This window comes from Stenotrophomonas terrae, assembly GCF_039674165.1.
GTDB lineage: Bacteria > Pseudomonadota > Gammaproteobacteria > Xanthomonadales > Xanthomonadaceae > Stenotrophomonas > Stenotrophomonas terrae_A.
In genome coordinates this window covers 1-56,835 of sequence record NZ_JBDJMY010000009.1, presented here as the reverse complement: position 1 = coordinate 56,835, position 56,835 = coordinate 1, and the positions used below count along the sequence as shown (strand labels likewise).

Here is a 56,835-nt window from a genome sequence, read left to right as displayed (position 1 = left end):
GCGCAGATCGCCCACGACCTGCGCCGCGAAGTGCTCAAGCTGATGCACGAAGGCCGCAGTGACGCGCAGATCAAGCAGTTCTTGGTCGAGCGCTACGGCGAGTTCGTGTTGTACCGGCCACAGCTGGAAGCCGGCACCGCCCTGCTCTGGTTCGGCCCGGGCCTGCTGTTGCTGGCCGGCGCGGTGCTGCTGGTCGTGCATGTGCGCCGCCGTGGCCGCGCGGTGCCTGTTGCCCCCCATGACGACGCCAGTCAGGAAGAACGCGAATGGTGAATGTTTGGTTCCTGATCGGCGCTGGCGTGTTGGCGGTAGCAGCAACCGGAATCACCTTGTGGCCGCTATGGCGTGCCGGTAAACGACGCATCTGGGGCAGCCTGGTTGCGTTGGCGCTGGTCGCCACGCTGGGCCTGTACCAGTGGCTGGGAACACCGGCGGCAATGCAGCCACAGTTCGAAACAGCCGCTGCACCGCAGACCATCGAAGAAGGCATTGCCCAGTTGCAGGAGGCGTTGCAGCAGAATCCCGAGCGCGTCGACGGTTGGGTGCTGCTGGCCCGCTCGCAGCTGGAAATCGGCAAGGTTGCCGATGCCGCCGCATCCTACCAACGCGCCGCGCAGCTGGCGCCGGACGAGCCAACGCTGCTGATCGAAGCCGCACAAACCCGCGCCCAAGCCGATCCCAAGCTCCTGTTCGACGCCACCGCACGGCAGTGGTTGGCCCATGCGCGGCAGATCGCGCCGGACAACGAACGTGCCATCTGGCTGACCGGCATCGTCCAACGCCAGCAAGGCCAGGACGAACAGGCCGCGCAGACCTGGGAAAGCCTGCTGTCACGGCTGGAGCCCGCTGCTGCCCGCGCACTGCAGGAACAGATCGATATCGCCCGCGGCAAGACCCCAGGCAACGCGTCCGGCAGTACGCCGGCAGCCACCGCCGCCAACAATTCCGGCATCCGCGTAACGGTGATGTTGGCGCCAGCATTGGCCGCGCGCGCCGCCTCCGGCAAGGAAACCGTGTTCGTCATCGCCCGCATCCCCGGCGGTCCGCCGATGCCGGTAGCGGTGGAACGCCATCCGGCGCAAAGCGAGCCGCTGACGGTCACCCTCGACGATGCCGACAGCCCGATGCCGACCCAGAAACTTTCAGCCCTGCAGGAAGTGGAAGTCTTCGCCCGCCTGTCTGCCAGCGGCAACGCCATGCGCGGCGAAGGCGATGTCGAGTCGGCACCGGTCAAGCTCAAGCTGCCTGCTGACAAGCCCTTGACCATCACGCTGGGCCAGTGAAGCCCTGCAGGCAGCATTGTGGGAGCGGCGTAAGCCGCGAAGCTGGCTTCGTAGGAGCGGCATAAGCCGCGAAGCTGTCCATGCCAAAGCGCACGGCACCCGTGCCACCTGACTGGCGCGCTTGCTTCGCGGCTAACGCCGCGCCCACAAAAGCTGGGCCTCGCCCTGCGCGAAATCGCCACAGCCCCGTAGCCCGGGCAAGTGCAGCGCACCCACGGAACTCGGCACAACATGCAACGCCCTGCAGCCAGCTTTGTAGGAGCGGCATAAACCGCGAAGCTGGCCATGCTGAAGCCCACGGCACCCGTGCCACCTGACTGGCGCACTTGCTTCGCGGTTGACGCCGCTCCCACAAAAGCTGGGCCTCGCCCTGCGCGATATCGCCACAGCCCCGTAGCCCGGGTAAGCGCAGCGCACCGGGGCAACTCGGCACAACAGGCAGCGCCCTGCAGGCAGCATTGTAGGAGCGGCGTAAGCCGCGAAGCTGGCCATGTTGAAGCCCACGGTACCAGTGCCGCCTGACTTGCACGCTTGCTTCGCGGCTTACGCCGCTCCCACAAAAGCTGGGCCTCGCCCTACGAGATATGGGCCACAGCATCGTCGCGAGGAAATACCCAGATAACCAGCGGTTATCATCCATGCGACGATGCGTCCGGCATCCCCGCTAAAATTGGCAGATGACTGAATTCATTCCCGAGGGTAGCCGTTTCCACGCGCTGTCGTCCCCGTTCCCGATGAAGCGCGGCGGCAGCCTGATCGGCGCCCGCGTCGCCTACGAAACCTGGGGCACGCGGGCAGCCGACGCCAGCAATGCCATCCTGATCGTCACCGGCCTGTCGCCGGATGCGCACGCCGCCAGCAATGCCGACAATCCCGCGCCCGGTTGGTGGGAGCCCATGCTCGGCCCGGGCAAACCAATCGATACCGAGCGCTGGTTCGTCATCTGCGTCAACTCGTTGGGCAGCTGCAAGGGCTCCACCGGGCCTGCCTCGCTCGACCCCGCCACCGGCAAAACCTATCGGCTGTCCTTCCCCGAGTTGTCCATCGAAGACGTGGCCAACGCCGCCGCCGAAGTCGTGCACGCTCTGGGCATCAAACAGCTGGCCTGCCTGATCGGCAACTCGATGGGCGGCATGACCGCGCTGGCTGTGCTGCTGCAGCACCCGGGCATCGCCCGTGCCCATATCAATATTTCCGGCAGCGCCCGCGCCCTGCCGTTCTCCATCGCCATCCGTTCCCTGCAGCGCGAAGCCATCCGCCTGGATCCGGCCTGGAACAACGGCGACTACGATGAACTGCACTACCCGGAATCGGGCATGCGCATGGCACGCAAGCTCGGTGTCATCACCTATCGCTCGGCGCTGGAATGGGATGGCCGCTTCGGCCGCGTACGGCTGGACTCGGACCAGGTCGACGAAGACCCCTTCGGCCTGGAGTTCCAGGTGGAAAGCTATCTGGAAGGACATGCACGACGCTTCGTGCGCCGCTTCGATCCCAACTGCTATCTCTACCTCGGCCGTTCCATGGACTGGTTCGACCTGGCCGAATACGCAAACGGCGATGTACTCGCGGGGTTGGCGAAAATCCGTGTTGAACGCGCACTCGCCATCGGCGCCAACACCGACATTCTGTTCCCGGTGGAACAGCAGCAGCAGATCGCCGACGGCCTGCGCGCAGGCAGTGCCGACACGCAGTTCATCGGCATGGATTCACCGCAGGGCCATGACGCCTTTCTGGTCGATTACGACCGCTTCGGCCCCGCTGTAGCGCAGTTTCTGCAGACACTACCGACAGCGGCGTAAACCCATCGCCGACAGCTGATACCGGCACCCGCCAATGGGCACCGGTATTGGCCACGCTGCACACTGGAACCTCCGCCAACCAGAGGCCAGCCATGATGCGTCTGCTCCTGTTTCTGCTGTGTTGCCTGGGCAACGTGCTAGGTCACGCATATGCCGCTCCGCCATCATTGATGCTGGCTGGAACATGGCAGGACGGGCCGGATGTATCGCTCTATCTGGTCAGTGAAAAACTCGATGGCGTACGCGCCCGCTGGGATGGGCAGACATTGTGGACGCGTGCCGGCCACCGGATTGCGGCACCTGTCTGGTTCACCCAAGGCTGGCCTGACCAGGCAATGGATGGCGAACTATGGATGGCACGCGGCCAGTTCGAGGCGACCAGCGCGCTGATCCGCAGCAGCCCTGGCGACGAGACGCAGTGGCGCAGGCTCCGCTTCATGGCCTTCGACCTGCCCCACGGCACCGGAGGTTTTGGTGACCGCCATGCGCAACTGGCGCGGATGATCGCCACACAAAGCAGTCCTCACCTGCTGGCCATCGAACAACAGCGTCTACCTGACAGCGAAAGCCTGCACCGACACCTGCGCGCGGTGGTCATGGCAGGCGCCGAAGGCCTGATGCTGCACCATCAGGACAACCCATACAGCAACGGTCGCAGCACCGGCCTGCTCAAACTCAAGCTGTACGATGACGCAGAAGCCCGGGTGGTCGGCTACGCCCCCGGCAAAGGCAAATACAGCGGCATGGTCGGCGCGCTGCTGATGCGCAGCGACAGCGGCGCACAGTTCCGCATCGGCAGCGGCCTGAGCGACGCACAACGCGCCGATCCCCCAGCCATCGGCAGTCAGGTCACCTATCGCTACAACGGCCTGACCATACACGGCATACCTCGCTTTCCACGCTTCCTGCGTGTGCGCGATGAACCTTGAGCGGCCCTTTGCCGGTCTGTTGAACCCAACCGCAGAGAACAGCAGCGGCATAGGCGAGCTGTTGTGGGAACCGTGGGAGCGGCGTTAACCGCGAAGCAACTGCACCATCAGATCCACAGATCCTCAAGCCTTCGGCACCATCAGCTTCGCGGCTCACGCCGCTCCCACAAACACCTGTCCGCTTACACGAGAACGGCTCGGATAGGACCTCCTGTGGATGATGCGACTCAACCGGCTTTCGTAGGAGCGGCGTAAGCCGCGAAGCAACTACACCATCAGATCCAGAGATGCCCAGCCCTTCACCAACCCCGACTTCGCGGCTCACGCCGCTCCCACAAGCATCTGCTGGCCAGCGGGTGACAGACGCACTGTTCTGACAGGCCCTGTCCCGGTGATTGATGCGACTCAACCCGGCTTTTGTAGGAGCGGCGTCAGCCGCGAAGCAACTGCATCATCAGACCCACAGACACGCAAGCCTTCAGCACCATCAGCTTCGCGGCTGACGCCGCTCCCACAAACATCTGCTGGCCCGCGGGTGACACACGCACTGTTCTGGCAGGACCAGCCCCGGTGGTTGATGCGGCTCAAACCGGCTTTTGTGGGAGCGGCGTAAGCCACGAAGCAACTGCGTCGTCAGATCCACAGATATCCGGATCCTCAGCAGCACCAGCTTCGCGGCTTACGCCGCTCCTACAAAGGCCCTGGGGCCAGCCAGGAACTTCGCACAGCGCCGCGAGATTGATGCACCTCCCGCTACACAACCCGCGCAACACTGGCCCGAACGGCTGGGCGCGCCTGCCGCCCGGCACTTCCCTCCTACCCGCATTTGCGTTGCAATGGCGCCAACGAACAGGGCGGAATCCGATGCGCTACCAAGGCAGGTTGCAGGACTGGAACGATGACAAGGGATACGGCTTCGTCCTGCCCAATGGCGGTGGTGACCGGGCCTTCGTGCATATCAAGGCGTTCGAGCAACGCTCGCAGCGGCCGAGCAATGGCATGCTGATCAATTACCAGCTGCGCACGGATGAGCGCGGCCGCCTCAACGCCATCGCGGTACGCTCGGCTACCGCCAGCAAGGCCGCCGTTGCACCGAAACGAGCTGCAGCCACCGCCCGCTTGCCGCATGTCAGCCTGGGCGTAGGCGCCCTGCTTGGCCTGTCCGGGCTATGGATCGTAAAGCTGGTTCCGGACTGGACGCTGTTTACCGCGCTCGGCATGAGTGTCGTTGCGCTGGGCTTCTACCTGCATGACAAAGGTGCGGCAGCGCGCGGGCAACAACGGGTGCCGGAAAACACCTTGCACCTGCTTTCCCTGCTCGGCGGCTGGCCGGGTGCGCTGATCGGCCAGGGGCTGTTCCGGCACAAGACCAGCAAGCAGAGCTTCCAGTTCGTCTTCTGGCTGACGGTTGTACTCAACATCGGCGCGATTGTGTTGATCGCCAGTGGAAAGATAGCCCTGCCGCAATAGTGCGAGCCTCATCGCTCATACGCGAGCAAGGCCAAGCCAAGCCCCGGAACAGCCAGCAACATCGGCTGGCCCTGCCCCCCAACAAACCGACAGGAATCGCCTTGCTTTCACCCAGCAAGCAGGCCGCACACCTGGGTTTCAATGCCGCTGGATTATCATTCGGCCTCCGCTATTCCAGCACGGCGTCATGGATCGAGCCCGCATGCAGTCAATCTTCCGCTTTGTTTCCCTGCAGCTTGTTGTAGCCGCCCTGTTGCTGGGCACGATCCCGCAGGCCTCGGCACAGACGGCCCGCAAGCCCTCGCCCTACGAGTACCGGCCCGGCACTGCAGCACCAACAACCGACAGCGCACAAGCGCCTGCACATCTGCCGCGCATCGGCAGCCGTGATGACTTCATGCGCCTGGCACGGGTGTACAACCCTGGCACGCCGCTGGAAATGCCGCACCTGATCTTCACCATCGACCGCCGCGATCCTGCGCGCATCTACTACATCAACACGCCGCGCTATTCCCTGCATGAAACCTTCGTGCGCCGCGAACGGCTGGTCGCGCAGCTGGACAAAGCCACGCTCAATGCACAATACAAAGACCCGCAACGACGCTTTCTGTTCGGCACGGTCAGCTGGCAACGCGACCTGCCCGGCTATACCTATGAATTCTGGGAAGGTGATCAGCTGACACCGGCCTTGTTGCGGCAGACAGACCAGCTGGTGCGCGCATCGTTCTACGAGGCCATCCGCTTCAAGACCAATTCCACGCTGCACGAACAGACTGCGCGCACTGCCGGCCTGCCCTTCGTTACCCAGGAGGCATTGCTGCGCGAGCAGCGTTTCCTGCCGTTGAACACCGGTACCGCCCAAGGCCGCCTGCGCATCATCCGCTCGGTCGAGCAGACGACGGATCTTTCGCCGCAGGACATCGTGGTGCTGGACGAGGTCCCGATCGCCTTGTCGCCGGTGGCGGGCCTGGTCACCCAGCGCCCGTCCACCCTGCTGTCGCACGTCAATCTGCTGGCCAAGGGCTGGCGTATTCCCAACGTCTATGTGCGCGATGCGCAGGCTGCGCTGCGCCAATACGACCGGCAGTGGGTGGAGCTGCAAGTCAGCAACAACAATTACACGGTGCGGCCAATCGCGCGCCCTGCGCGTACCCCGTCGCGGTCGGCGCAACCCAGCGCGCGCAATCTGCCACGCCCCGATCTCTCGGTGACCACGCTCAAGCCCTTGTCCGCCCTGCGTGCCCGGGACAGCAGCCACTGCGGCGTCAAAGCGGCGAACCTGGGCACCTTGAAATCCGCGCTGCCACCGGCCGCACAGGTGCCGGACGGCTTCTGCGTTCCTTTCTCGTACTACCAGACTGCGATGCAGCAGCTGCGGATCAGCGAACGTCTGAGCACATTGCAGCAGCGTCCCGGCTTTGCCACCGATGCCAAGGTACGTCGTGACGCACTGACTGAGCTACGTGCGCAGATCAGCAACGCCACGCCTGATCCGGCGCTGGTGCGCAGTCTGCAATCGCAATGGCAGGGTCAGCTGCGCGGGCGCGGTGTATTCGTGCGCAGCTCCTCCAATTCCGAGGACTTGCCGAATTTCAGCGGTGCGGGCCTGTATACCACCGTGCCGAATGTGGTCGGCGCCGACGCGCTGGTGCATGCGATACAAACCGTGTGGGCGTCGGTCTACAACTTCGAGGCCTATGAAGCCCGCAGTGCCGCCGGCCTGGGCCAGGACGCAGTAGCAATGGCGGTGCTGGTGCAGGTAGCAGCACCGTCGGACAGCTCCGGGGTGATGATCACCCGCGATCCCTTCGATGCCGGTCGTCGCCACATCACCTACATCTCGGCCAAGCGCGGCCTCGGCATCCGTGTCGTGGAAGGCAAGCGGCAGGCCGAGCAGGTGATGTACTCGACCTGGTCCAAGGCGGTGCAGGTCCTGAGCCGCTCGGCCGAAGATACCCAACTGGTTGCCAATGCCAGCGGCGGCGTGCGCGAAGTAGCGATTGCCGGCTCGCGCCAGGTGTTGACCGATAGCCTGATCGCCCGACTGGCCGCAGTGGGCAGCCGTACCAAACAGGCACTGGGCGGGGTGGAACAGGACATCGAGTGGGCCGTCGTCGGCGATGACATCCTCATCCTGCAGTCGCGTCCGTATGTGGATGGCAGCAGTCGCTGACCAGCCCTGTTTGGAACACCCTGCCCGGCAAGCAATGCAATGATGCGTGCATGCGGCAGCCACGGCTTCCATCCTTGATCCACATCACGGGAACCCAAACGCCATGACCTTCTGGCTTGTGACAACTGCCGTCAGTATTGGCTTGGGCTGGATTGCCAGCAGGCTATGCCGGCGAGTCTGGCTTGCCGTTGTGATTGCCGCCCTGTTGGGCGGCTTGCTGGCTCCCTGGCTCGGCCTGCGCTTTGTCTGGGACGTTACCGGCCACCGCGATGCACAGGATGGCCTTGCCTTCCTGATCGGCCCGCTGGTGAGCGTGCCGGTTGCCTGCATCGCTGCCTACTTTTTCCAGCGCTTGCGCCGCAGCGCAGGCCGTTGATGGCCAAGCCCTGGGGTGTGCAGCCGCAATGACAGCGAGGCCTGTTGGCCCCGCTGTCGCCGCGCTTCATTGCAGGTCCAAGCGCCCCTGCTGCAAGCGGTACTCCCGCTGCACCACTCCTTCCGGCAAGCGGTCGTGGGTGATCATCAGCAGGCTGCGCTGACCAACGGCGGCGGCAAGATCAACCAGCAAGGCATGCGCGGTATCCACATCCAGGCCTTCGGTCGGCTCATCCAGCACCATGATCGGCGCATTGCGCAGCAAGGCGCGCGCCAGGGCCAAGCGCCGCGCCTGGCCCGCCGACATGGTTGCGCCATTCTCGCCAACCCAGGCATCAAGCCCGCCTTGCTGCTGCGCCCAGTCATGCAGACGCACCTGCGCCAGCACGTCCCATAGCGCAGTGTCACTGGCCTGTGGATCACCAAGCCGCAGGTTCTCGGCAATGCTGCCGGCAAACACCGGTGCGCCCTGTGGCAACCAGGCAATCTGCCGATACCAGTGATCCTGTGCGAACTCGCGCAGGTCGATGCCACCAAAGCGCACGCAGCCCTGCTGCGGATCCCACAGCCGTAGCAGCAGGGCCGACAAGGTGGTTTTGCCGCAACCGCTGTCGCCACGGATCGCGATGCGGTCACCCGGTGCCAGCTGCAGGTCCACGCCATCCAGCAAGCGCCGTGTTTCGCCCGGCCAGGCAAACACCACCTGCTCGAATGTCACCGCAACAGAACCCTCCGGCACCGTGCGCGGCTGCGCAGGCTCCTGCACGGCCGGCGGCTGGTCGACGATCTGCCGCAGCCGCTTGCCGGCAACCCGCGCCGACTGCAAGGCCTGCCAGGCAATGCCGCTACCGGCTGCCACTTCCAGCAGGGCCACGGTCAGGAATACCAGCGTGGCCGCGAACGGTGCTTCCACCTGCCCAGCCTGGAACGCAGACAGGGCCAGCCACAACATCGCCAACAAGCCCAGCCCGGCGATGGACGAATGCAGAACGTTGCCGCCGATCAGCCGACGACGACGACGCTGGTCGCTGTGCGCCAGCTGCTGCGCGGCTGCATCCACGCGCAGCGCCCAGTCGTCGCGGGCATCCAGCGCGGTCAGGTCGGCCACGCCTTCCAGCCCTTCAAACGCCAGCGTGCGCAGGCTGGCGCGCTGCTGTGCGCGCTCTGCCTCGACCGCATCACCACGGCGTACCGCAAACACCGGCACGCCAATACCCACCAGCAGCGCCAGCAGCAGCAACAACACCGCCGCAGGCCAATGAATCAGGCCCGCTGCCAGCACCGTTGCCAGCGCGATGCCGGCCAAGGCCAGCAAGGGGCTGATGGCGCGCACCATCAAGCCATCGACTTCGCCGATATCGGTGATCAGCCGCGCCAGCAGTTCGCCGGTACGGCTGCTGCCCAGCCGCGCGGGCGCCAATGGCAGGGCGCGCTGGAAGAACCACACGCGTAGATCACGGGCAATGCGCAAGGTTGCATCGTGGCCGACCAGCTTTTCGAAATAGCGCGAGACAATCCGCGCCATCGTCAATGCACGGATGCCGGCCGAGGGCGAGAAGAAATTGAACGTGGCACCCATGCCCAAGGCACCGGCCAGCGCTGCGGCGGTCAGGAATCCACCGGACAGACCAAGCAGGCCAACCCCGGCCAGCATCGTGGTGAACAGCAACAACGTCGCCAAAGCCAGCCGCCAGCGGTGGCGCTTGAACACATCACGCATCGTCTGTGGCTTCATGCACTTTCCCCCTGCGCCTGCGGCACCGAGGCCTGCAATTCGATGACCTTGTCAGCCCAACGCATTGCCGCTTCGCTATGGGTAGCCATCAGCACGGTACGGCCACGCGTATGCGCGGCCAGGGCCTGCAACAGATCGGCTTCGGTCTGCGGGTCGAGGAAGGCGGTGGGCTCATCGAGCAGGAACAGGTCCGGCTCCAGCAACAACAGCCGCGCCAAGCCTATCCGTCGTGCTTCACCGCCGGACAGGCCGAAGCCGCGCTCGCCGATCACCGTATCCAGACCCAGCGGCAGATGCTGAGCGAAGCGCATCACCTGGGCCACTTCGGCCACCGCCTGCAGCCGCGCCGCGCTCACTGCCGGGTCGGCAAGACGCAGGTTGTCGGCAATCGAGCCATGAAACAGGTAGGGCCGCTGCCCGGCGTAGCCAACCCGCACTCCATCGCGGACCACGATGCGGCCTTCGCGCGGCGGCAGCCAGCCGGCCAGCGCTTCCAGCAAGGTGCTCTTGCCACTGCCACTGGGGCCAACCAGCGCAAGCCGCTGGCCGTCGCCGATCTCCAGCGAGAACCCGCGCACTACATCATGTGCCGCACCCTGCGGCCGCAGCGTTGCGGCCCGAACCGCAACCAGCGGTGCATGCAGTTGCGCCGGCTCCGGCGCTACCAACGGCGCCACGACGGTGTTGGCCGCTGTTGCGTCGAGGTCATCGGCCAGCAAACGCTCGACCTCTGCAGCCGCTGCCAGCGCATTGGCACGGTCGTGATAGTGCGCGGCCAGACGCCGCAGCGGCGCATAGAACTCCGGTGCCAGCAGCAGGCAGAACATGCCGGTGCCCAAGGTTGGCACGGCCGCGTGCAGCGACATCAGGCCCAGATAGCTCAGGCCCAGGTACAGGGCCACCATCGCCACACTGACCGAGGCGAAAAATTCCAGCACGGTCGAGGACAGGAAGGCGATGCGCAGTACCTTCATCGTGCGTTCGCGCACGCCATCGGCGGCAGCGGCAACGCCCTCCAGCTCGGCTTCACCGCGCCCATACAGACGCAGCAGCCCCAGCCCCTTGATGCGGTCGGCAAAGTGGCCGCTCATCCGCGCCAGCTCGCCCAGTTGCGCGCGGCCGGCGGCTTCGGCACCCCAGCCCACCAGCATCATGAAGAACGGCACCAGCGGCGCGGTGAAAAGAAAGATCACTGCCACCACCCAGTCCACATAGGCCACGGCGGCGACGATCAGCAGCGGCACCACCACCACTTCCACCCGCACCGGCTGAAAACCGGCGTAATAGCCCTCGATGGCGTCGCCGTGGGACAGCAGCAGCTCGCCCAGTTCCCCACTGCGCTGGCGCCGCAGCCACAGCGGCCCGCGCGCCATCAACCGCCGGTAGACCTGCTCGCGCAGGGCCAGCTTGGCGGTATCGGCAACCTTGCCGGCGGCGGTCTGCGCCAGCCCGCCGAGCAGGCTGCGCAGCAGTAGAACTACTGCCAACACCCAGAAACCGTGAATTACCTGTACCCAATTCAGTTGTTCCACGACTATGCTCTGGATAAGCCAGGCAATGGCCCCCGCCTGCACGATCAGCAGCGCACCGGAAGCACAGACGGCCACGGCCGCCAAACGCTGCTGCGTACGGGCACCGGAGGCCAGAGTCGCCAGCCATTGCTGGTGCTGACGGCGTTGCTGCTGCGCTGCGTTGGAATGTGGAACTTCGCTCAAGACTGACAACTCAGGTGAAGGAGAACTACGTGATTGTAAGCAAGCCGTACCCCGCATGCCGGTCCCGCACCATCGGCGTTGGACAGCCAGCCCACATTGATCCAGATCAAGGCATTGGCAGGGCTGAACAGGGAGTATCGCCGCCATAGAACCCCTTCCCGCCACACCATGACGCCCAATTCCCACGAGGTAACCAGGCCATGATCGACTCAACAGTCGTAGAACTGTCACGTCTACAGTTCGCGCTGACCGCGATGTACCACTTCATTTTCGTCCCGCTCACGCTGGGGCTCTCTTTCATGATCGCGATCATGGAGAGCGTCTATGTGATGACCGGCAAGGATGTCTGGCGCCGGATGACCCTGTTCTGGGGTGTGCTGTTCGGCATCAACTTCGCCATGGGTGTGGGTACCGGCATCGTGATGGAGTTCCAGTTCGGCATGAACTGGTCCTATTACAGCCACTATGTGGGTGACATCTTCGGTGCGCCGCTGGCCATCGAGGGCCTGATGGCGTTCTTCCTGGAAGCGACCTTCATCGGCCTGTTCTTCTTCGGCTGGGGCCGCCTGTCCAAGGTGCAGCATCTGACCGTGACCTGGCTGATGGCGCTGGGCACCAATCTGTCGGCACTGTGGATCCTGATTGCCAACGGCTGGATGCAGTACCCGGTGGGTGCGGTGTTCAACCCTGAAACGATGCGCATGGAAGTGGTGGATTTCGCCGCCGTGCTGCTCAACCCGGTGGCCCAGGCCAAGTTCGTGCACACCGTTTCGGCCGGTTACGTGGCTGGCGCGATGTTCGTGATGTCGATCTCGGCCTTCTTCATGCTGCGCGGCAAGCACCGTGACATCGCCCGCCGTTCGTTCGCGGTGGCCTCGGCCTTCGGTCTGCTGGCTTCCATCTCGGTGGCCGTGCTGGGTGATGAATCCGGTTACGCCACGGCGGAAAACCAGAAGATGAAGCTGGCCGCCATCGAAGGCATGTGGCATACGCATCCGGCACCGGCACCGTTCACTGCCTTCGGCATCCCGAACCAGCAGGAACAGCGCAACGACTTCGAAGTGCAGATCCCGTACGTGATGGGCCTGATTGCCACCCGCTCGCTGGATGAAGAGATTCCGGGCATCCTGGATCTGGTCAAGCAGGCTGAAGGCCGCGTCAAGGGTGGCCAGATCGCCTACGCCGCCCTGCAACGCATCCGTGCCGACAAGAGCGACGCCGAAGCCCGCGAGGTCTTTGACCGTCATTGGCAGGATCTGGGCCACGGCCTGCTGCTGAAGCGTTACCGCGACGACATCGAGAACGCCACGCCGGAGCAGATTGCACAGGCTGCGCTGGATACGGTGCCAACGGTTGGCCCGCTGTTCTGGACCTTCCGCGTCATGGTCGGCCTCGGCATCTACATGATCGGTTTCTTCGCGCTGGCCTTCTATTACTCCTGCCGCAACAACTTCGAGCACAAGCGCACCTTCCTGCGGGTGGCCCTGTGGTCGCTGCCGGCACCGTGGATCGCCATCGAATGCGGCTGGTTCATCGCCGAATACGGCCGTCAGCCGTGGGCCGTGGATGGCGTGCTGCCGACCTTCTATGCCGCTTCCGGGCTGGCCGTATACGAAATCCTGGCAACGCTGATCGGCTTCACCGCGCTGTACACGGTGCTGCTGGTGATCGAAGTCAAGCTGATGCTCAAGGCCATCCGCAAGGGTCCGGAAGAAATCCTGCCCTCGCTGCAGCACCCGGCCGTCGCAACCCATCACGCCAACGCCCCCGGCAACGGCCAGGCATAAGGCAGGAGAACACTCATGGAATTCATTCTTCTGGACTACACAACGCTACGCGTGATCTGGTGGTTGCTGCTGGGCATCCTGCTGATCGGCTTCGCGGTAATGGACGGCTTCGACCTTGGCGTTGGCACCCTGCTGCCGTTCGTGGCCAAGACCGATGAAGAGCGCCGCCTGGTGATCAACACCATCGGCCCGGTGTGGGAAGGCAACCAGGTGTGGCTGGTGCTCGGTGGCGGTGCGATCTTCGCCGCGTGGCCGCCGCTGTATGCGGTGAGCTTCTCCGGGTTCTATCTGGCGATGTTCCTGATCCTGTTCGCATTGATCCTGCGCCCGGTCGGCTTCAAGTACCGCAGCAAGATGCCCAGCCAGCGCTGGCGCAACAATTGGGACAAGGCACTGTTTGTTGGTGGCTTCATCCCGGCGCTGATCATGGGCGTAGCGGTGGGCAACGTGCTGCTCGGCGTGCCGTACCACTTCGACGATACCCAGCGCGTGTTCTACACCGGCAACCTGCTTGGCCTGCTGACCCCGTTCGCCCTGCTGGCCGGCCTGGTCAGCGTGGCAATGCTGGTCTCGCACGGTGCGGCAATGCTGGTACTCAAGACCAGCGGCCCGGTCGCTGAGCGTTCGGCAAAAATCGGCAGCATCGCCGCCATTGCCTCGTTCGTACTGTTCGCCCTGGCCGGTGCCTGGGTTGCCTTCGGCCTGCCGGGCTACCAGATCACCTCGCAGGTGATCACCGACGGTGCCAGCAATCCGCTGCTGAAGACGGCTGAGTTCTCGCAGGCCGGTGGCTGGCTGCACAACTACAGCTCCATGCCGGCCACGATCCTGGCGCCGCTGGTGGGTCTGCTGGGTGCGCTGGCCAGTGCGGTGCTGCTGCGCAAGCGTCGTGGCGGCCTGGCCTTCATCGCCTCGGGCGCTTCCATCGCCGGCATCATCCTCACCGTCGGCTTTGCGATCTTCCCGTTCCTGCTGCCCTCCTCCACCAGCCCGGGCTCCAGCCTGACGCTGTGGGACGCGTCCTCCAGCCACCTGACGCTGTGGGTGATGCTGCTGGCCACCGGCCTGTTCCTGCCGATCATCATTGCCTACACCACCTGGGTGTACCGCGTAATGAAGGGCAAGACCACGGTGGAAGAAATGGGTGACAACCCGAACGCTTACTGATCGGCAACCGACAACACTAAGGAGACAACTCAATGTGGTATTTCGCTTGGATTCTGGGTGCGGGCCTCGCTGCGACGGTCGCCATCCTCAACGGCATGTGGTTTGAAGCGCGCGAAGCCAACAAGATCGATGCAAAGCGCTGAAAAACTGCGTGAAGGTATTGCCAAAACGCCGGACTGAGCGTATCTTTCCGGCTCCCTTCGCGGGGTGTAGCTCAGTCTGGTAGAGCGCTACGTTCGGGACGTAGAGGTCGCAGGTTCGAATCCTGTCTCCCCGACCAAAGGGTCGGTAAAAGCCTGGAATAACGGCAACGTTGTCCAGGCTTTTTATTCGCCGGTACACAGTTATCGGCAGCCAACGCACCACGCCTTGCAGGCAGCGCTGGCTGAACAAAAGAACTTGCAGGGCACGAGGTTCACCGCTATCATAGGCGGCTCCTTCGGGGTGTAGCTCAGTCTGGTAGAGCGCTACGTTCGGGACGTAGAGGTCGCAGGTTCGAATCCTGTCTCCCCGACCAATTTGACAAAAGCCGGCCTCTGGTCGGCTTTTGTTTTTGGTGGGTTTCAAAACGACGCCACCCACCGCGTCGGAGTAAGCCATGTCCACGCCCGCCCAGTCCCTCATCCGGCACCCCCTGCTCAAGGGCCGTCTGCTGGCGTTTGTCGCCATCGTGCTGGTCTCGGCCAACCTGCGCAGCGCAGTTACCTCGCTGACGCCGCTATTGGACCGGCTGGGCCACGTCTTTGATTTCGGCAGCACCATGACCGGCGTGCTCGGCATGATGCCAACTGCCGCCTTCGCCGTATTCGGCCTGGCCACGCCACGCATCACCCGCGCCATCGGCCTGGAACGCACCGCCGTGCTGACCATGGTGCTGGCCACCATCGGCCTGCTGCTGCGCGCCTTCTCCGGCAACGTCGGCATGTTGCTGCTGGGTTCGGCCATCGCGCTGGCCGGCATGGGCATGGGCAACGTGGTCGTGCCGCCACTGGTGAAGCGCTACTTCGCCGACCGCGTGGGCACGCTGAGCACGGTCTATATCTCGGTACTGCAGGCCGGCACGATGGTGCCCGCGCTGCTTGCCGTGCCCGTCGCCGATCAGTTCGATTGGCGCGTTTCGCTGGGCATGTGGTCCTTGCTGTCGGTGGCGGCCCTGCTGCCGTGGATCCTGCTGGCACGCAGCGCCCCACGCGTGGAAACAACCCCCACCAACACCGAGCATGCTGCCGGCCGCGTGTGGAAGACACAGTTGGGCTGGGGCATGGCGCTGATGTTCGGCATGACCTCACTGGGCACCTATTCGTTGTTCACCTGGCTGCCAAAGGTGATGGTGGAAGCCGGCGCCAGCGAATCCTTCGGTGGCGTGATGGTCGCGGTCTACTCGGCCATTGGTCTGCTGCCTTCGCTGCTGGTGCCCGCCTTGGCGGTGCGCATGCGCAATCCGTTCCCGATTGCGATGATGGTGTTCGTGCTCAACATGATCGCCTTCGCGGGCCTGCTGTGGGCACCGATGAGTGCGCCGTTGCTATGGGCGGTAATCGCCGGCCTCGGCCCATCCACCTTCCCGCTGGGCCTGACCCTGATCAACCTGCGCACGCGCAGCCAGGCCGGCTCGGCGGCCCTGTCCGGCTTCATGCAGGGCGTTGGCTACAGCTTGGCGTGTCTGGGCCCGCTGTTGTTTGGCTGGCTGCATGGTGTGAGCAATGGCTGGACCTGGTCGTTCGCTTTCCTTGCCTGCTGCTCGGGCGTATTGCTGACCGGCGCGTGGTTTGCCTGCAAACCGCAGCAATTGGAAGATCACTGGAAGTGAGCCGCAGTTGATACAGAAAAGCCGCCGATGTGCATCGGCGGCTTTTTCATGTTCGAGCAAGCAACGTAGCGCGGGTAAGCGCAGCGCACGTGGGGCTTGCCGGTTGCTGTGGGAGCGGCCTAAGCCGCGAAGCCAACGATGCTGGAAGTCTTGGAGCTTTGTACACGCTGAAGCTGTGGGTGCTTCGCGACCCAGCCAGGCCGCAATGGTTGGCTGCCATGCTTACTTCAGCGGATGCCTGACCTGGCCCTCGCCGCGCACCACGAAGCGTTCGACCGTGAGTGCCTCCAGGCCCATCGGCCCATAGGAATGCAGGCGCGTGGTGGAGATGCCGATCTCCGCACCCAGACCCAGCTCGCCACCATCGGAGAAGCGCGACGAAGCATTGACCATCACCACCGCCGAGCGCAGTGCGCGCACGAACGCCTCGCCATGCGCCGGATTGCCGGTGGCGATGACTTCGGTGTGATCGGAGGTATAGGTCTGGATATGGGCGATGGCCGCAGCCATGTCCGGCACGACGCGGATCGCCAGGATCAGATCCAGGTACTCCGCAGCGTAATCGTCTTCGGTCGCGACGTTGATGCCCGGCAGCAATGCCTGGCTGGCCGCATCGCCGCGCAGTTCAACACCGCGCTCGCGCAGTGCCGCCGCAGCCAACGGCAGAAAGCGCGGCGCGATGTCTGCATGTACCAGCAGCGTTTCCAGCGAGTTGCAGGCCGCCGGTCGCGTGGTCTTGCCATCAATGAGCAGGTCCACCGCCAATTGCAGGTCGGCGCTGTCATCCACATATAGATGGCAGACGCCCTTGTAGTGCTTGATCACCGGCACGCGTGCGTGTTCGGCGACAAAACGGATCAGGCCCTCGCCACCGCGCGGAATGGCCAGATCGATGATGTCGTGGAGCTGCAGCAGCTCCAGCATGGTCTCGCGGCGCAGATCTTCCACCAGCGTCAACGCGGCATCGGCGACACCGGCATCGCGCAGGGCACGCTTGAGACTGGCGGCAATCGCCGTATTGGAGTGGATCGCCTCGGAGCCACCACGCAGGATCACACCGTTGCCGGCCTTGATGCACAGCGCTGCGGCGTCTGCGGTCACGTTCGGCCGTGCTTCGTAGATCATCGCAATCACGCCCAGCGGCACCCTCACCTTCTGCACGCGGATGCCATTGGGGCGCGCGTAGTCGCGGGTGACTTCGCCGACCGGATCCGGCAAGGCGGCAACCTCGCGCAAAGCGTCGGCGACGCCGCGCAGGCGCTCCGGATTCAAGGCCAGGCGGTCCAGCATCGCGCTGCCTACGCCCTTGTCACGCGCCGCCTGCAGGTCCTGTGCATTGGCCGCAAGGATGCCGTCGGCATCGGCCTGCAACGCCTCGGCCATCGACCGCAGCAGCGCGCTGCGCGCCTCGGTGGACAGCTGTGCGAGCTGTTGCGCGGCGTCGCGGCATTGCAATGCCAGTTGGCGGATATCACTCATGTCCTGCCCTGCTATTGATCAAGAAGTGGCTTACAGCAACACCAGGTCATCGCGATGGACCACGTTGTCGCCGTAGTTGTAGCCGAGGATGGATTCGATTTCGCGGGTGTGGTGCTGGCTGATGCGACGGATGTCCGTAGCGGAGTACTGGCTGACGCCACGCGCGATGCGCTGCTGACCCTGCGGATCGAATAGACGTACTTCCACCATGTCGCCGCGACGGAACTCGCCTTCCGCACCCACCACGCCACCGGGCAGCAGCGATGCACCCTTGTCGCGCAGCGCCCGCGCCGCGCCAGCGTCGATCAGGATGGCACCGGGTTCCAGCGGCGCGTGCTTCAACCAGTACTTGCGCGCAGCAATGCGTGACTGCCCAGCATGCAGCCGCGTGCCGTGCAGACGACCTTGCGCCAGGCCGCGCACCACGTCGCTGTCGCGGCCATTGAACAGAAAGGTGTCGATGCCGGCGGCACCGGCCTTGGCCGCCGCCTGCAGCTTGGTATGCATGCCACCGGTGCCGACCGCACTGCCACTGCCGCCGGCCATGGCCATGATTTCCGGCGTCAGCGCGGTGACTTCGTTGATCGGCTGTGCATCGGGATTGCTGCGTGGGTCGGCGCTATACAGGCCATCGATATCGGTGGCGATGAACAGCGCATCGGCATCCACCAATGCGGCGACGATGGCGGCGAGATTGTCGTTGTCGCCGAGCTTGAGTTCGTCCACCGAGACGGTGTCGTTCTCGTTGATGACCGGCAACGCGCCCAAGGCCAGCAGCTCGTTGAGCGTGGCGCGCGCATTGAGGTAGCGGCGGCGGTTGCGCAGGTCGTCATGGGTCAACAGCACCTGGGCAACCGGGCGCTCGAAAAAACGCTGCCACAACGCGATCAACTGCGCCTGACCAAGCGCGGCCAAGGCCTGGCGCGCAGCCATCGCCGCACCGGCCTCAGCCGCCTTGGGCACGATGGCGCGCCCGGCGGCGACCGCGCCGGAGGAAACGATCACCACTTCGCGCCCCGCCAGCACATTGGCCGAGACAAACTGCGCCAGCCCTAATGCGAAACGCGGGGTCAAGCCGCCGCCATCGGCAGCGAGCAGGCTGCTGCCCACCTTGAGCACGGCACGGCGCCACTGCGGCAGCGCTTGTTCGGTGAACGGCGAAAGCGAGGTCTGGATCATGGGATCAGCGTGTATTCCACTCATGAACGGCCAGTTCGGAACTGCCGTGGATGGCCAGCGGATCGGTAGCGACGATGGCCTTGGCCTGTTCCAGCGTGTCGACGTTCTTCAACACGTAGGCGCCGCCGCTGCCGTCGCCGAAGCCACCGGTCAGGTGCAGGCGGTCATCGGCGCGGAGCGCATCGAGAAAGGCTATGTGTGGGCCAATTACCGCATCGTCGAAGGATGGCTTGCGCATGGCCATTACGAGATAGAGCTTCATTGCATTCTCCTTTGCTGCATATGACACCACGTGGGAGCGAGGATGGCGCGTTTGCTTTCGCTTGGAACTTGCTTGGTGGGGTTTTGGCTTGGGGCTTGGGGCTTGGGCTTGGGCTTGGGCTTGGGCTTGGGCTTTGGCTTGGGCTTGGGCTTGGGCTTTGGCTTTGGCTTTGGCTGTGGCTTTGGCTGTGGCTTTGGCTTTGGCTTTGGCTTTGGCTGTGGCTTTGGCTGTGGCTGTGGCTTTGGCTTTGGCTGTGGCTGTGGCTGTGGCTGTGGCTTTGGCTTTGGCTTTGGCTTTGGCTTTGGCTTTGGCTGTGGCTGTGGCTTTGGCTTTGGCTTTGGCTGTGGCTGTCCCTTCTCCCGCCTGCGGGAGAAGGTGCCCGAAGGGCGGATGAGGGGAGCCTTTGACGTTGCTTGCTGGAAGCTTCCCCTCAACCTCGTCCAGGCGGTTCAGCAAGGGCAGGCTGAAGCCAGAGCCAAGCCCTACCCTCTTCCGCCCTACGGGGCACCTTCTCCCGGTGGGAGAAGGAAGTGCAAAAAAACGGGCGCCTTGCAGCGCCCGTGTTCAATCCATCAGCCCTGCAGCGCGCTCCAGCGTGCTGCCAACTCTTCCAGGCGAAGGTCCGCTGCCGCACCAGGAGATACCCGCGCCGCCAAACTGCCTTCAGGCGTGCGTCCCTGCCCTGCTGTATCCGACGCCGCCGCTGCAGCCTTGTACGCGTCACGGAACGGAACGCCCGCAACCGCCGCTTCCACAGCCACATCCGTTGCATACATGCCCGAATCAATCGCCGCGCGGATATTGTCGTCGCGCCAATCCAGGTTCGACAACAAGGCCGGCAACAACTCCAGTGCCGCCAGACCACGGCCAAAACCGTGCACGATCGCGCCCTTGGAATTCTGCAGATCGCGCTGGTAGCCCGAAGGCAGCGACAGCAGCTGCTCGATCTCGGTACGCGCCGCGGCGATGCTGGCATGGGTGGCGCGCATCAACTCGATCACGTCCGGGTTGCGCTTGTTCGGCATGATCGAACTGCCGGTGGTGTACTGCGCCGGCAAGGCCACGAAGGCAAACTCGCCGGTGGTGAACAAGGACAGATCCCAGGCGATACGACGCAGGTCCAGCGTTGCGCCACCCAGCGCTTCCAAGGCCGCCAACTCGAACTTGCCGCGCGAGAGCTGGGCGTAGATCGGGCTGATCTGCATGCGCGCGAAACCCAGCGCTGCGGTGGTGTGCTCGCGGTCCAACGGCAGGTTGACGCCGTAACCGGCCGCCGTGCCCAGCGGATTGGTATCGATCAGCGCACGCGTATCGCGCGCACGGATGGCGTTGTCGATGAAGGCCTCGGCCCAGCCCGCCCACCACATGCCCGCCGACGACACCACGGCGCGCTGGATATGCGTGTATCCCGGCAGTGGCTGCAGCTTCTCGGCCGCTGCACGGTCCAGGGCCACCTTGGCCACTTCGGTGCTGATCTGCGCAACGCGCTCCAGCTTGTCCTTCAGCCACAGGCGGGTGGCCACCAGGATCTGGTCGTTGCGGCTGCGGCCGGTGTGGATCTTGCGGCCGGCATCGCCCAGACGCTCGGTCAGGCGCGCTTCGATCGCCGAGTGGCAATCCTCATACTGCTCGTCCAGCACGAAAGCACCGCTGCGGAAATCATCGGCAAGCACGGCCAGCTCGCGCTTGAGCGCGGCCAGCTCATCGCTGCTGAGGATGCCGATGTGCTGCAGGCCTTCGGCATGCGCGGCGCTGGCCTGGATGTCGTGCAGGAAGAACTCGCGGTCAAGGATGACGTCATCGCCAGCCAGGAAGGTCTGGATCTTCGCGTCAACCGCGACGCCGGGTTTCTGCCATAGCAGGTTGGTCATGATGTTCTCTCGGAGTGACGCCGGGCGCGGCGTCAACCGCCTGCGCCCGGGCGATGAATCAATGCGGGATGGCGGTCAGCTCGTCCAGCCCCAACGCACGGTTGAGGTTCTGCAGGGCCTGCGTGGCCGCACCCTTGAGCAGGTTGTCGATGGTTGCCACCAGCACCACGCGCTTGTTGCCCGGGGCCATGGTGAAGCCGCCGATCTGCACGCCGTGGGTGCCGGCAATGCGGCTGACCCACGGCGCCTCGTCAACCACTTCGATCAAGGGCTCGTTGGCATAACGCTGCTGGTAGGTCGCGACGATCTCTTCGCGACTGCGCGGCTGCTGCAGCCACAGATTGACGGTCATGGTGATGCCGCGGAAATGCGGTGCCACATGCGGCATGAATTCCACCGGCACGCCAAGCTGGGTCGAAACCTCGCGCTCGTGCACATGGTTGGTCAGGGCGTACGGCATCAGATTGTCGCGCAGCAGCTCGGGGTTGTTCTTGTCCGATGGCGTGGTGCCGGCGCCGGACCAACCGGAGACACCGAAGCACGCCGGCGGGCCGGCCAACTGACTCAGCAACGGTGCGATTGCCAGCTGCATCGCAGTGGCATAGCAGCCCGGGTTGCTGATCCGCGTCTGCCCTGCGTAACGCGCGCGGGTCAGTTCCGGCAGGCCGTAGTACCAGCTGTTGTCGAAACGGTAGTCGGCCGACAGATCGACGATCACCGTATCGGGTTTGTGTGCATCCAATGCTGCAACAAAGGGTTCGCCCTTGCCATTGGGCAACGCCAGCACCACCGCATCCACGCCCTTGCCGGCAACCGCGTCCGGGCCGAGGCTTTCGTAACGCAGCTCGCCGGCATACGCATCGTTGTGGTCTGCCACACGCTGCCCGTCCAGCTCACGCGAGGACACGAACGCAAGTTCGATACGCGGGTGCGCGGCCAACAAGCGGATCAGCTCGGCGCCGGTGTAACCGCGCGCGCCAACAATGCCTACCGAGAATTTTTTGTCAGTCATTTATGCGAATCCAGAAGGAACTGCAGGTGGGCTTTCACCGCCGGCCATTCCGTGTCGATGATGGAGAACACCACGGTGTCGCGGCGCGATCCGTCGGCGTGACGCTTGTGGCTGCGCAGTACGCCGTCCTGCTTCGCGCCAAGGCGGGCAATGGCGGTGCGCGAAGCGTGGTTGAACCAGCTGGTCTCGAAACCGACGCTGATGCAGCCAAGGGTTTCGAAAGCATGGTGCAGCAACAGGCGCTTGGCCTCGGTGTTCAGCCCGCTGCGCTGCACGCGCGGGCTGTACCAGGTGTAGCCGATGTTCAGGCGCGGCACGTCGGCTTCAAGCGCGTAGTAACGCGTACTGCCGACCACTTCGCCATTGGCGTCCCTGACCACGAAGGCCAACACGCGGCCCTGCGCCTGGGCCTCCAATGCAGCCACCACGTAGTGGCCGGCGTGCTCGGGCGTTGGCACGTTGGTGTACCAGCAACGCGACAGCTCACCGTCGCCCAAGGCGCGCTGCAATGCCGGTACGTGGGCAAGTTGCAATGGCTCCAGGGTGACGTGCCGGCCTTTCAGGATCGGCACCTGCCCCCAATGTCCGGCGCTGGCCAGGTCGGTACTCACCCCTGCAGGCTCGGCTTGCGCTCGCCGCAATGCGCGACGTAGCCCTTGATGCTGTCGAAATCGTTGGCACCGAACCAGAACACCTTCCAGTGGTCGAGCTTGTAGCAGCCGTCCGACTCGGAATAATAGAAATGATTGACCGGGTTGCCATTGCGCGAACGCCAGAACAGCTGCGGGGTTTCTTCCAGCATCACGTTCCACACCGCGCGGCCCAGGCCTTCACCCTGCGCGTCATCAAGCACGGCGAACTTGTCCAGGTACACGCCTTCCGCCTCATCGGTAAGCACCACCGCAGTGCGATAGTTCTCACTGACGTAGGCGCGCAGCAGCTTGGTCTTCTCGAAATAATCCGGCACAAGGGTGCGGCCGAAGCTCGACTCGATCAGTGTTTTCAGGCGTGCGGTATCGAGCTGATCCCAGGACGTGGCCTTCAACACCTTCTCGCCACGGCGCACCAACGTGCCCGAACCCTTGTGCGTGAACAGCTCCTTGGCCAGGTCGGCCGGACGCGTGATCGACACCGAAGATTCCTCCGGCAGGCGATCCAGCAGGTCCTTGATCTGCTCGATCTTGACCCGCATGCCGCCGTGGATCCACGGCTGCTGCATCAGCTGGTCGTATTCGGTGGACAGATTGATCGAGTCGATCAGCTTGCCCTCCTCGTCCAGCAGACCGCCGGTGCCGGTCAGGAAGATGATCTTGTACGGCTGCAGTTCCTGCACCAGTTCATTGGCGGCGAAATCAGCGTTGACGTTGAGGATCTGCCCGCTCGGGGTTTCGCCCAGGCTGGTGATCACCGGAATCGAGCCTGCGCGCAGGCTGGCTTCGATCGGCGCCAGATTGACCTTCTTCACCTCACCAACCAGGCCGTAGGTATCCAGATCCAGGTACTCGGCCTCGAACACGCCGCCGGTGATCGAGGTCGCGCGCGCACCGTTCTGCTGCAGGGCTTCAACCAGTTTCAGGTTGGACTGCTGGAACACCTTGCGCACGATCGCCAAGGCTTCCGGCGAAGTAACGCGCAGGCCGTCGATGGTCTGCTTCTCGATGCCGGCAGCGGACAGCTCGGCATCCAGCTGCGGGCCGGCGCCGTGCAGCACGATCGGGGTGAGGCCAACTTCCTGCAGGAAGGACAGCGACGACGTCAGCGCTTCCAGATCGTCGCGCAACACCGCGCCACCGACCTTGACCACGGCAAAACGCTTGGCATCAAGCTGCGAAAAGCGCTTGAGGTACTGGCTGATTTCCTTCGCACTGGCCATGCTCGAAAGCAGGCGGACAATGGTCTGGCGGGTCTGGCGGTGCGGCTGCATGGCTGGGGACATTGCTTGTATCTACGTAGCGACCCTGCGGGTCACGAAAAGAAGCCGGCGGCGGGCCGCCGGGCCACGCGCGGCTCAGGCGCCGCGCTGCAAAATCTGGAGCACCGACTCGGCGTAACGCTGCAACTGCTCCAGCGTCACGAACTCATCGGCGGTGTGGGCCTGGGCGATATCACCGGGGCCGTACACCATGGTTGTGTAACCACCGGCCGAGAACAGCGAGGCCTCGGTCCAGAAGTCCACCGCGTTGCCGATCGGCAGGCCCAGTTCATCGGCGATGTCGCGCGCGGCCAGACGGCGTTCTTCGGCGCGGGCGATATCACCGGACGGCAGGCTGGGGCCACGGAAGGTTTCTTCAAAGTGCGCCGCCTGCGGCTCGGCGAAGCTGGCGAAGGTGCCCAGCAGCGCGTCGATATCCATCGACGGCAGCGGCCGGAAACCAAACCGCAGCTCGGCTTCAGGCGCGATCATATTGGCCTTGATGCCGCCTTCGACGCGGCCGATGTTGAAGCGCAGCCCGGTCAGGCCACCAAAGCGCGCATGCGCCAGCGACTCGACATGATCCAGCGCCTTGCCGCCCCAACGCATGGCCTGGTGCAGCGCACTGGCCGAAGGGTCCTGCTTGCCCGAAGCATGGCCGGCGCGGCCCTGGAACTTCATCAGCACCGAGCTGATGCCACGGTGCGCGAGCACTGCTTCGCTCATGGTCGGCTCGGCGACGATCACCGCTTCGTACGCGATGCCACGCGCCAGGAAGGCAGCGATGCAGCGCGGGTCGTTGGCTTCTTCGTCACTGGAGAACAGGAACGCGGCATCGCCATCGGTCAGATTGGCGGCAGCCACCAGCGCAGCGGCAGCGCCCTTGATGTCGCAGACACCGAGGCCGACAACGCGGTCGTCCAGGCGCCGCATCACGTGCGGATCGGCCGACCAGTGCGGGGAATCCGGCACGGTGTCCAGATGCACGTTGAATAGATATTTGGGATTGCCGCGCACCGCGTAAAAGCTGACCGCACCGGCGCCGTGGTCGATCACTTCGACATTGAAGCCCGGCAGGTTGTCGCGCAGGTAATCAAAGATGCCACCGGTGGTGATGGCACGCGGCGGATTGCGGGTGTCGTAGGACACCAGCTTTTCCAGGTGATCGAGGGTGGATTGGAGCAGGTTGGTCATGGTGGGCAGCAGGTAATCACAGCAATGATCGAAAGGCTTCCCTTCTCCCGCATGCGGGGGAAGGTGCCCGAAGGGCGGATGGGGGGAGCTTTTGCTTTTTGCTTTTTTTGCTCCTGAATGCAAAAGCAAAGAAGCAAAACAAACGAAGGCAGAAGCTCCCCTCACCCCAACCCCTCTCCCGCACGCGGGAGAGGGGCTTTAAGCATCACGCATCAAGCAATCAGCGGTTTACCTGCGCGTACAGCGTGGAGCTCATGCCGAACAGCTTGATGAAGCCTTCGGCTTCTTCCACGCCCCAGTCCGCCGACTGTGCATAGGTTGCGCCCTTGGCGTTGAGGATGTGCTCCGAACGCACGGCCACTGCATCAACGCGGCCGCCGCGGGTTTCCAGCACCACTTCGCCGGTCACCTTGGCCTGCGAGGCCTTCAGGAAGGCTTCGATGTCGGCCTTGAGCGGGTCGTGGTAGAAGCCTTCGTACACCAGCTCCACCCACTTGCGCGCCACTTCCGGCTTGAAGCGGTTCTGCTGCTTGGTCAGCACGGTGTCTTCCAGCGCGCGGTGCGCGGCCAGCAGCGAGACCAGGCCCGGGGCTTCGAACACGATGCGGCCCTTCAGGCCGATCACGGTGTCGCCGGTGTAAACACCACGGCCAACGCCGTACTGGGCGAACAGCTTGTTGAGCTTGGCCAGGATCTGCTCACCCGGCAGCGCCTTGCCGTCAATGGCAACGGCTTCGCCTTCGACAAACTTCAAGGTGACGGTCAGCGGCTCGATCGGCCAGGCGCTGCGCGGTGCGCACCAGCCACGTGCGCCTTCGCCCGGAGCTTCCCACTTGTCGATCTCGCCGCCGGACATGGTCAGGCCCAGCAGGTTCTCGTTGATGGTGTAGGCCTGCTGCTTGGCACGCACGCCGAAGCCACGCGCTTCCAGGTACTTCTGCTCGTAGGCGCGGGTCTGGGTGTGCTCTTTCTGGATTTCGCGGATCGGCGCGACGATCTGGTAGTCGCCCTGGGCCTTCACTGCCAGGTCGAAACGCACCTGGTCGTTGCCCATGCCGGTGCAGCCGTGGGCGATGATGTTGGTGCCCAGCTCGGCGGCGCGCTTGAGCGCAGCGTCGACGATCAGGTAACGGTCGGACACCAGCAGCGGGTACTGGCCCTGGTAACCCTCACCGGCCCATACGAACGGCTTGACGAAGCCGGACCAGATGGCCGGGCCACCATCGACGGTGACGTGGCTGGTGACACCCAGCTCGGCGGCACGCTTCTCGATGAAATCACGCTCTTCGGCATCCACGCCGCCGGTGTCGGCAAACACGGTGTGCACGTTGTAGCCGCGCTCCTGCAGGTAAGGCACGCAGAAGCTGGTGTCGAGGCCGCCGGAGAAGGCGAGGACGATGTCTTTGCTCATGGGGAAGGAATCTCTGCTTTTGATCTTTGAGCCCCTCCCCCATCGGGAGAGGGGTTGGGGAGGGGGTTGGCGAATAGGAGGATGCATCTGGAGCAAGGAGCACTACCCTCACCCCACCCCCTCTCCCGGCGGGAGAGGGACTAAAGCATTACTTGCCGATCACTGCGGCCATGATCGCCTTCTGCACATGCAGACGATTCTCGGCTTCGTTGATGGCAATGCATTGCGGCGAATCCATCACGCCATCGGTGGCCTTGACGTTGCGGCGCAGCGGCAGGCAGTGGCTGAACACGCCGTTGTTGGTCAGCGCCATCTTGGCTTCGTCGACGATGAAGTGCTGGTACTGGTCGCGGATCGGCTTTTCCGGCTCCCAGTTGCCGAAGAACGGCAGCGCGCCCCAGCTCTTGGCGTAGACCACATCGGCGCCGGTATAGGCGCTGCGGATGTCGTGGCTGACCTGCAGCGAACCGCCGCTCTCGGCCACGTTCTGCTCGGCCCAGCCCATGTAGCGCTCGTCCAGGATGTAATCCGGGGTCGGGCACAGCAGGGTCACGTCCATGCCCATGCGGGTGGCGATGGTCAGCGCCGAGTTGGCCACGGCGGTGTTCAGCGGCTTGGGGTGGTAGGTCCAGGTCAGCACATATTTCTTGCCGCGCAGGTCACTGGTGCCGAAATGTTCCTGCAGCGCCATGATGTGCGCCAGCTCCTGGCACGGATGGGTGATGGTCTCCATGTTGATGACCGGCACCGGCGAATACTTGGCAAAGCTCTTGAGCACCTGGTCTTCGCGGTCCTTGCTCCAGTCCACGAATTTCGGGAACGCACGCACGCCGATCAGGTCGACGTACCGGCCCAGCACCTTGGCCACTTCGGCGATGTGCTCTTCGGTATCACCGTCCATCACGGTGCCGAGGTTGAACTCGATCGGCCACGCATCCTTGCCCGGCTGCAGCACCACGGCATGCCCGCCCAGCTGGAACGCGCCCAGCTCGAAGCTGGTGCGGGTACGCATGGACGGGTTGAAGAACACCAGGGCGATCGACTTGCCCTTCAGGTCATCACCCAGCTTGTTCTGCTTGAACAACGCTGCCTGGGTGAGCAGCGCGTCGAGCTCGGCGCGGCTCCAGTCCTGGGTGTTCAAAAAGTGCTTCAGAGACATCGATCCTTCCTTTATTGCGGAAAACCACCGTCGCCGGTGGGCGGATGCGCTAATGCGCGACTCATTGCGTTTGAAACTTTTAGCGAACCAGAAACGAAAAAACCCAGCCTGGGCTGGGTTTTCCGAACAGACAGCACGAAGCTCCGGTCACCCAGCGATTATGTGGGATTCCGGTCGGCGGGCACGCGACGTCATGCCGGAGGCCATCCGGGCGGTGCTGCTTTCGTGCTGGAAGCTGGTGGCTTTCATCGTCAGCCATACTCGCACGCAGGTCAGGCCTGTGCAAGTGTCGCGGCGCAACATCACGGGCCGCTGGTGGCGGCAGGCGGTGTCTGGCCGATATCCGGGGTAATCGACACCCGCAGCTTGAGCCGGTTGCCGGGGTCTTCGGGCAGCCGCGAGCGGAACTTGATGCCCTTGTAGACGTAGTCCACGTCGTAGGCGATGGGCCGGCGGAACTCGCGCCCCACTTCCACGATCTTGCATTCCGGGGTCAGCAGCGCGGCTGAGCCGCCACCGCCCTGCGGTGCAACCGCCATTTCTTCTTCCTGGCCTTCCTGGTGGCTGAAAATGCCGCGCACCGAGTCCCAGAAGCGGCGGAACCCGCCCTTGTCTTCTTCACCCTTGACCTGCACCGGCGCCAGCGTGCGGGTGGACACCGGCTCGCAGTGTTCCTCGGTGCGGCTTGCGCGCAGGGTCTGGAACACCGGCTCGACGTTGAGCACCTGCGCGTAGTCGTAGCGCACGTTTTCCATGATCACCACGCGATTGCGCTGCTCCGGTTCCTGCGCAAGCGCGGGCACAGCGGCGCCAGCCAACAGGCAGATCATCGACAGCAATGGAGCAGGTTTCATCAAAAGTTTGGCTAAGGCTGGTCGCGGGCAGTGGGTACTAGTGTAGGCAGCACAGCTGCCCCGGGCCTGAACATTACCCATCCGTACGCGTATTGCCCAGCCCGGGGATGCCCCGCCCGGCCCGGGCCGCTAGAATTGTCAGGTTCGCTTACCCCCGGATTGCCATGACCCTGCGCCTGCACAACAACCTGACGCGGCAGCTGGAGCCGTTTGCTCCGCTCGACCCCGCCGCCCCCACCCTGTATGTGTGCGGCCCCACGGTCTACAACTATGTACATATCGGCAATGCGCGCGGCCCGGTGGTGTTCGGGGTGCTGGCCGACATGCTGCGCCGGCGCTACGGCAATCTGCGCTACGCCCGCAACATCACCGACGTTGACGACAAGATCAATGCCGCGGCCAAGGATCAGGGCGTGCCGATCTCGGCCATAACCGACCGTTTTGCCGCCGCCTACCGCGAGGACATGACCGCACTGGGCGTGGTGCCGCCGGATATCGAACCCGAAGCCACCGCGCATATCCCGCAGATCATCGCCATGATCGAGCAGCTGATCGCCAACGGCCATGCCTATGCCGCCGAGGGTCACGTGCTGTTCTCGGTCAGCAGCTTCGCCGATTACGGCAAGCTTTCGCGCCGCGATCCGGAAGAAATGCTGGCCGGTGCGCGCGTCGAGGTTGCCCCCTACAAGCGTGAAGCCGGCGATTTCGTACTGTGGAAGCCTTCCAGCGACGACCTGCCGGGCTGGGAATCGCCCTGGGGCCGTGGCCGCCCGGGCTGGCATATCGAGTGCTCGGCGATGGCCGCCGCGCACCTGGGCCCGACCATCGACATCCACGCCGGCGGCGTCGACCTGCAGTTCCCGCACCACGAGAACGAGATCGCCCAGAGTGTCTGCGCCCATGGCGGGCAGACCTTCGCCCGCTTCTGGCTGCACAACGGCATGCTCAACTTTGGCGGCGCCAAGATGAGCAAGTCGGTCGGCAATATCGAGCGCGTGCACGACCTGGTGCGCAAGCATCCGCCGGAAGCGCTGCGCTATGCATTGCTGTCGGCCCACTACCGGCAGCCGCTGGACTGGTCCGATACGCTGATCGAACAGTCGGTGCGTACCCTGGACCGCCTGTACGGCACATTGCGCGACCTGGTCGAAGTGAATGCCGAAGCTGCGATTCCGGCTGGTGTCGAGGCGGCGCTGGAAGACGACCTCAACACGCCGCTGGCCTTGGCTGAAGTGGCGCGCATCGCCAGCGAGGCGCGCAAGGCCGAGTCCATCGAGGACAAGGCACGCCTGAAGCGCGAGCTGCTGGGTGCCGGCCTGGCCCTGGGCCTGCTGCAGCAGGCACCGGCCGAATGGTTCGGTCGCGGCGCCGAGGCCGGCGACGACGCCCGCATCCAGGCGCTGATCGACGAACGCATCGCCGCCAAGCAGGCCCGCGACTTCGCCCGCGCCGATGCCATCCGCGACCAGCTGGCTGCGGAGAACATCGTGCTGGAAGACACCCCGCAGGGTGTGCGCTGGAAGCGGGGCTGAGGCCTCCTTTCGCCGCCTCGCCTCACCCTCTCCCCAACCCCTCTCCCGGGGGGAGAGGGGCTAAAGCGGAAGCTGCAATTGCACACATGGCGCCGGCTCGCGGCGCACTGAGCCCCTCTCCCACCGGGAGAGGGGTTGGGGTGAGGGAGACCTCCCAGCACCCCACTCCAAGGCCCATCGCCAGCAAGGCGACCGGCCAAGCACAGGACCCACAATGATCAACTCCCCCTTCCCGCTCGAACCCACCCCCGCCGAAGCCCAGGCCGCCATTGCCGAGGAGTTCTCCTTCTTCGGTGACTGGTCCGAGCGTTACCAGTACCTGATCGACCTCGGTCGCAAGCTGCCCGCGCTTCCAGAAGAATGGAAGACTGAGGAAAACCGCCTGCTCGGCTGCCAGTCCATGGTCTGGATCGTGCCCGAAGGTGACGCCGACAAGCTTGTGTTCCATGCCATCAGCGATTCGGCCATTGTCTCGGGCCTGATCTACCTGGCCCTGCGCGTGTACTCCGGCCGCTCGGCCGCCGAGATCCTGGCCACCGATCCGGATTACGTGTCCGCCATCGGCCTTGCCAAGCATCTGTCGCCGACCCGCAGCAACGGCCTGGCCGCCATGCTGGCCTTCATTCGCGATACCGCCCAAGCCAGGCAGTGAGCAACACCGGCTCCATCGCCGAACTGCTGCGCCAGCCCGGCTTCACCCGGCTGCTGCTGTACCGCATTGCCGGCATGCTGTCCTACCAGATCGTCGCGGTCACAGTCGGCTGGCATATCTATGAAGTCACCCGCAATCCGTTTTCGCTGGGCCTGATCGGCCTGGCCGAAGTGCTGCCCTACTTCTGCGTGGCGCCGTTTGCCGGCTATCTGGTCGACCACCTGCCGCGCCGCAAGCTGGGCATGACCGCCTGCCTGGGGCTGATCGCCACCGCCCTTATGCTGGTTGCCGTAGCTACCGGCTGGCTGCCGGTCAAAGGCGTCTGGCCGATCTATCTGGCGGTAGCGCTGACCGGCATGGTGCGGGCCTTCCTGTCACCGGTCTACAACGCACTGTTCGCGCGTGTATTGGCACGCGAGCAGTTCGCGCGCGGGGCCGGCTTTGGCACCGTCGTTTTCCAGACCGGCATGGTGCTTGGCCCGGCCGTCGGTGGCGTGCTGGTCGCGGTGGGCGGCAAAGGCCTGTCCTACGCCGTGGCGGCGTTCATGGCGGTACTGGCGCTGGCGGCACTGGCCTCGTTGAAGGTCAGCGAACCGGCGCCATCACAGAGCCGCGCGCCTATCTTCGCCAGCATCGCCGAAGGTGCCCGTTTCGTGCTGTCCAACCAGATCATGCTCGGCGCGATGGCGCTGGACATGTTTTCGGTACTGCTTGGCGGGGTGGTGGCGATGCTGCCGGCCTTCATCCAGGAAATCCTGCACTACGGCCCGGAAGGACTGGGCATCCTGCGCGCGGCACCTGCGCTGGGCTCGATCTGCGTGGGCCTGTGGCTGGCCCGACATCCGCTGCGCCGCAATGCTGGCCGGGTATTGCTGTTTGCGGTGGCCGGCTTCGGCCTGTGCGTGATCGCCTTTGGCCTGTCGCAGAGTTTCTGGCTGTCGGCGGCCATCCTGCTGTTCTACGGCGCCTGCGATGGCGTGTCGGTAGTGGTGCGCTCAACCATCATGCAGTTGGTGACGCCCGACGACATGCGCGGCCGCGTCTCCTCGATCAACGGCATCTTCATCAGCTCATCCAACGAACTGGGCGCGTTCTACGGTGGCAGCATGGCGCGACTGCTGGGTCTGGTGCCTGCGGTGGTGATCGGCGGCTGCGCGGTATTGGGCGTTGCCGCCATCACCGCTTGGAAAGCACCGCAGCTGCGCAAGCTGGACAACCTGCAGGATCTGTAATCATCACCGGGGCCGGCACTGAAACCGGCCCCGGCAATCACCTTCAGCCAACCGGACGCCTCACGGCGTGTAGTTGCTGGCTTCGGCCTTGTCGAAGCTCTGCTGCGCACGGATATCGCGCGACGAAGCCCCTACCCGCAGGCTGTAACGCCCCTTGTCCGCCACCCAGCGGCCCAGCTCTGGATTGAACGAGGCCAGGTCCTTGCCCTCTATCTGGAACTGCAGCACCTGCGACTGCCCGGGCTGCAACAACGTGGTTTTTGCGAAGGCCCGCAACTCCTGCGCCGGCTTCTGCAGCAATGATGCCGGTGCCGAGACATAGACCTGCGCGACCTCGCGCCCGGCCACCCTGCCGGTATTGGTGACCTTCACGCTGGCGCGTACCGGCCCCTGCGCACCCGCCTCCACCTTCAGGTCGCTATAGCCGAAGTCGGTGTAGGACAGGCCAAACCCGAACGGATAGGCCACGTCCACCTTGCGTGTATCGAAATGGCGGTAGCCCACCCAGATGCTGTCGCGGTATTCCACCTCGGCCTCGCGCGCGATCTCGCCAAAGAGGGATTTTGCGTTGGGGTCCGGGCCTAGCAGCACCTTGCCGGGGAAGCCCTCGGCGGCAGGGTAATCGGCCAGGTTGATGGCGAAGGTATCGGTCAGCTTGCCGGACGGGTTCACCGCGCCGGACAACACATCGGCTACCGCGTTGCCGGCTTCCTGGCCGGGCTGCCAGGCCAGCAGGATCGCATCGGCAAGATCCCTCCAGCTTGCCGTTTCCATCACTCCGCCGATATTGAGCACCACCACGACCTTCTTGCCCTGCGCATGAAACGCCGTGGAAGTAGCCTGCAGCAACGCGCGCTCGGCGTCGCTGAGCTGGAAATCGTTCTCCAGCTTGCGGTCTACAAACTCGCCTGAGCCGCGGCCGATGGTGACCACGGCGACATCCCGCTGTCGCGCCAGTTGCGCAAGTTCGTTCGCATCCACGGCCCGTTCCGGGACCCGCGCCTTGGGCAGGTACCACAATGTGGTCGGCAGCTTCGGCGTCTGCTCGGCAATGTAGCTGGCGTAGCGTTCGCCCAAGCCTGCGGCATTGCTGAAGCCTGCATTCTGCAGACCCTGCGCCAACGGGATTGCATAGGCCTTGTTGACGTCGCCACTGCCGGTGCCGCCGGTGATCACCTCGTAACTGCCATGGCCGAGTATCGCCAGCCGCGAAGCCGCCGCCAGTGGCAGGGTCGCAGCATCGTTCTTGAGCAGCACCATGCCCTGGGTTGCGGCACGCCGCGAGATCGTCGCATTGCCACGCAGGTCCGGTGCGTCCGAATGTGGCGCCTGTTTGAATGCGTGGCTGCGCAGCACCAGCTCCAGCACCCGCGTCACGTTGCGGTCGAGCACGCGCTCATCCAGCGTGCCATCGGCCAGCGCCGCACTCAGCACCTTGCGCTGGCTGCCGGTGCCGGGCATCAACAGCTCGTTGCCGGCACGCATCTGTGCAACTGCATCCTTGCCGCCGAACCAGTCGGTCATCACCAGGCCCTGGTAGCCCCATTGCGTGCGCAGCACGTCGCTCAGCAGCCACGTACTTTCCGAGGTGTAGCTACCGTTGAGCTTGTTGTAGCTGGACATCACCGTCCACGGCTGCCCTTTGTGCATCGCGATCGCAAAGCCCTTGAGGTAGATCTCGCGCAATGCCCGCTCATCCACCCGCGCATTGATGGTGTTGCGGTTCCACTCGTGGTTGTTCACCGCAAAGTGTTTCACCGAGGCGCCGACACCGCGGTCCTGCAGGCCCTGCACCAGCGCCGCTGCAGTCTCGCCGGTCACCACCGGGTCTTCCGAGTAGTACTCGAAATTGCGCCCACCCAACGGATAGCGATGGATGTTCATCGCCGGGGTGAGCATCACATCGATGGCGTAGGCAGCGGCCTCGTCGGCGATGGCCGACCCCACCTCGCGTACCAGGGCCGTGTCCCAGCTGCTGGCCAACGCACTGCCGATCGGGAAGGCCGTGGCATGGAAGGTTTTGCCCGGCGCATTCTTGCGGGTCGGGTTGATACGCACACCGGCCGGGCCATCAGACAGCACCAGCGAGGGAATGCCAAGCCGCGGCACCGCTACCGTGGCGCCGGCGGCACCGGGCACGTGGTCCTCGATGGCGCCCACCACCGGCGCCTGCATGTCATCCGGCAAACCGGGGAAAACCATGCCCTGGCCGGTGACCAGAGCGATCTTCTCTTCCACGGTCAGTGCCGCTACCAGCTGCTGCAGCGGGGCTTGGCCCAGCTTGGGCAGTTCCTTTGCCTGTGCCGTGGCTGTCAGGGCCAGCGCCAGCATGATGCCGGCCACCATCGGCGCCAGGTGTTGCGTTCTGTGCAGTGTTGCCATGCGGATCTCCTTATGGCGCCGACGCAGTCGCGGGGCGCAGCTTGTGTGAAAGTTGCGATGGGTTTGCCGGGCGCGCGATTGCCTGCGCACCGCAACCGCGGGGCCAGCAATGACCGCCGGTTCAGTGGCGACTGTCTGCCGAGGTGCCAATGCCACGGCCAATGCAATCGCCGCGGCCGGTTCAGAACGAGAACGTCAATTGGCTTTGCAGGTTCATCGCGTCCGGGTGCTGCTGGGTGATCACCGGGTTGCGCGTATAGCTCAGGGTATTGACCCAGTAGATGCCGCGCGCCGCACGCAACGCATACGACAGCGAGCTACTGGAACTGAAACGCACCGGGTCCATGCCCAAGCTGCGCAGGTAGTTCACCGCGTCCTTGCTGACCTCGTTGCGGGTATAGCCGATGGACACCATGTCACCCGGGCGCGAGGCAAACGGCGCCAGGCTGTACAGCGTCAGCGCATAGTCGGAACTGAAAATGTTGTGCTCCGGCGCCGCGTAATTGCCTTTCACGTTGAAGTACCAGCCGCGGTAGGGCATTGACTTGTCGGGCTGGGTGAACTGGTAATCGGCGATCAGGTAGTAGGCGTGGTTCTGGCCTTTCTGCGCGGGCTTGCTGAAATCGTTGTACCGCGTGCGGTTGTACAGGCTGCCCTGGCGGATCCAGGTCATGCGGGTATCGGCGCTGGACGCCACCCGGTAGCCGATTTCATTGACGTAGATCGGCTTTGCACCGTCCACGCTCCACTTCAAGCCTGACGGGTTTTCCTTGCTGTCAGCCAGAAACCCGTCCGGGCTCTGCGAGCGCGCCACACCGAAGTGGTCGTAGAAGCGGCCATCCTTGGAATACAGGCGGATGTCGAAGCCGGGCACCGGCTTGAACGCCGCCATGCCGGCCAGGTTGGGGATGATGCTGGTCGGGCCCAGCGCCGAGGACGCCGTACTGGCACCCAGGAACAGACCAACGAACTGACCCAGCATGCCGTAGTAGCCGTATTGAATACGCACCCGGCCCTTGGCGAACTCCTGCTGCACCGACAGCTGCGCCACCGACAGATCATCATTCAGGCCGGAATCGCGATAGACGGTACGCCAGCTATTGGCTTCGAAGGTCAGCTGTGAGCGGTCCCACCACCAGCCCAGTCGCGACAGATCGTAGGTGGTGATGGTCACCAGGGTGCCGCTGAAGCTCGGCCGCTGGCCGTTGTACATCTGTGGGCGGGCTTCCTGGCCACGCAGATCGTAGGTTTCCGATGCACTGTAGAAACCCATGAACATCCAACCCTTGTCGTAGAGCTTGGGCCGCAGGCCCAGCAGCGTCGGCGACAGGGTTTCGCAGGTGGTGATGATGGGCGATTCGGAACCGCGGCTGACGAATTCGTCGTAGTTGTGGCAGGTCGGTTGTGCCGGCGTTTGCTGGCCGACGTCGGGTAGCGCCTGTTTGGCCGCATCGACGGTAGCGGCTCCCTCTAGGGCTGCAGCGGTGACCACCTCACCCTGCTGCCCTGCATCGCGTGTTTCGCCGGCCTCCACAGTGGCGGACGCCTCGACGGCTTCTGCACTGGCCGATGTCGCGAAAAAGCCCAGGCAGCTGCCCAACACCATCGCGTTGATGACGGTGCAGCGCCTGCCTTTACAGCACTTCTTCATTGTCTTGCCCTCCCAGATTGATGGAGAGAGGCCGATGCCAGCGCAGCCACCGCCCGCTCACATACCGCTTACGCGCGATCACCCAAGTGATCACCCCGCTATTGCCTCCTGCCGCCCCCTTTGTGCTTGCTTGTCCTTCGTTCGCAGGCCTGCCAGTTGCGTCGGTCGGCACGGCCGGCGATGCAGTGGTCGGGTGGGCAAGACGCCTGCGCGATGCCCTTCATGCTCATTCGCAGGCAGGCGATCAGTTGGCTGGCTGGCAATCCGCCAGCAGCCGATCCGGTGACGCGGCCGCAGTAAACCTAGCTGTTGGTAGGTTTGTCAAAAACTGTGACAGGGGTACAGCTTTGTGGCTTGCAGCAAACGACGCAGGCGCGCTTACACTGCGCAGCAACCGCCCTTGCGAGCCACGCTTTTGGCCACCCCGCTACCCACGTCATCGCGCACTACGCAGGCACGCCGACGCTCGCCGAAGGGCGACAGGCGGCGCCAACAGATCCTGGACGCGGCAATGCAGGTATTCGCGCGCGACGGCTACAGCAATGCATCCATCGGCGAAGTGGCCGCCCAGGTCGGGCTGACCTTGCCAGGCCTGCTGCATTACTTCCCCAGCAAGACCGACATGCTGCTGGCGGTGCTGGACATGCGCGATCAACGCAGCCCACGGCTGCCCGGCCTCACGCAGGGCCTGACATTGGAGCAAGCGGCTGCCGGGCCGCCGCTGCCGTGGCCGGTGCTGCTGGAACAGCTGCGCGTGGTGAACCGCGCCAACACCTCGATCCCCGGCGTCATCAAGGCATTTTCGCTGCTCAACGCTGAAAGCCTGAGCCAAGACCACCCCGCCCAAGCCTGGTTCCATCAACGCGCCGCGCTGATGCTGGAGCTGATCACGCGCAGCGTGCGGCATGCCCAGCAGGCCGGCGATATCCTCGCCACCGTCGATCCCGCGCAGATTGCCGCCGAGCTGGTGTCGATGATGGACGGCCTGCAACTGCTATGGCTGCGGCACCCGGACAAGGCGGACCTGGGTGAGCATTTTGAGCGCTACGTGGAGCGCCTGCAGCGCGCCATCGCGGCGCACTGAACAACCCGTCTCGCGCTACTGCGCTGCAGCCCATTCGGCATACAGCCCCCGCTCGTCCTGCGGACGCAGCTGCTGCAGACCGGACCCGGGCGCCTGCGGCCCCTGCGCCAGGCGCTGATACACCGCAGCGGTGGAAAGCCCATAGGCCTGCCCTTCCTCGTTGCCATAGGCAAACCAGGCCTGCTCGATGCCGCTGAGATACATCGCAGCCAGGCACATTGGACAGGGATGGCCGCTGGCATAGATCACGCAACCCTGCAGACGCGGGCTGGCCAACGCGGCGCTGGCCAGGCGTATGGCGCGCATCTCGGCGTGATCGGTAGGGTCATGGCTGGCGTGGATGCTGTTGGCCGCTTCGGCAAGCACCTGTCCGTCCTTGACCAGCACGGCGCCGAACGGACGCCCGCCGGCGGCGATGTTGTCGCGGGCCAGGGCCAGCGCGCGACGCATATGGGTTTCTAAGGACATGGTTTTCTCCCAAAAAGAAAACCCCGCCGCAGCGGGGTTTTCGGGTACAGCAAACGCGTAGATCAGTCGCCCTGCTGCTTCTGCAGGTGCTCCCAACGCTCCTGCGCATCAATCGTGCGCTCGGCGGTGAGACGGGCTTCCAGGCGATCCAGACCAATGTCTTCGCCGGTATCGACGCAGAAGCCATAATCACCGGCTTCCAGACGCTTGAGCGTGCTGTCGATCTTGCCGATCAGCTTGCGGTAGCGGTCGCGGGTACGCAGTTCCAGCGAGTTCTCAGTCTCGCGGGTGGCACGCTCGGCTTCATCGCCGATGTCACGCACTTCGTCGCGCAGGTTTTCGATGGTCTGCTTCGATTCCTCGACCAGGTCCGCACGCCAGTTCAACAGGCGCTGGCGGAAATACTCCTGCTGCAGCGTGCTCATGTACTCCTCATCTGCACTGGGCTTGTAGCCGGCGGGCAGGATCGGACGGCCGGTGGCCTCATCGGTGTCGTATTCGACAACCTTGTACTTGCTGCGCGGTGCCGGAGCGGTCGAACGCGCGGTTACAGCAACTGCAACCTTGCCCACTGGACGGACGGCGACAGGAGCGGTGGATTTGACGGGAGTTTTGACGTTGGATTTCGAAACAGGCACGGGATTCTTGGATTGCGGGGCCTTGGCCGTTGGGGCCGGCTTGGCAGCGGCCGGCACAGGTGCCGGAGCTGGGGCCGTCTTGGCGACTTCGACCGGGACAGACTTGGCCGCCGCCGGCTTTGCAGCTGGCTTCGGTACGGACTTGACCACGGGTTTTGCAGGAGTCTTGAGCGTTTTGGTGGCTACAGGTTCGGCCACCTTCTTGACGACAGGCTTGGCAACGGGCTTGGTGGCCTTGGCAACCGGCGCAGCTGCTTTCTTGGCAACTGGCGCGGCAACCGGCTTGGTCACCTTTTTGACCGCGGCCTTGTTGGCAGGAGGGGCGGCCTTTTTAGCGACTACCGTCTTAACCGCAGCCTTCTTGGCTACGGGCTTGCTGGTAGCAGCCGCCTTCTTGACTGGCGTTTTCTTGGCAACCGCCTTGGTGGCGGGCGCCTTCTTCGCTGCCGGCTTGGCAGCCTTGGCGACCGGCTTGCTTGCAACCGGCTTGGACGCCGCCTTCTTGACTACAGGTTTGGCGGTTTTCTTGGCGACCTTGACGGCCTTTTTTGCAGGTTTTTTAGCAGCCACGAAACGCTCTTCCTTGTTTCCCCCGGGGCCCGGGAAAGCGGGCCTTTATAGCCTACCCGACCAGCAGCAGCAACCGCGCCGGGCACCGTATGTGAACGGATGCCCGACCCGTGCAGTACCGGTCCGGTGGCGTCACCGGACCGTTTCGCGCAGTTCGGAACGTAACCAGGCGCGCCATCGCCCCTGGCTGGCGGCGGAAAGCACGTAGTCTTTACCGGCGCCATCCCGCATCCTGCGACAAATCCTGCTCGCTTGCCAAGTGGCTTATCATTTACCGGTGATCGGCCGCCTCCTCATTGCCGTACTGCGCTCCTACAAGCGCTTCATCAGCCCCCTGCTCGGGCCGCGCTGTCGTTTCTATCCCAGTTGCTCGGAATACTCCATGGACGCGATCCGTATACACGGGCCGCTACGGGGGTGTTGGCTTACCCTGCGCCGACTGGGGCGTTGCCACCCGTTCCACCCGGGCGGGCTGGATCCGGTCCCGGAGCGCGCCGATTCCCCTTCTTGCCGCTGTACAGGAAAACACTGACATGTCATCCACGCTTATCCGCAATGCCCGCATGGTCAACGAAGGCCGCACCTTCGACGGTGACCTGCGCATCGAAAACGACCGTATCGCGCAGATCGGCAGCGGCCTGACCCCGCGCGAAGGCGAGCAGGTGGTGGACGCGGCCGGGCGCTGGCTGCTGCCGGGGATGATCGACGACCAGGTTCACTTCCGCGAGCCGGGCCTGACCCACAAGGGTGACATCGCCAGCGAGTCGGCAGCAGCGGTTGCCGGTGGCCTGACCAGCTTCATGGACATGCCCAACACCAACCCGCCGACCCTGGATTCGACCATCCTGGAAGCCAAGTACGAACTGGCCAAGGGCCGCGCCTGGGCCAACTACGGTTTCTACCACGGCGCCAGCAACGACAACCTGGAAGCCATCCGCGTGCTCGACCCGAAGAAGGCGCCGGGCGTGAAGGTGTTCATGGGCGCATCCACCGGCAACATGCTGGTCGACAACCCGGAAACCCTGGACGCGATCTTCCGCGAATGCCCCACGCCGATCATCACGCATTGCGAAGACACGCCGATGATCGACGCCAACCTGAAGGCCTTCCAGGAAAAGTACGGCGACGCGCTGACCCCGGACATGCACCCGGACATCCGCTCGCGCGAAGCCTGCATCAAGTCCACCCGCCTGGCGATGTCGCTGGCACGCAAGCACGGCACCCGCCTGCACGTGCTGCACATCTCCACCGCCGATGAGCTGGCGCTGTTCGAGAAAGGCCCACTGATCCGCGCCGACGGCAGCCGCAAGCAGATCACCGCCGAGACCTGCGTGCACTTCCTGCATTTCGCGCGCCCGGACTATGCGACCAAGGGCAACCTGATCAAGTGCAACCCGGCGATCAAGGAAGTGTCCGACCGCGAGGCGATCACCGCCGCGCTGGCCGATGACGTGCTCGACGTACTCGCCACCGACCACGCCCCGCACACCTGGGAAGAGAAGCAGAAGCCCTACGCGCAGGCACCGTCCGGCCTGCCACTGGTGCAGTACGCACTGGTCGCGGTGCTGGAACGCGTGCACGAAGGCAAGCTGACCCGCGAACAGGTGGTGCAGAAATTCGCCCATGCCCCGGCGCAGCTGTTCGACGTGGAAGAACGCGGCTTCCTGCGTGAGGGTTACTTCGCTGACCTGGTACTGGTCGAGGACGTACCGTTCACGGTCAAGCGCGAGGACGTGCTGTCCAAGTGCGGCTGGTCCCCGTTTGAAGGCACCACCTTCCAGTCGCGCATCGCCTCCACCTGGGTGAACGGCCAGCAGGTATGGGACGGCAGCAAGCTGGTCGGCGCACCGGCCGGCCAGCGCATGACCTACGACCGCTGATGCGTGCTGTCTTGATGATGGGCGCGCTGCTGCTGGCAGCGCCGCTGTTGCCTGCGCCCAGCGCGCAGGCCCAGGACGGCATCGGCAACCTGCTCGACAACCGCGTCGTATTCCCCGCCAGCACCTCGCAGGGCGCCTTGGTAATCGGCAAGGTGCCGGCCGGCAGCTCGGTCCGCTACGGCGGTCGCGAGCTGCGGGTGAGCGGCTATGGCAGCGTGGTGTTCGGCATCGGTCGCGACGAAAAGGGCCCGCTGCAGGTACAGGTACAGCGCCCGGATGGCGGCAGCGAAACCGTGTCGATCACGGTGAGCCCGCGTGACTGGCCGGTGGAACGCGTCAACGGCGTGCCGCCGAAGACGGTGAATCCGCCACCGGCAATTGCCGAGCGCATCGCCCGCGAACAGGCGTTGGTGACCGAATCGCGCAAGCGTGACGACAACCGCACCGACTTCACCCAGACCTTCATCTGGCCGGTGCAGGGCCGCATCAGCGGCCGCTTCGGCAATGCCCGCGTCTACAACGGGCAACCGGGCAGCGGCCACTCCGGCATGGATATCGCCGTACCCACCGGCACCCCGGTGAAAGCGCCGGCGGCAGGCATCGTCACCTTCGCCAACCCCGACCTGTACCTCACCGGCGGCACCTTGGTACTGGACCATGGCTTTGGTATCAGCTCCAACTTCCTGCACCTGTCGCGGATCGACGTGAAGGTTGGTGACAGGATCGAGCAAGGGCAGAACATCGCCGCGGTGGGTGCAACCGGCCGAGCGACCGGCCCGCACCTGCACTGGGGCATGAACTGGTTCGACACCCGCATCGACCCGCTGCTGGTGCTGGAACGCGGCAAATAAAGCCAACGAACGGTAACGCCGAACCATGCTCGGCAGAAGCTTCACCTGTAGTGCCGAGCCATGCTCGGCAAGGGCTTCACCGGTAGAGCCTCAGCCGAGCATGGCTCGGCTCTACAAGGGCATTCCCAGCACTGCTTGTGGGAGCGGCGTAAGCCGCGAAGCTCATGGATCAACAGCACAAAGCACCCCTCCCCAGCCCTCCCCTACGCCTTCGGCGCAAGGGAGGGAGCGCAGTGCCGAGCATGGCTCGGCAAGAGCTCCACCTGTAGTGCCGAGCCATGCTCGGCAGGAGTTTCACCGGTAGCGCCTCAGCCGAGCATGGCTCGGCTCTACAGGAGCAGCGTAAGCCGCCTAGCTCGCGGACTACTCAGCCCCGCGCAGCCCACCAGCTGCGCCACAGCAGGCCTGCCGGGCTTGGCTGGTACTCGCCGCCACGAATGCGTGCCTGCTGGCGGCCACGGGCCAGTACCGCATAGACCCGGCGCGGACGGGGCCCGGCCACGCGCGAGGGCCAGCCTGCCTGCAGCGCCTTGTCCCATTCCATTTCATTGCTGAAGGACTGCGGCAGTGCGGCCGCTTGTTCCTGCACGCGCAGGGCCAGCATCTGCGTGACCACCGCCTCGGCAGCTGCCGGCGACGGCTTGCTATTGAACATCGCCGCCTCCACCGCTGCCACCGCAGCGGCGTACTGCGCCAATGCCTTGCGTGCCTGCGCTGCATCCGCAGGACGATCGCGCGCGTCGATCAGCCCAGGCAGCGCGTCGGCCAACTGTGGCCATGGCGCACGTACCGGCTCCAGCACACGCCCCAGCGGATGCCGCGAGCGCTGCGCGTCCCAGCTGCGCAGTTCCTCGCCCCACCACGCCAACTTGGCGTCCTGCGGCGTGGTGTCGCCGCTGGCATTGAGCATGTCGTCAAATTCCTGCAGCAGCGCAAACCACGCCACGCTGCGGTCACGATCGGCCTCGTCGACAAAACGCTCCACGAAGGCCCATTCCGGCCACCGCTCACGCCACTTGTCCAGGAAGCTGTCCAGCGCACTGCTCACATCAAACCTCGTTGTTTCGATCAGGCCGAAGCCGGTTGGGTAGCTGGCCATGCGGCTGGCTGCCAGAGTTCGCTCGGTTGCCCGCACAGGCTGTCCGCCTGCCAGGCCTGCGGGTCGTCAGCGTCCAGACGATAGCCCCACAGTGCTGCCACCGACGGCATGCCGGCAGCGCGCGCGGCGATGATGTCGCGCTCGTCGTCGCCGACATAAACGCAGGCGCTGGCTGCGGTATTGATACGCTGCGCAGCCACTTCAAGCGGCAGCGGGTGCGGCTTGCGCTCGGCCAGGGTGTCGCCGCCGATCAGCACCGCGCAACGCTGTTGCCAGCCCTGTTGCGGCAGGATCAGGCGCGCCAGGTATTCGGGCTTGTTGGTGACGATGCCCCAGGTGGTACCGGCCTGCTCCAGCGCCTGCAGCATCGTCTCGATGCCATCGAACAACTGCGCGTACTGGCCGATCAGCGCTTCGTAGATCTCAAGGAATTCCGGCACCAGCGCATGCCGCTCGGCATCGCCCATCTGCGGGAATGCAACCGCCAACATCGCGCGCGCGCCCTTGGACACCGCCGGCCGCAATTGCTCCAGGCTCACCTCGGCCATGCCGCGCGCCTGCAGCATGCGATTGGCGGTGGCGACGAAGTCCGGCGCACTGTCCAGCAAGGTGCCATCCAGATCGAACAGCACCGCTGCAGGGAAAGCGGCGGCGGTCATGCCTGTTCCGGCTTGACCGCGTAGGCCAGGTAGTTGATGTCGGTGCGGCTGCTCAGCCGGGCGTGGTTACGCCACGGCTCGTAGGCCATGCCGGTGACGTCCTGCAAGGACAGATCGGCAGCCCGCAGCCATGCACCCAACTCGGCCGGCTTGATGAATTCCTGGTAGTGATGCGTGCCCTTGGGCAGCAGCCGGGCGATGTATTCGGCGCCGACAATGGCTACCGCAAACGCCGCCGGTGTACGGTTGATGGTGGACAGGAACAGCTTGCCACCCGGCCGCAACAGACGATGGCAGGCGGCGATGATCGCGCCTGGGTCCGGCACGTGCTCCAGCATTTCCATGCAGGTCACCACGTCGAAACTGCCGGCCTGTTCTTCGGCCAGGTCTTCAGCCGCCTGTACCCGGTAATCCACCGTGACGCCCGATTCCAACCCGTGCAGACGAGCGACTTTCACCAGCTCCGGTGCCAAGTCGATGGCGGTCACCTGCGCGCCTTCTTTGGCCAGCGCTTCACTGAGCAGGCCGCCGCCGCAGCCGATGTCCACGACCTTGGCGCCGCGCAGGGTCGCGCGTTCGGCCACGTACTTCAGGCGCACCGGGTTCAGCGCGTGCAGCGGCTTCTGCGGACCGTCGGCGTCCCACCAGCGGGTGGCCAGCGCGGCGAACTTGTCCAGTTCTGCCTGATCGAAATTGGTGGAGGTGGAAGCTGCGCTCATATCGGTTTCCTCTTGCGGCCGCCGTGCGGCGACCGGGTGCGCGGTCAGGCGCGGATGGTACGGATGCGGTCGCGCCACTGGCGCGCATTGGCAGTGATCGCGGCAATGTCCATGTCGACCAGCTGACGCTGGACCAGCTTGGGCTTGCCAGCAATCCACACATCACTGACCTGGTGGCGGCCAGCGGCATAGACCAGCTGCGACAGCACATGATGCAGCGGCTGCGTTTCCAGTGCAGACAGGTCCACGCAGGCCAGATCGGCCTGCTTGCCGACCTCGATCGAGCCGATGCGGTCGCCGAAGCCCAGCGCGCGTGCGCCGCCCAGCGTGGATGCACGCAGCGTGGTGGCCGCGTCCAGGGCGGTGGCGTCATTGGCCACGGCCTTGGCCAGGATGGCGGCGGTGCGGTTCTCGCTGAACATGTCCAGGTCGTTGTTGCTGGCGCAGCCGTCGGTGCCGATGGCCAGGTTGACCCCAGCCTTGACCAGCGCGCAGGCCGGGCAGAAGCCCGAGGCCAGCTTCAGGTTCGACTCCGGGCAATGCACCACGCTGACGCCGCGCTCGGCGCACAGGTGGATCTCGGCCTCGGTGAGCTGGGTCATGTGCACCGCGATCAGGCGGTCATTGACCAGCCCCAGCCGATCCAGCCGCGCCAGCGGTCGCTGGCCGTGCATGGCGATGGAGTCGCTGATTTCCTGTGCGGTTTCATGCGTGTGCAGATGTACCGGGATTTCCAGCTGGTCGGACAGCATCCGCACCCGCTCGAAGTTGGCATCGTTCACCGTATACGGTGCGTGCGGTGCGAACGCGGTGCCGATCAGCGGATCGCCGCGCCAGGCATCGTGCAGCTCGGTGGCGCGGGCGAAGTACTCGTCATCGGTCTTGGCCCAGGCACTGGGGAAATCGATGATCACCGAGCCCACCAACGCGCGGAAGCCGTGCTGCTTGTAGACAGCGGCCTGCACGTCGGCGAAGAAATAGTTTTCGTTGGCGCAGGTGGTACCACCGCGCAGCATCTCGGCAATGGCCAGGGTGGTGCCGTCGGCGACGAACTCCGGCCCGATCACCGCCGCTTCCACCGGCCAGATGTGCTCACGCAGCCAGGTCATCAGTGGCAGATCATCGGCGATGCCGCGCAGCAGCGTCATCGGGTTGTGGGTGTGGGCATTGACCAGGCCGGGGATCAGCGCCGCATCCGGGCGCGAAACAACCTGCTTTGCGCTGAAACGCGCACGGGCCTCGGCGCGCGGCAGCACCGCCACGATCACACCGTTGCTGATCGCCACCGCGTGGTCTTCAAGCACCACCGCATGCGGCTCTACCGGCACTACGTAACCGGCTTCGATCAATAGATCGCACTGCTGGGGTTGGATATCACTCACGCCGGTTCACCTCTGGATCTGTTGCTGTATCCATCCGGCCGAAGCCGGATGCGAAAAAGGCTTCGAGCTCCCCGAAGGTCGCCCGAAGCCCAATGTTACCTGCGCAGCAGTCCCCGCCTTGACGGGGATTGCGGGCCAAGGCAAAGGCTGGAGCCAATGCCAATGCAATCCCAACCTGCGCGGGGATGACGCAATGGCATTGGCGTTTGCGCGTTGCGCAAACACGCCATTACGTCACTTGACGCGCGCTGAGTACTCGCCCGAACGCGTGTCAACACGGATGATTTCATCCTGGTTGACGAACAGCGGCACGCGCACCACCGCGCCGGATTCCAGCGTGGCCGGCTTGCCGCCGCCACCGGAGGTGTCACCGCGCACGCCCGGGTCGGTCTCCACGATCTTCAGCTCGACGAAGTTCGGCGGGGTCACGTCGATCGGCACGCCGTTCCACAGGGTCACCACGCAGGACTCTTCGCCCTTGAGCCACTTCTCGGCGCCATTCATGCCAGCCTTGTCGGCCTGCACCTGCTCGAAGGATTCCGGGTCCATGAAGTGCCAGTACTCGCCGTCGCTGTACATGTAGTTCATGTCGGTATCGACCACATCAGCTGCATCCAGCGTGTCGGTCGACTTCATGGTCACTTCCTGGGTACGGCCGTCCTTGATCAGGCGGTACTTCACGCGGGTGAAGGATTGGCCCTTGCCCGGCTTGACGTACTCGGTGTCGATGATGACCGCCGGGGCGTTATTGACCAGGATCTTCATCCCGTTCTTTACGTCGTTCATGCCGTAACTGGCCATGCTGAAACTCCTGAATTGGCAAAACCGCCGCGTGTTGCGGGCGGCCGGATTAGAATGGAACGCCCGCCATCTGGCAGGCCATCTGTTTTTCTGACCGCCAATGATAACCGCAGCCCCCGCCCTCACTCCAGAAAAAGCCATCCTCACCCTGCCCGACGACCGCTGGCAGGCGCACTGGCGCCAAGCCATCCGCGAGCCGGCCGAGCTGCTGGCGCTGTTGGGGCTGGATGCGCAGGCCATGGGGGTTTCAGCCGCAGCGCTGGCCCAGTTCGCGCTGCGGGTGCCGCGCGGTTTTGTCGCCCGCATGCGCCACGGCGACCCGGCCGATCCGCTGCTGCGGCAGGTGCTGCCAATCAGCGACGAGATGCAGGTGGTCCCCGGGTTCAGCTTTGATGCGGTCGGTGATGGCCAGGCCAAGAAGGCTACCGGGGTGATCCAGAAATACCGCGGCCGCGCCCTGCTGGTGACCACCGGCAGCTGTGCGATCAACTGCCGCTACTGTTTCCGCCGCCACTTCGACTATGCCGGCGAGAATGCGGCCAAGGGCGGTTGGCAGGAGGCGGTGGCGGCAATCGCCGCCGACCCGGACATCGACGAGGTCATCCTGTCCGGCGGTGATCCACTGTCGCTGAGCACCTCCAAGCTGGCCGAGCTGACCGACGCCTTGGCCGCCATCCCCCACATCAAGCGCCTGCGCATCCACAGCCGCCTGCCGGTGGTGCTGCCGGAGCGGGTCGACGATGCCCTGCTGCACTGGCTGCGCAGCCTGCCCTGGCCGGTGGCCTTCGTGCTGCACGCCAACCACGCCAATGAATTCGACAGCCAGGTCGATGCCGCCCTGGCCCGCATCCGTGGCACCGGCGCCCAGCTGCTCAACCAGGCGGTGCTGCTGCGTGGCGTGAATGACGACCTGGACGCGCTGGCCGCACTGAGCGAGCGCAGCTTTGCCGCCGGGGTGATGCCTTATTACCTGTACCAGCTGGACAAGGTGCAGGGCGCGGCCCATTTCGAGGTCAGCGATGCACAGGCGCTGGCCCTGCACGCCGGGCTGATGGCCCGGCTGTCCGGCTATCTGGTGCCCAAGCTGGTGCGCGAGATCGCCGGCGACACCAGCAAGCGGCCGCTCTGAACCGGCGCGGCCGGCTCAGCGCAACGCCGCCATGGAACTCCGCTCCAGCAGGCTTACCAGGCCGGGCGCGTCCAGCGGACGGCCAAGCCAGTAGCCCTGCACCAGGTCACAGCCGCGCTGGCTGAGCAGTTCGAACTGCGCCTCCTGCTCCACGCCTTCGGCCACCACCGTGATCCCCAGCGCATGCGCCATGGCGATGATCGCCGTGGTCAGGGCCAGGTCGTCGGCATCACGCTCCATGTCGGCGACAAAGCTGCGGTCGATCTTGACCCCGTCCACCGGCACCTGGCGCAGATGGCTGAGCCCGGAGAACCCGGTACCAAAGTCGTCCAGCCATACCCTCACCCCGGCCCGGTGCAGCTTCTCCAGCAATGACACGGCGAGCATTTCATCGCCGATGACCGCCGTCTCGGTCAGCTCCAGGTGCAACCGCGATGCGGCGAGGCCGGAGCCAAGCAGGCTGCTTTCAACCTCCTGCAGCAGGTTGCCGTTGCGCAGCTGCTTTGGCGAGACGTTGACCGAAATGAACAACTCTTCGCCAATCGCATTGCGCGGCCAGCGTTTTGCCTGCTCGCAGGCCGCCCGCAGCACCCTGGGGCCCAGCACCTGGATCAGGCCGCTCTGCTCGGCCACGTCGATGAACAGGCTCGGCGGAATCGCGCCCAGCACCGGGTGGTCCCAGCGCAGCAGCACTTCGGCGCCACACAGCATGCGGTCACGGGTACGGAAGATGGGCTGGTAGACCAGCCGCAGCTCGTTGCGTTCCCAGGCCCCGCGCAGTTCCTGCTCCAGATGCAGACGCCGCTCCACCGCATGGTCCATCGCCCGGCTGTAGTAGCGGAAACAATTCTTGCCGGCCAGCTTGGCCTGGTACATGGCGATATCGCCATTCTTCAGCAAGGCCGTGGCATCGACCGCGTCCTCCGGGAACAAGGTGATGCCGATCGAGCTGCCAAGAAAGATCTCGCGCTGCTGCACCTGCAGCGGCTTGGCCAGGTCGATCACCAGCCGATCAGCCAACTGCTTGGCGATTTCGGCCGCACTGCGCGCGCCCTGGCCGATCAGAATGACGAACTCATCACCACCAAAGCGGGCCAGCAAAGCGTCATCGCCGCCAATCTCCTCGACTGCAGCTGCAATGTGCTGTGCGAACTGCAGCAGGGCATCGTCACCGGCCTCGTGCCCCAGCGTGTCATTGACCCGCTTGAACTCGTCGATGTCGATGAACAGCAGCGCCAGCCCACGCCCCGCCGCCTGCGCACCCAGCAGGCGGTGATCCAGCGCCTCGCGGAAGGCCAACCGGTTGGTCAGGCCGGTCAAGGCGTCGGTATAGGCCATCTGGCGCACATCACGGTCATGCCGGGCGATGCTGTGGCTCATGCGGTCGAAGGTGCGCAGCAGCTCGCCGACCTCATCGCCGCGCTGCGTGGACTGCGCTTCGATCAGGTAATCGCCGCGCTCGATGCGCCGTGCCGCCGCGCCCAGCCAGCGGATCGGCCGCACCAGGGTGTACTGCACATAGAAGGCCATCACGCAGGCGAAGGCGACCAGCAGCAGCATCAGCCCGATGGCCCAGCCCAGCTCGCGCCGCTGCGACTGCTGCATGCGCTGCTCCAGGGCAGCCATCGACGCGGACTCCTGCGCACGCACCGGCGCCAGGTTCATGCCCACGCGCAGGCCACCCAGGCGCTGTTCGCCGATGGACAGCGGCATGTCGACTTCCAGTATCCCGAGCGACTCCTGCACCTGCGGCTTGCGCGCGGCTACCGCCGCTGCGGCCAGCGGGTCATACATCGGCTGCCCATAACCGGCCACATCGAAGGAGCCGTCATGGATAAGCCGCCCCTCGGTGTCATGCACCAACACGTAGCTGACCGACTTCTGTCGCGCGGTGTTGCGCACCAGCGTGCCAATCGCCGATAGATCAGAGTAGTAGAGAGGATTGACCAGGGTGTCGGCCAGGGCATTGGCCAGCGCCGCGCCGCGCTCGCGCACACCCTGGTCGAAAACCTGGCTGAGTACCTCGTCACTATTGCGCAGCGCCTCGCGCTGGGCCGCAGCCTGCCGCACCAGCATGAAGCTGACGATCAGCAGCACCACCAGCAGCGCCGCACCGCTGGCCAACGCAAAACGCGCCTGCAATCCAAACCGGGGCATTTTCATTCAACCTCCATGCGGATGCGCAGCAGGCCACGGCGCAGGCGCTCGAGCGCGCGCAGGTTGTCCGGGTCCACCACGTGGAAACCGGTGGTGCCGAAAAACCTGGCCAGCGCCGGGCCGGCCACCGGATCGCTGCTGGCCTGCAACAGCACTTGCTGCAGGCGCTCGCGCACCGCCGGATCCAGATCGGCGCGCACCATCTCGACCGCACGCGGGATGGGCTCACTGCGGTACAGCACGCGCATGTCCTGGCGGAATGCCGGCGGCAGGGCGTGGTCATCGTTCCAGTCGATGCTGCTGATCACCCCGCCGTCCACCACGCGCTTGTGCACATAGGTGGAGATGTTCAGTTCCGAGCGCGCAAACACGTAACCCACCGAATCCTCGGCAGGCGTGTCCCGTGGGTCCAGCAGGATTTCCGGCTGCAGGCCGTGGTCCAGCAACTCCATTGCCGGCACCAGGTATGCACTGGTGGACAGCGCACTCTGCAAGGCCAGGCTGCGCCCGCGCAGACCTTCCAGGCTGGTCACCGGGCTGTCGCGGCGGACGAAGAACACACTGTGATAGCTGCCCACGCCGTTGCGCTCGGTCAGCAGCAGCGGCTTTGCGCCCGCCCGCTGGCCCAGCGCCATCGCCGTCCCGGCAGTCTCGGTAACCCAGTCAACCCGGCCGCGCCGCAGATAGCTGCCCATCTGCTGCGCGTCCTTGGCCATCAGGATGCGCCCTTCGACGATCCCGACCCCGCGCATGCGCGGCACCACATAGTCCAGCAGTGGCTTGAGCTGTTCGTAGTGCGCCTTCGGATCATCACTGATCCGCCCCAATACCAGAACCGAACGATCAACCGCCCCGACCACCACGGGCTGCAGCGCAGCCAGTGTCAGTACGGCTCCCCAAAGCCATCGCAAGACACCCAAAACGACACCCCCTAATCCATCCCCACAGATTACCGGAACCAACAAAGCGTGATGAATCTCTCAGTTTTTTGGCTCCATTGCTAGTCGTGCCATGCGCTGGGCATCGGACAGGATGCCACGCATCAACCGCACCTCCTGCTCGGACAGCTCGGCCTTCATGAACAGGCGGCGCAATTTGCGCATCGCCGACTCAGGTGCGCGGCCCTTGTGGAAATCGATCTGTTCCAGGGTGTCGCCAAACTGGCCAAACAGCCCCTCCAGCTGCGCATGGCTGGCCGGCGCCTCGCCATGCCCCAGCTCGGCCGGCGCTGCCGCCGCCACCCCGGCCTGGGCTTCCAGCGCCGCCATGCGCACTTCGTAGGCCAGCACCTGCACCGCGGCGGCGAGATTCAGCGAGCTGAACTCGGGATCGGATGGGATATGCACGGCGGCGTGGCAGAGCTGCAGCTCTTCGTTGCTCAGGCCGGTGCGTTCACGGCCGAACACGAAGGCGACCTCGGCCGGCTCGGCCGCCTTGGCCACCGCCCGCTGGCCCGCCAGCTCAGGCAGCAGCTCTTCCAGCTGCACCCGCCGCGAGCGCGCGGTGCAACCCAATACCAGCCGGCAATCGGCCACGGCTTCGGCAAGGCTCGCCACTACCGGCGCATCGCCGAGCACATCCTCGGCACCGGCCGAGCGGCGGAAAGCGTCCTCGTCCAAGGGTTTTTCCGGCGCCACCAGCACCAGCCGCGCCAGCCCCATGGTCTTCATCGCACGGGCCGCCGCGCCGATGTTGCCGGGGTGCTGAGTGCCAACAAGAACGAATCGAATATGAGCAGAAACAGACATGGCGTTAAAAAATCAGGAGCGAGACAGCTGTAGATGGTAAACTGCGCGGCCGGCCTTTGCGCCGGACTTGCTCTTTTCCCCCGCCAATCCGATCTCTGCCCTCACGGGAGCCTTTAGCCATGCAGAAACCCGCCGTAACCGTCATGGTCAAGGCCGCTCGCCTCGCCGGCAACGTCCTGCTCCGCAACATCAACAAGCTTGAAGCCCTCAACGTGGTACAGAAGGGTCGGATGGATTACGCCAGCGAAGTCGATGCTGATGCGGAAAAAGTCATCGTCAAGGAACTCAAGCGCGCCTACCCGGAATACGGCATCTATGCCGAAGAAGGCGGCCTGCAGGGCGTCAACCGGATGATGTGGGTGATCGACCCGCTCGATGGCACCAGCAACTACCTGCGCGGCTTCCCGCACTACTGCGTCTCCATCGCCCTGGTTGAAAACGGCGAGCCGACCGACGCGGTCATCTTCGATCCACTGCGCAATGAGCTGTTCACTGCCTCCAAGGGCAATGGCGCCGTGCTCAACGACCGCCGCCTGCGCGTGTCTGACCGCAAGGATCTGGAAGGCACGATGATCCACACCGGCTTCGCTCCGCGCGAACGCAGCCGTGCCAGCACCCAGCTCAAGACCGTCGACACCCTGCTGGTGCAGGCTGAAGACGTGCGCCGTACCGGCTCTGCCGCGCTGGACCTGGCCTACGTGGCCTGCGGCCGCGCCGACGCCTATTTCGAAGCAGGCGTGAAGGCTTGGGACATCGCTGCCGGCGTGCTGCTGGTTCGCGAAGCCGGCGGCAAGGTCTGCAACTACCGCGGCGCCCCGCTGGACCGCATGGATTCGCGCGGCCCGGAAACCCAGCAGGTCGTGGCTGGCAACATCAAGGTGTGCGAAGCCCTGCAGAAGGTCATCGTCAACACCGGTTACGCCGCCGAGTTCGATCCGAAGTTCTGATCCAGCTGCCATAAGCTGAGAGTCATCCAGAATCCGATGCCAGAACTGGCATCGGATTTTTTGTGGGCACACATTTTTTTTGTAGGAGCGGCGTAAGCCGCGAAGCGAAAAATCCATCAGACGATGCGGGCAGCCAGTGCTTCATCAGCGCCAGCTTCGCGGCTTACGCCGCTCCTACAAAACGCGGGCCAATCAGCCTACCGCCGGCACAACCACCGCACCGGGCCGTACCTGCCGGCCCCAGCCGAAGCGCGCGGCCAGGTAGATTTCCAGCAACACCAGCGCCATCACGATCAGCAAAGGCAGCAGCAAACCAAAGTAGATACCCGGCATCATCGAGCCAATCTGCGCCTTCAGCAGGCGGATCACGCCCTTGGTGTGCAGCAGCTCACTCATGCGCATGCCCAACGCCTCGCGGAATACGGATTCATCCAGCCCGCTGCGGCCGCCAACCTGCTCCACCAGACTGTCCTCCACCCATTGCAGCATCACCTCGCTGCGCAGGTGCTCGACACCCTTGCGTGCCCAACGCTGGACCAGGCCCTCGCCCTTGAGCACACCGGCGTCGGCCAGGCGGTGCCCGCTCAGATAGGCCTCAACCGCGGCGCGTGCAGCATCGTGCGCGGAAACATCATCGCGCAGCATCGCCTGCAGCTCAGGAGTCTCCAGGGTGTGCTGGAAATCGACCAGCCAATGCTCCATCGCCGCCTGCAGATGCGGCTGGAAGTGATCAATCTGTTTGTACAGCGCGCGCTGGCCGCCAGCGACCAGACCCAACTGCAGGCCAATGAAGGCAAACAACAGCGGCAGTACCACCACGTAACTGGCGATCAACCAGTGATGCCAACGCCGACACCGTGCAAGCCCGCCACGTCGTGCCAGCACGACCCAGACCGCGACGCCGAACGCCAGGCCGAGGATCGCCCCCAACACCGCACCGCCGATCAGATCCAGCAGACTCAGTCCGTTCCAGAACTCGAACGCCCAATACTGTGCATCCTGCACTGCGTACTCCCAGCTTGTTTGCGAGGGCTAGAGGGTAGATACAAACCGGCAAGGGGAGAAGGCCAGCGTCTGGTTTCTACAGACAGCAACTGGCCAATCTGCCAACTGAATGCACACAGCGGCGCAGCAAAGGGCAAAAACAGACAACGCCCCTTGCGGGGCGCTGTTTTCAATCACTGGGCGGGTGCCGGCCTGGCACCCACGCCAACCAGCCCTGACTCAGGCTACCGTCGACGAACGCAGCGCGGCGATGCGTTCTTCCAGCGGCGGATGGCTCAGGAACAGCTTCTTGGCAGCCGACCCGGCAATGCCGAATGCAGCGATCTGGGTCGGCAAGGTGCTCTGGCCGTGGTTGAGCTTCAAGCGCTCCAGTGCCGCGATCATCTTCTGCCGGCCGGCCAGCGAGGCACCGCCTTGATCGGCGCGGAACTCACGACGGCGCGAGAACCACATCGCGATCATGGTCGCGAACAGGCCAAACACCATTTCCAGCACGAACACGATGATGTAGTACGCAAAGCCACGGCCGCCGCCTTCGCGGTTGCCCGACAGCGCACTGTCGATGACGCCACCGACCACGCGCGCCAGCACGATCACGAAGGTGTTCAACACACCCTGCAACAGCGCCATGGTGATCATGTCGCCATTGGCGACGTGGGCGATTTCATGGCCCAGCACCGCCTCGGCTTCATCCTCGCTCATGTTGTGCAGCAGGCCGGTGGAAACCGCCACCAGCGCATTGTTGCGGTTGGCACCGGTGGCGAAGGCGTTGATTTCCGGCGCGTCATAGACCGCTACTTCCGGCATGCCGATGCCGGCCGCCTTGGCCTGGCGGGCAACGGTGTCCAGCAGCCAGCGTTCGGTCTGGTTGCGCGGCTCGGTGATGACGACAGCGCCGGTGCCGCGCTTGGCCATGAACTTGGACAGCAGCAGCGAGATGATCGAGCCACCGAAGCCGAAAATGGCCGCCATGACCAGCAAGCCGCTCATCTGCGAGGAGTTCACGCCCAGGATGGACATGACGACGCTGGCCAGTATCAACACGGCAACGTTGGTCAGAAGAAACAGCCCGATACGGGTAAACATGGGAAACAGATCCATAAGGATTGGAGATACAGGCAATTTGCGGCGCAGACAGCTTGAATTCAAGCATTAATCTGACCGACGATTCAGTTTCAATGCCAGCCATTCATTACCGCGGCCGTTTTGCGCCCTCCCCGACCGGCCCCTTGCATCTGGGCTCCCTGCTGGCCGCCTTCGGCAGCTGGCTGCTGGCCCGCCATGCCGGCGGCCAATGGCTGGTACGAGTGGAAGACGTCGACCCGCCCCGCGAGGTAGCCGGCGCAGTCGAGTCGCAGCTGGCCACGCTGGCCGCGTTCGGCCTGCACTCCGATGCCCCGGTGCAGTACCAGAGCCGGCGCAGCGCGCTGTACCAGGCCGCAATCGACCAGCTGTTGGCGCAGAACAAGGCCTTTGCCTGCCATTGCAGCCGTGCCGATCTGGCCAGCCAGCACGGCATCCACCGCTACTGCGTCGCCAGCCAACAGCGCCCGCAGCCGGCGATCCGCCTGCGCGTGGCCGACGGCAGCCATGTCAGCTTCGACGACGCCCTGCAGGGCCGGCAGCAGCAGGACGTGGACCGCGAAGTCGGCGACGTGGTGCTGCTGCGCGCCGATGGCTGCTGGGCCTACCAGCTGGCTGTCGTGGTGGACGACGCCGAGCAGGGCATCACCGATGTGGTCCGCGGCGCCGACCTGATCGATTCGACCGCGCGGCAGATCCTGCTGCAACGTGCGCTGGGCCTGGCCACCCCGCACTACCTGCACCTGCCACTGCTGCTGGACAGCAGCGGCCAGAAACTTTCCAAGTCCCAGGCGGCCGTGCCCGTGGATGCAGCACGGCCGGTGCCGGTATTGCGCTGGCTGTGGGCGGCGCTAGGCCAGGACCCCGCGCCACTGGAGGCGGCCGCCAGCGTTGCCGAGACCCTGCAGCATGCCGCGGCCAGCTTCAGGCCGGACCGGTTGCAAAAAACCTCGCTGCACGCGCCCATCCAGCCCCCGGGCTGAGCACAGTTTCATTAGAATCATCGGCTCCCCTGCCCTCTGCCTGGAGTTGAGCCCATGACATCGCGCGTCGCACTGGTCACCGGTGGTACCGGCGGCATTGGTACCGCCATCTGCCAACGCCTCGCCGATCAAGGGCACCGGGTCGCCACCAACTACCGCAACGCCGAAAAGGCGAAGCAGTGGCAGCAGACGATGCACGGCAAAGGCTATGACATCGCATTGTTCGAGGGCGACGTATCCAACCCGGACAGCGGCCGCGCCCTGATCCAGGCCACCGAAGCCGAACTGGGGCCGGTGGAGATCCTGGTCAACAATGCCGGTATCACCCGCGACACCACTTTCCACCGGATGAGCCCGGAGCAGTGGCATGAGGTGATCAATACCAACCTCAACTCGGTGTTCAACGTGACCCGCCCGGTGATCGAAGGCATGCGCAAGCGCGGCTGGGGCCGGGTGATCCAGATCAGCTCGATCAACGGCCTCAAGGGCCAGTACGGCCAGGCCAACTACGCCGCCGCCAAGGCCGGCATGCACGGCTTCACCATCTCCCTGGCGCGCGAGAACGCCGGCTTCGGCATCACCGTCAACACCATTTCGCCAGGCTATGTGGCTACCGACATGGTGATGGCCGTGCCCGAGGAAGTGCGCGCCAAGATCATTGCCGATATTCCAACCGGTCGGCTGGGCAAACCGGAGGAGATCGCCTACGCGGTGGCCTTCCTGGTGGCCGAGGAAGCCAGCTGGATCACCGGCTCCAATCTGGACATCAATGGCGGCCACCACATGGGCTGGTGACAAGCGCTGCGATGTTGCAGGGCACAGACCCTCATGCTGCGCAACAAATCCTGCGTTCTCCGATGCTTGCAACCTGTACTAATGGCGGTTGCAAGCCCTGCTGCACTGCGCCATGCTGCGCACCTACCGTGACGAGTGACTGCTTAATGGCTGCGACCCGCATCATCAAGAAGTATCCGAATCGCCGGCTCTACGACACCGAGATTTCCAGCTACATCACCATCGAAGACGTACGCCAGTTGATCCTTGACGGCGAGGACTTCGAGGTCCGCGACGCCAAGAGCGGCGACGACCTGACCCGTTCGGTGCTGCTGCAGATCATCGCGGACAAGGAGCAGGACGGCGAGCCGATGCTGTCGACCCAGTTGTTGAGCCAGTTGATCCGTTTCTACGGTGACTCGTTGCAGGGCTTCATGGGCAATTACCTGGAGCGCAGCATGCAGGTGTTCCTGGACCAGCAGCAGCAGTTCCGCCAGCAGATGGGCAACCTGCTTGGGCAGACCCCGTGGGCGATGATGAACCAGCTCACCGAGCGCAACCTGGAGCTGTGGCAGGAATTCCAGCGCAACATGGGCACCGGCTTTGGCGGCACCCGCCCGCCGGCAGGCACCGGCAGCAAGCCAGCTGATCCGCCGCCGACCAGCCCCCCCGGTGGCAAGACCCGCAGCAGCCGCTGAGGGCAACGAAAAGGCCGACGCAAGCGTCGGCCTTTTGCTTTGTTGGGCAGGCTTTTTTGCTTCCTTTTTTGTGGGAGCGGGGGGAACCGCGAAACGACAACCAAAACAGGGGACGGGAGCGGGGCGGCGGAC

50 protein-coding genes and 2 tRNA genes (1 of these 52 only partly in view) are annotated in these 56,835 nt (G+C 64.6%); 25 read left to right on the top strand and 27 right to left on the bottom strand.

What is annotated here, in order from left to right:
* The 7 genes from ABE493_RS06110 to ABE493_RS06080 all read left to right on the top strand — a co-directional run.
* A protein-coding gene (locus ABE493_RS06110; RefSeq protein WP_346498056.1) for a cytochrome c-type biogenesis protein crosses the window boundary here: on the top strand, window positions 1-273 show its 3' portion. It extends 180 nt beyond the left edge of the window; 273 of the gene's 453 nt are visible here — the last part of the coding sequence; the start codon falls outside the window, past its left edge; the stop codon is at window positions 271-273.
* Window positions 267-1,283 carry a tetratricopeptide repeat protein gene (locus tag ABE493_RS06105; RefSeq protein WP_346498055.1) on the top strand — a complete coding sequence of 339 codons (1,017 nt, stop codon included), beginning with the start codon at window positions 267-269 and terminating at the stop codon, window positions 1,281-1,283. The genes ABE493_RS06110 and ABE493_RS06105 overlap by 7 nt, the downstream gene beginning before the upstream one ends.
* Window positions 1,284-1,960: 677 nt before the next feature.
* On the top strand, window positions 1,961-3,085 hold the full coding sequence (gene metX, locus ABE493_RS06100; protein WP_346498054.1) for a homoserine O-acetyltransferase MetX: 1,125 nt from the start codon (window positions 1,961-1,963) through the stop codon (window positions 3,083-3,085).
* A 92-nt stretch (window positions 3,086-3,177) separates the two neighbouring features.
* Complete coding sequence (locus tag ABE493_RS06095) at window positions 3,178-4,014, top strand: DNA ligase (protein WP_346498053.1); 837 nt, start codon at window positions 3,178-3,180, stop codon at window positions 4,012-4,014.
* Between the two features lie 864 nt (window positions 4,015-4,878).
* A complete protein-coding gene (locus ABE493_RS06090) occupies window positions 4,879-5,484 on the top strand; it encodes a cold shock and DUF1294 domain-containing protein (RefSeq protein WP_346498052.1) in 606 nt (201 codons plus the stop codon).
* Window positions 5,485-5,686: 202 nt separating this feature from the next.
* Window positions 5,687-7,657: a PEP/pyruvate-binding domain-containing protein gene (locus ABE493_RS06085; protein WP_346498051.1), complete on the top strand. Its 1,971-nt coding sequence runs from the start codon at window positions 5,687-5,689 to the stop codon at window positions 7,655-7,657.
* A 103-nt stretch (window positions 7,658-7,760) separates the two neighbouring features.
* Window positions 7,761-8,033, top strand: a complete 273-nt coding sequence (locus ABE493_RS06080) for a hypothetical protein (RefSeq protein WP_346498050.1) — start codon at window positions 7,761-7,763, stop codon at window positions 8,031-8,033.
* A 66-nt stretch (window positions 8,034-8,099) separates the two neighbouring features.
* Here ABE493_RS06080 and cydC read toward each other — a convergent pair whose 3' ends face one another.
* Window positions 8,100-9,767, bottom strand: coding sequence for a thiol reductant ABC exporter subunit CydC (cydC, locus tag ABE493_RS06075; RefSeq protein WP_346498049.1), 1,668 nt, complete (start codon window positions 9,765-9,767; stop codon window positions 8,100-8,102).
* On the bottom strand, window positions 9,764-11,539 hold the full coding sequence (gene cydD, locus ABE493_RS06070) for a thiol reductant ABC exporter subunit CydD (protein WP_430980723.1): 1,776 nt from the start codon (window positions 11,537-11,539) through the stop codon (window positions 9,764-9,766). Before cydD ends, cydC begins: the two co-directional genes overlap by 4 nt.
* A gap of 143 nt (window positions 11,540-11,682) precedes the next feature.
* Here cydD and ABE493_RS06065 point away from each other — a divergent pair, with 143 nt between their 5' ends.
* The 6 genes from ABE493_RS06065 to ABE493_RS06040 all read left to right on the top strand — a co-directional run bounded on the left by ABE493_RS06065 (window position 11,683) and on the right by ABE493_RS06040 (window position 16,246).
* The gene (locus ABE493_RS06065; RefSeq protein ID WP_346498047.1) at window positions 11,683-13,269 is read left to right on the top strand and encodes a cytochrome ubiquinol oxidase subunit I; all 1,587 of its coding nucleotides are present in this window, start codon (window positions 11,683-11,685) and stop codon (window positions 13,267-13,269) included.
* Window positions 13,270-13,284: 15 nt separating this feature from the next.
* Entirely contained in the window at window positions 13,285-14,436 is a 1,152-nt protein-coding gene (gene cydB / locus ABE493_RS06060) for a cytochrome d ubiquinol oxidase subunit II (protein ID WP_346498046.1), read from the top strand.
* Window positions 14,437-14,468: 32 nt separating this feature from the next.
* The gene (cydX, locus tag ABE493_RS06055; protein WP_282269734.1) at window positions 14,469-14,579 is read left to right on the top strand and encodes a cytochrome bd-I oxidase subunit CydX; all 111 of its coding nucleotides are present in this window, start codon (window positions 14,469-14,471) and stop codon (window positions 14,577-14,579) included.
* Window positions 14,580-14,639: 60 nt separating this feature from the next.
* Window positions 14,640-14,716, top strand: a tRNA-Pro gene (locus tag ABE493_RS06050).
* A 160-nt stretch (window positions 14,717-14,876) separates the two neighbouring features.
* Window positions 14,877-14,953 (top strand) — tRNA-Pro (locus ABE493_RS06045).
* 81 nt (window positions 14,954-15,034) lie between these two features.
* Window positions 15,035-16,246, top strand: a complete 1,212-nt coding sequence (locus ABE493_RS06040) for a CynX/NimT family MFS transporter (RefSeq protein ID WP_346498045.1) — start codon at window positions 15,035-15,037, stop codon at window positions 16,244-16,246.
* 222 nt (window positions 16,247-16,468) lie between these two features.
* Here ABE493_RS06040 and ABE493_RS06035 read toward each other — a convergent pair whose 3' ends face one another.
* The 11 genes from ABE493_RS06035 to ABE493_RS05985 all read right to left on the bottom strand — a co-directional run bounded on the left by ABE493_RS06035 (window position 16,469) and on the right by ABE493_RS05985 (window position 28,579).
* The gene (locus ABE493_RS06035; RefSeq protein ID WP_346498044.1) at window positions 16,469-17,725 is read right to left on the bottom strand and encodes a glutamate-5-semialdehyde dehydrogenase; all 1,257 of its coding nucleotides are present in this window, start codon (window positions 17,723-17,725) and stop codon (window positions 16,469-16,471) included.
* Between the two features lie 30 nt (window positions 17,726-17,755).
* Complete coding sequence (gene proB, locus ABE493_RS06030) at window positions 17,756-18,904, bottom strand: glutamate 5-kinase (protein ID WP_346498043.1); 1,149 nt, start codon at window positions 18,902-18,904, stop codon at window positions 17,756-17,758.
* A gap of 4 nt (window positions 18,905-18,908) precedes the next feature.
* Window positions 18,909-19,166, bottom strand: coding sequence for a YciI family protein (locus tag ABE493_RS06025; protein ID WP_346498042.1), 258 nt, complete (start codon window positions 19,164-19,166; stop codon window positions 18,909-18,911).
* Window positions 19,167-19,738: 572 nt separating this feature from the next.
* Entirely contained in the window at window positions 19,739-21,037 is a 1,299-nt protein-coding gene (locus ABE493_RS06020) for an argininosuccinate lyase (protein WP_346498041.1), read from the bottom strand.
* Window positions 21,038-21,095: 58 nt separating this feature from the next.
* Window positions 21,096-22,049, bottom strand: a complete 954-nt coding sequence (gene argC, locus ABE493_RS06015) for an N-acetyl-gamma-glutamyl-phosphate reductase (RefSeq protein WP_346498040.1) — start codon at window positions 22,047-22,049, stop codon at window positions 21,096-21,098.
* Window positions 22,046-22,660, bottom strand: a complete 615-nt coding sequence (locus ABE493_RS06010) for a GNAT family N-acetyltransferase (RefSeq protein ID WP_346498039.1) — start codon at window positions 22,658-22,660, stop codon at window positions 22,046-22,048. Before ABE493_RS06010 ends, argC begins: the two co-directional genes overlap by 4 nt.
* Window positions 22,657-23,985, bottom strand: a complete 1,329-nt coding sequence (locus ABE493_RS06005; RefSeq protein WP_062166299.1) for an acetylglutamate kinase — start codon at window positions 23,983-23,985, stop codon at window positions 22,657-22,659. Before ABE493_RS06005 ends, ABE493_RS06010 begins: the two co-directional genes overlap by 4 nt.
* Window positions 23,986-24,057: 72 nt before the next feature.
* Window positions 24,058-25,155, bottom strand: coding sequence for an acetylornithine deacetylase (locus ABE493_RS06000; RefSeq protein ID WP_346498038.1), 1,098 nt, complete (start codon window positions 25,153-25,155; stop codon window positions 24,058-24,060).
* A 220-nt stretch (window positions 25,156-25,375) separates the two neighbouring features.
* On the bottom strand, window positions 25,376-26,566 hold the full coding sequence (locus tag ABE493_RS05995; RefSeq protein ID WP_346498037.1) for an argininosuccinate synthase: 1,191 nt from the start codon (window positions 26,564-26,566) through the stop codon (window positions 25,376-25,378).
* Window positions 26,567-26,714: 148 nt separating this feature from the next.
* A complete protein-coding gene (locus ABE493_RS05990) occupies window positions 26,715-27,725 on the bottom strand; it encodes an N-acetylornithine carbamoyltransferase (protein ID WP_346498036.1) in 1,011 nt (336 codons plus the stop codon).
* 302 nt (window positions 27,726-28,027) lie between these two features.
* Window positions 28,028-28,579: a hypothetical protein gene (locus ABE493_RS05985; RefSeq protein WP_346498035.1), complete on the bottom strand. Its 552-nt coding sequence runs from the start codon at window positions 28,577-28,579 to the stop codon at window positions 28,028-28,030.
* Between the two features lie 164 nt (window positions 28,580-28,743).
* On the opposite strand from ABE493_RS05985, the gene cysS reads away from it, so the two are divergent.
* The 3 genes from cysS (at window position 28,744) to ABE493_RS05970 (ending at window position 31,995) form a co-directional block, all read left to right on the top strand.
* A complete protein-coding gene (cysS, locus tag ABE493_RS05980) occupies window positions 28,744-30,111 on the top strand; it encodes a cysteine--tRNA ligase (RefSeq protein ID WP_346498034.1) in 1,368 nt (455 codons plus the stop codon).
* Window positions 30,112-30,325: 214 nt separating this feature from the next.
* Window positions 30,326-30,763 carry a SufE family protein gene (locus ABE493_RS05975; protein WP_346498033.1) on the top strand — a complete coding sequence of 146 codons (438 nt, stop codon included), beginning with the start codon at window positions 30,326-30,328 and terminating at the stop codon, window positions 30,761-30,763.
* On the top strand, window positions 30,760-31,995 hold the full coding sequence (locus ABE493_RS05970; protein ID WP_346498032.1) for an MFS transporter: 1,236 nt from the start codon (window positions 30,760-30,762) through the stop codon (window positions 31,993-31,995). The genes ABE493_RS05975 and ABE493_RS05970 overlap by 4 nt, the downstream gene beginning before the upstream one ends.
* A gap of 60 nt (window positions 31,996-32,055) precedes the next feature.
* On the opposite strand, the gene ABE493_RS05965 is transcribed toward ABE493_RS05970, so the two are convergent.
* On the bottom strand, window positions 32,056-34,377 hold the full coding sequence (locus ABE493_RS05965; protein ID WP_346498031.1) for a beta-glucosidase: 2,322 nt from the start codon (window positions 34,375-34,377) through the stop codon (window positions 32,056-32,058).
* A 181-nt stretch (window positions 34,378-34,558) separates the two neighbouring features.
* Window positions 34,559-36,028: a carbohydrate porin gene (locus tag ABE493_RS05960; RefSeq protein ID WP_346498030.1), complete on the bottom strand. Its 1,470-nt coding sequence runs from the start codon at window positions 36,026-36,028 to the stop codon at window positions 34,559-34,561.
* A 400-nt stretch (window positions 36,029-36,428) separates the two neighbouring features.
* Here ABE493_RS05960 and ABE493_RS05955 point away from each other — a divergent pair, with 400 nt between their 5' ends.
* Entirely contained in the window at window positions 36,429-37,112 is a 684-nt protein-coding gene (locus tag ABE493_RS05955) for a TetR/AcrR family transcriptional regulator (RefSeq protein WP_346498029.1), read from the top strand.
* A 15-nt stretch (window positions 37,113-37,127) separates the two neighbouring features.
* On the opposite strand, the gene ABE493_RS05950 is transcribed toward ABE493_RS05955, so the two are convergent.
* Together ABE493_RS05950 and dksA are read right to left on the bottom strand one after the other, a co-directional pair.
* Window positions 37,128-37,580 (bottom strand): nucleoside deaminase, encoded by a 453-nt coding sequence (locus ABE493_RS05950; RefSeq protein WP_346498028.1) that lies wholly within the window; start codon window positions 37,578-37,580, stop codon window positions 37,128-37,130.
* A 62-nt stretch (window positions 37,581-37,642) separates the two neighbouring features.
* Entirely contained in the window at window positions 37,643-38,788 is a 1,146-nt protein-coding gene (dksA, locus tag ABE493_RS05945) for an RNA polymerase-binding protein DksA (protein WP_346498027.1), read from the bottom strand.
* Between the two features lie 259 nt (window positions 38,789-39,047).
* Between dksA and yidD the strand changes: the two genes are divergently transcribed.
* The 3 genes from yidD to ABE493_RS05930 are packed head-to-tail and all read left to right on the top strand — an operon-like array spanning window position 39,048 to window position 41,519.
* Complete coding sequence (gene yidD, locus ABE493_RS05940) at window positions 39,048-39,320, top strand: membrane protein insertion efficiency factor YidD (RefSeq protein ID WP_346498026.1); 273 nt, start codon at window positions 39,048-39,050, stop codon at window positions 39,318-39,320.
* Window position 39,321: 1 nt separating this feature from the next.
* Window positions 39,322-40,668, top strand: a complete 1,347-nt coding sequence (locus ABE493_RS05935; RefSeq protein ID WP_346498025.1) for a dihydroorotase — start codon at window positions 39,322-39,324, stop codon at window positions 40,666-40,668.
* The gene (locus tag ABE493_RS05930) at window positions 40,668-41,519 is read left to right on the top strand and encodes a M23 family metallopeptidase (RefSeq protein WP_346498024.1); all 852 of its coding nucleotides are present in this window, start codon (window positions 40,668-40,670) and stop codon (window positions 41,517-41,519) included. Before ABE493_RS05935 ends, ABE493_RS05930 begins: the two co-directional genes overlap by 1 nt.
* Window positions 41,520-41,886: 367 nt before the next feature.
* Here the strand turns inward: ABE493_RS05930 and ABE493_RS05925 are convergent, their stop codons facing one another.
* The 5 genes from ABE493_RS05925 to efp form a co-directional block, all read right to left on the bottom strand.
* Window positions 41,887-42,618: a phytoene/squalene synthase family protein gene (locus tag ABE493_RS05925; protein WP_346498023.1), complete on the bottom strand. Its 732-nt coding sequence runs from the start codon at window positions 42,616-42,618 to the stop codon at window positions 41,887-41,889.
* A complete protein-coding gene (locus ABE493_RS05920; RefSeq protein ID WP_346498022.1) occupies window positions 42,588-43,277 on the bottom strand; it encodes a phosphoglycolate phosphatase in 690 nt (229 codons plus the stop codon). Before ABE493_RS05920 ends, ABE493_RS05925 begins: the two co-directional genes overlap by 31 nt.
* The gene (gene ubiG / locus ABE493_RS05915; RefSeq protein WP_346498021.1) at window positions 43,274-43,996 is read right to left on the bottom strand and encodes a bifunctional 2-polyprenyl-6-hydroxyphenol methylase/3-demethylubiquinol 3-O-methyltransferase UbiG; all 723 of its coding nucleotides are present in this window, start codon (window positions 43,994-43,996) and stop codon (window positions 43,274-43,276) included. The genes ABE493_RS05920 and ubiG overlap by 4 nt, the downstream gene beginning before the upstream one ends.
* A 44-nt stretch (window positions 43,997-44,040) precedes the next feature.
* A complete protein-coding gene (locus ABE493_RS05910; RefSeq protein WP_346498020.1) occupies window positions 44,041-45,378 on the bottom strand; it encodes a TRZ/ATZ family hydrolase in 1,338 nt (445 codons plus the stop codon).
* A gap of 234 nt (window positions 45,379-45,612) precedes the next feature.
* A complete protein-coding gene (gene efp, locus ABE493_RS05905) occupies window positions 45,613-46,179 on the bottom strand; it encodes an elongation factor P (RefSeq protein ID WP_346498019.1) in 567 nt (188 codons plus the stop codon).
* Between the two features lie 100 nt (window positions 46,180-46,279).
* On the opposite strand from efp, the gene epmB reads away from it, so the two are divergent.
* A complete protein-coding gene (gene epmB, locus ABE493_RS05900) occupies window positions 46,280-47,308 on the top strand; it encodes an EF-P beta-lysylation protein EpmB (RefSeq protein ID WP_346498018.1) in 1,029 nt (342 codons plus the stop codon).
* Between the two features lie 15 nt (window positions 47,309-47,323).
* Here the strand turns inward: epmB and ABE493_RS05895 are convergent, their stop codons facing one another.
* Genes ABE493_RS05895 through ABE493_RS05885 form a run of 3 tightly spaced genes read right to left on the bottom strand, consistent with a single transcriptional unit; the run spans window position 47,324 to window position 51,213 of the window.
* Window positions 47,324-49,471 (bottom strand): putative bifunctional diguanylate cyclase/phosphodiesterase, encoded by a 2,148-nt coding sequence (locus ABE493_RS05895; protein WP_346498017.1) that lies wholly within the window; start codon window positions 49,469-49,471, stop codon window positions 47,324-47,326.
* On the bottom strand, window positions 49,468-50,385 hold the full coding sequence (locus ABE493_RS05890; RefSeq protein WP_430980722.1) for a phosphate/phosphite/phosphonate ABC transporter substrate-binding protein: 918 nt from the start codon (window positions 50,383-50,385) through the stop codon (window positions 49,468-49,470). The genes ABE493_RS05895 and ABE493_RS05890 overlap by 4 nt, the downstream gene beginning before the upstream one ends.
* 60 nt (window positions 50,386-50,445) lie before the next feature.
* Complete coding sequence (locus tag ABE493_RS05885; protein ID WP_346498016.1) at window positions 50,446-51,213, bottom strand: RNA methyltransferase; 768 nt, start codon at window positions 51,211-51,213, stop codon at window positions 50,446-50,448.
* 119 nt (window positions 51,214-51,332) lie between these two features.
* On the opposite strand from ABE493_RS05885, the gene ABE493_RS05880 reads away from it, so the two are divergent.
* Complete coding sequence (locus ABE493_RS05880) at window positions 51,333-52,160, top strand: inositol monophosphatase family protein (protein ID WP_057626195.1); 828 nt, start codon at window positions 51,333-51,335, stop codon at window positions 52,158-52,160.
* A 192-nt stretch (window positions 52,161-52,352) separates the two neighbouring features.
* On the opposite strand, the gene ABE493_RS05875 is transcribed toward ABE493_RS05880, so the two are convergent.
* Both ABE493_RS05875 and htpX read right to left on the bottom strand, forming a co-directional pair.
* A complete protein-coding gene (locus ABE493_RS05875; RefSeq protein ID WP_346498015.1) occupies window positions 52,353-53,165 on the bottom strand; it encodes a hypothetical protein in 813 nt (270 codons plus the stop codon).
* Between the two features lie 219 nt (window positions 53,166-53,384).
* Window positions 53,385-54,251 carry a protease HtpX gene (htpX, locus tag ABE493_RS05870; RefSeq protein ID WP_346498014.1) on the bottom strand — a complete coding sequence of 289 codons (867 nt, stop codon included), beginning with the start codon at window positions 54,249-54,251 and terminating at the stop codon, window positions 53,385-53,387.
* Between the two features lie 92 nt (window positions 54,252-54,343).
* Between htpX and gluQRS the strand changes: the two genes are divergently transcribed.
* From gluQRS to phaR, 3 genes are all read left to right on the top strand, one after another.
* Window positions 54,344-55,231 carry a tRNA glutamyl-Q(34) synthetase GluQRS gene (gluQRS, locus tag ABE493_RS05865; RefSeq protein WP_346498013.1) on the top strand — a complete coding sequence of 296 codons (888 nt, stop codon included), beginning with the start codon at window positions 54,344-54,346 and terminating at the stop codon, window positions 55,229-55,231.
* Window positions 55,232-55,285: 54 nt separating this feature from the next.
* Complete coding sequence (locus ABE493_RS05860) at window positions 55,286-56,026, top strand: beta-ketoacyl-ACP reductase (RefSeq protein WP_346498012.1); 741 nt, start codon at window positions 55,286-55,288, stop codon at window positions 56,024-56,026.
* A 146-nt stretch (window positions 56,027-56,172) separates the two neighbouring features.
* Window positions 56,173-56,703, top strand: coding sequence for a polyhydroxyalkanoate synthesis repressor PhaR (gene phaR / locus ABE493_RS05855; RefSeq protein WP_346498011.1), 531 nt, complete (start codon window positions 56,173-56,175; stop codon window positions 56,701-56,703).
* The last annotated feature ends 132 nt before the right edge of the window (window positions 56,704-56,835 follow it).

Coding starts and splice junctions, on each gene's coding strand:
- ABE493_RS06105 (WP_346498055.1), top strand. CDS start 267: ATGGTGAATGTTTGGTTCCTGATCGGCGCTGGCGTGTTGGCGGTAGCA.
- metX (WP_346498054.1), top strand. CDS start 1,961: ATGACTGAATTCATTCCCGAGGGTAGCCGTTTCCACGCGCTGTCGTCC.
- ABE493_RS06095 (WP_346498053.1), top strand. CDS start 3,178: ATGATGCGTCTGCTCCTGTTTCTGCTGTGTTGCCTGGGCAACGTGCTA.
- ABE493_RS06090 (WP_346498052.1), top strand. CDS start 4,879: ATGCGCTACCAAGGCAGGTTGCAGGACTGGAACGATGACAAGGGATAC.
- ABE493_RS06085 (WP_346498051.1), top strand. CDS start 5,687: ATGCAGTCAATCTTCCGCTTTGTTTCCCTGCAGCTTGTTGTAGCCGCC.
- ABE493_RS06080 (WP_346498050.1), top strand. CDS start 7,761: ATGACCTTCTGGCTTGTGACAACTGCCGTCAGTATTGGCTTGGGCTGG.
- cydC (WP_346498049.1), bottom strand. CDS start 9,767: ATGAAGCCACAGACGATGCGTGATGTGTTCAAGCGCCACCGCTGGCGG.
- cydD (WP_430980723.1), bottom strand. CDS start 11,539: ATGCGGGGTACGGCTTGCTTACAATCACGTAGTTCTCCTTCACCTGAG.
- ABE493_RS06065 (WP_346498047.1), top strand. CDS start 11,683: ATGATCGACTCAACAGTCGTAGAACTGTCACGTCTACAGTTCGCGCTG.
- cydB (WP_346498046.1), top strand. CDS start 13,285: ATGGAATTCATTCTTCTGGACTACACAACGCTACGCGTGATCTGGTGG.
- cydX (WP_282269734.1), top strand. CDS start 14,469: ATGTGGTATTTCGCTTGGATTCTGGGTGCGGGCCTCGCTGCGACGGTC.
- ABE493_RS06040 (WP_346498045.1), top strand. CDS start 15,035: ATGTCCACGCCCGCCCAGTCCCTCATCCGGCACCCCCTGCTCAAGGGC.
- ABE493_RS06035 (WP_346498044.1), bottom strand. CDS start 17,725: ATGAGTGATATCCGCCAACTGGCATTGCAATGCCGCGACGCCGCGCAA.
- proB (WP_346498043.1), bottom strand. CDS start 18,904: ATGATCCAGACCTCGCTTTCGCCGTTCACCGAACAAGCGCTGCCGCAG.
- ABE493_RS06025 (WP_346498042.1), bottom strand. CDS start 19,166: ATGAAGCTCTATCTCGTAATGGCCATGCGCAAGCCATCCTTCGACGAT.
- ABE493_RS06020 (WP_346498041.1), bottom strand. CDS start 21,037: ATGACCAACCTGCTATGGCAGAAACCCGGCGTCGCGGTTGACGCGAAG.
- argC (WP_346498040.1), bottom strand. CDS start 22,049: ATGACTGACAAAAAATTCTCGGTAGGCATTGTTGGCGCGCGCGGTTAC.
- ABE493_RS06005 (WP_062166299.1), bottom strand. CDS start 23,985: ATGTCCCCAGCCATGCAGCCGCACCGCCAGACCCGCCAGACCATTGTC.
- ABE493_RS06000 (WP_346498038.1), bottom strand. CDS start 25,155: ATGACCAACCTGCTCCAATCCACCCTCGATCACCTGGAAAAGCTGGTG.
- ABE493_RS05995 (WP_346498037.1), bottom strand. CDS start 26,566: ATGAGCAAAGACATCGTCCTCGCCTTCTCCGGCGGCCTCGACACCAGC.
- ABE493_RS05990 (WP_346498036.1), bottom strand. CDS start 27,725: ATGTCTCTGAAGCACTTTTTGAACACCCAGGACTGGAGCCGCGCCGAG.
- ABE493_RS05985 (WP_346498035.1), bottom strand. CDS start 28,579: ATGAAACCTGCTCCATTGCTGTCGATGATCTGCCTGTTGGCTGGCGCC.
- cysS (WP_346498034.1), top strand. CDS start 28,744: ATGACCCTGCGCCTGCACAACAACCTGACGCGGCAGCTGGAGCCGTTT.
- ABE493_RS05975 (WP_346498033.1), top strand. CDS start 30,326: ATGATCAACTCCCCCTTCCCGCTCGAACCCACCCCCGCCGAAGCCCAG.
- ABE493_RS05965 (WP_346498031.1), bottom strand. CDS start 34,377: ATGGCAACACTGCACAGAACGCAACACCTGGCGCCGATGGTGGCCGGC.
- ABE493_RS05960 (WP_346498030.1), bottom strand. CDS start 36,028: ATGAAGAAGTGCTGTAAAGGCAGGCGCTGCACCGTCATCAACGCGATG.
- ABE493_RS05950 (WP_346498028.1), bottom strand. CDS start 37,580: ATGTCCTTAGAAACCCATATGCGTCGCGCGCTGGCCCTGGCCCGCGAC.
- ABE493_RS05935 (WP_346498025.1), top strand. CDS start 39,322: ATGTCATCCACGCTTATCCGCAATGCCCGCATGGTCAACGAAGGCCGC.
- ABE493_RS05930 (WP_346498024.1), top strand. CDS start 40,668: ATGCGTGCTGTCTTGATGATGGGCGCGCTGCTGCTGGCAGCGCCGCTG.
- ABE493_RS05925 (WP_346498023.1), bottom strand. CDS start 42,618: ATGGCCAGCTACCCAACCGGCTTCGGCCTGATCGAAACAACGAGGTTT.
- ABE493_RS05920 (WP_346498022.1), bottom strand. CDS start 43,277: ATGACCGCCGCCGCTTTCCCTGCAGCGGTGCTGTTCGATCTGGATGGC.
- ubiG (WP_346498021.1), bottom strand. CDS start 43,996: ATGAGCGCAGCTTCCACCTCCACCAATTTCGATCAGGCAGAACTGGAC.
- efp (WP_346498019.1), bottom strand. CDS start 46,179: ATGGCCAGTTACGGCATGAACGACGTAAAGAACGGGATGAAGATCCTG.
- epmB (WP_346498018.1), top strand. CDS start 46,280: ATGATAACCGCAGCCCCCGCCCTCACTCCAGAAAAAGCCATCCTCACC.
- ABE493_RS05895 (WP_346498017.1), bottom strand. CDS start 49,471: ATGAAAATGCCCCGGTTTGGATTGCAGGCGCGTTTTGCGTTGGCCAGC.
- ABE493_RS05885 (WP_346498016.1), bottom strand. CDS start 51,213: ATGTCTGTTTCTGCTCATATTCGATTCGTTCTTGTTGGCACTCAGCAC.
- ABE493_RS05880 (WP_057626195.1), top strand. CDS start 51,333: ATGCAGAAACCCGCCGTAACCGTCATGGTCAAGGCCGCTCGCCTCGCC.
- htpX (WP_346498014.1), bottom strand. CDS start 54,251: ATGTTTACCCGTATCGGGCTGTTTCTTCTGACCAACGTTGCCGTGTTG.
- gluQRS (WP_346498013.1), top strand. CDS start 54,344: ATGCCAGCCATTCATTACCGCGGCCGTTTTGCGCCCTCCCCGACCGGC.
- ABE493_RS05860 (WP_346498012.1), top strand. CDS start 55,286: ATGACATCGCGCGTCGCACTGGTCACCGGTGGTACCGGCGGCATTGGT.
- phaR (WP_346498011.1), top strand. CDS start 56,173: ATGGCTGCGACCCGCATCATCAAGAAGTATCCGAATCGCCGGCTCTAC.